The following is a 53,662-nucleotide window of genomic DNA, read 5'->3' as shown; positions in this document are numbered from 1 at the left end:
GGACTGGGGACTGGGGACTGGGGACTGGGGACTGGGGACTGGGGACTGGGGACTGGGGACTGGGGACTGGGGACTGGGGACTGGGGACTGGGGACTGGGGACTGGGGACTGGGGACTGGGGACTGGGGACTGGGGACTGGGTAATAGGAAATAAATATTTAGGAATACTTTTTCATTACCTAATACCCAATACCCAATACCCAATACCCAATACCCAGTCCCCAATCCCCCTAAATGGAGGACGTGAGTTTTACACGAGCTTTGGCGGTGAGTGGTTTTCCTAATTTAAGTTTGATAGAAGTGGCGCTGCGGTTGTTATCAGTGTTACTACTGATTGCCATAAATGCCTTTTTTGTAACGGCGGAGTTTTCGATGGTGAGCGTGCGGCGATCGCGTATTCACCAGCTAGTTAAGGCTGGGGATATTCCAGCGATCGCTGTAGAAATGTTACAACGCAGTATTGACCGACTGCTATCTACCACCCAGTTAGGCATTACCCTCTCTAGTTTGGCACTGGGATGGATTGGCGAAAGTACGATTGTTGTGCTGGTGAAGGCCTGGTTGAGATCCTGGCCTTTACCCAGTGGGATGACTACCTTCCTCGCCCATTCCCTATCAATTCCCATCGCCTTTTTCTTAATTGCCTATTTGCAAATTGTGATCGGAGAACTATGTCCCAAATCTTTAGCCATGCTGTACTCAGAACAGCTAGCAAGGTTTTTGGGGCCTTTGGTAAAAGCGATCGTGCGTTTTTTTGGCCCCTTCATCTGGATTCTTAACCAATCAACTCGTTTTTTATTACGGATTTTTGGCATCCAATACACAGGCCAAGGCTGGCGACCGCCTGTAACTCCCGAAGAATTACAACTGATTATCTCTACAGAATGGGGGTCTACTGGTTTACAGCGTGCAGAGCGAGAATTGCTCAATAATGTCTTTGAGTTTGGGGATGTGATGGCGCAAGATGTGATGATCCCGCGCACCAGTATTATCACACTGCCAAAAGATGCTACCTTCCAGACATTACTCAGGGAAATGGCTTCTACTGGTTACTCTCGCTATCCGGTGATTGGTGAATCTTTAGACGATGTTCGCGGTATTGTTTATTTTAAAGATTTGGCACAACCTTTGGCAGTCGGAAACCTCAGTTTAGAGACACAGATCCAACCTTGGATGCGTCCCGTCCGGTTTGTTCCAGAACACACGCCCTTGAGTGAACTTTTGCCCATGATGCAGCAAGAGAAACCCGCTATGGTGATGGTAGTGAATGAATTTGGCTCTACTGTGGGACTAGTGACAATCAAAGATGTGATTGCCGAAATTATTGGCGATCCCAGCGAACCTGAGAGCAATGACGACTTGCTGATTCAGATGTTAGATGAGCATAAATTTTTAGTGCAAGCACAAATCAACCTTGAAGACCTCAATGAAGTTTTGCATCTCAATTTGCCCCTGACCAGAGAATACCAAACACTAGGGGGCTTTTTGCTGTATGAGTTACAGAAAATTCCGGCCAAAGGCGAAATCTTTTGTTATCAAAATCTCGAATTTACCGTGGTATCGATTGTTGGCCCACGCCTGCATCAAATTCAACTGCGACGGTTAGAGGAAGAGGGGCAGAGGGGCAGGGGAGCAGGGGAGCAGGGGAGCAGAGGGGCTGGGGATAATAACTAATGACAAATGACAAATGACCAATGACAAATGCCTCTACTGTGCATACGCCACTGGATCGACAAGTCCCAATTCGGCAAAAGCTGCTAGCCGTAAGCGACAAGAATCACACACACCACAGGCAACATCTCCACCTGTATAGCAAGACCAAGTTAATTCCCAAGGAACTCCCAATTGATTCCCCAGTTGGATGATTTCGGTTTTTTTCAGGTTGATTAGGGGTGCAACAATCTTAATTGGTTGTCCCTCACGCCCTTGTTTGGTTCCCAGGCGAAAAACTTCCTGCATTGCTTGGATATAGTCGGGGCGACAATCAGGATATCCTGAGTAATCGAGGGCATTAACGCCGATATAGACGCGCTCTGCGGCGATCGCTTCGGCATAACCAAGAGCAAAGCTTAAGAATATGGTATTACGAGCCGGAACGTATGTGACAGGAATATTTTGAGACATTTCATCCAGCGATCGCTCTTGGGGTAAATCAATGGCATTATCAGTAAGGGCCGAACCGCCCCATTGTCGTAAGTCAAAGTTAACTACCTGATGTTTTGCGATCGCAGCTTTTTGAGCCACACTAAAGGCTGACTGTAACTCTCGTCGATGTCGCTGCTGGTAATCAAAGGAAATAGCATGACATTCACAGCCATCAGCTTGAGCTTTGTACAGAATTGTGGAAGAGTCCAATCCCCCAGATAACAAAATTACAGCTTTCATCTCGGTTGCAAATTTTGGATTTCAAATAACTGCATCAAACCTTAACAAGACGCCAGAAAGCGATGCCAAGGAGAATTTATACTTAAGCTGTACTGGAACGTTTAAAGTTAATAAAAATACATATATTTTTGGAGAAAGAGCAAACTCGAAATATCTATACAAAAGATATTTAGATTACGGGAACCGATCGCAAACTTTGAAATTCTTCATAAACATAGGCTCTATGTTACCATCTGGATGGTTTTAGACGGATCGTAACCGGCTTTCGAGTATAAACGCCAACGGCCGTAGCGTCTCTAAATTTGGTGGTTGAGGAGAGAATAATAGTGCAAAATAGCATGTCAGTGGCAGAACCGAATCCATATACACAGCGCAACCAGCCACGACCAATCCGCATAGGCGTGATTGGAGTGGGTAACATGGGACAACACCACGCTCGCGTGCTGAGTTCAATGAAAGATGTTGAACTAGTCGGAGTGGCAGATATTAACGTCGAGCGAGGATTAGAAACTGCCAGCAAGTACAAGGTGCGTTTTTTTGAAGATTATTGCGATCTGCTACCCCTTGTGGAAGCAGTTTGTGTAGCTGTTCCCACCCGTCTGCACTATGCCGTGGGCATCAACTGTCTGTTAGCGGGAATTCATGTTTTGATTGAAAAACCGATCGCAGCCAGTATTTCTGAGGCAGAGTCTTTAGTAAATGCCGCAGCTGAGTCTGGATGTATCCTGCAAGTAGGTCATATTGAGCGTTTTAACCCAGCTTTTAAAGAACTGAGCCAAGTTCTAAAAACAGAGGAATTGCTGGCGCTAGAAGCCCACAGAATGAGTCCTTACTCAGATCGGGCAAACGATGTTTCAGTTGTGCTGGATTTAATGATCCATGACATCGACCTACTTTTGGAATTAGCTGCTTCCCCAGTCACAAAATTGACTGCTAGCGGTACTCGCTCCCTAGACTCTGGTTATTTAGATTACGTAACCGCCACCTTGGGGTTTGCCAATGGTATTGTTGCTACTCTGACTGCTAGTAAAGTCACTCACCGCAAAATTCGCCGAATTGTCGCCCATTGCAAAAATTCATTTACTGAGGCAGATTTTCTCAAGAATGAAATTTTGATTCACCGACAAACGGCTGCCAATTCTCTCACCGACCACCGACAAGTACTTTACAGGCAAGACGGTGTAATTGAAAAAGTCTACACCAGCAATATTCAACCCCTAAGTGCAGAATTAGAACATTTTGTCAACTGCGTACACGGTGGCAATCAACCTTCAGTAGGTGGCGAACAAGCTCTTAAAGCCTTGAGACTTGCAAGTTTAATTGAGCAGATGGCGCTGGAAGATCGAGTTTGGAATCCCTTAGACTGGCAATCGGAACCAAGGGTACAATCTTTGACCCCCACAGTCTAGAAGAATAGGAGACAAGGGGGACAAGGGGGACAAGGTGAAATTTTCTCCCTTCTCTCCCGGTGCTACCCCACAGTCTCAACTTCCGCAGAAAACCTAGAATATGTTTTTAAATTTGCCATCAAATCTTTAGATCCTTCCTAGTCCTTTTAAAAAAGCAGGCTAAGGGGGATCTAAAAAATTAGAAAACAAAACCTAGTAGTTCGTTTGATTAATTTTGTGAGGTTTGTAGTGAGCGATAAATCGTTCAATCTCAAAGGTAGAGCTACTTACGAACTTTTATAACTCTCAACATTAATGAAACAGACACCTAGCTTCTACTTGTCTGACTCTATTTTTCAGTTATGATGGCAATTTTTAGTGCAGCCCAATTCCCTTGACTGTAGCAAGCGAGAATAATTACCCTTTAAAAAAGCTAAAGCTGAATTTAGCAACAAGACTAGTCCAGCAATTTCAGGAATTAACTCAATGCTTGAATGGATAACTAATACTATCAACTATTTTGGCTATTGGGGAATCGCCTTACTAATGTTTTTAGAGAACCTTTTTCCCCCCATTCCTTCAGAATTGATTATGCCACTGGCTGGATTTACAGCAAGTCCATATCAACCAGGAGAGGCAAAGCTGAATATTATTGGTGTATTTTTCGCAGGACTTTTGGGTTCTGTATTGGGCGCACTTATTTGGTACTATCCGGGTAAGTTTTTGGGTGAAATCCGTTTGAAAGCTTGGGCTGACAAGTATGGCAAATGGCTGGCTATATCCAGTAAAGATATTACCAAAGCCAAAGAGTGGTTTGACCGACAAGGTAGAACAGCAGTATTAATTGGTCGTCTTGTGCCAGGAATCCGCACCTTAATTTCTGTTCCCGCAGGTATTAGCAATATGCCTTTGCTACCATTTTTGGTTTACACAACATTAGGTAGCGCTGCTTGGGTGGGTTTGTTAACATACTCAGGATACATATTGGGTAGTCAGTATGAACTTGTGGACAAGTACCTTGCTCCTGTATCTAAAATCGTGCTTGGCGGTTTGGTTCTAGCATTTGTTTTCTGGATATTCAAGCGCCAGTTAAGACGCACTAGACGCACTAGAAGATGAAACACGGACGCTTTTGGTTTGAAAGCAGTGAAAGCAGGGGTTACATCTGGCCAAAATTCGCCTACACTATGCCAAATAATACTAGATGTGCGTTGGCAGAGCTTACCAGAGGTATCGCCGGAATTAATTTTTGGCGTATTTCTAGCTACACTTGACGCAACCTAGAATTTCTGGTTGCTCGCATTTTTGTAAGATGAGCATGACAACTTTTTACAGTTAAGTTTGAACTAGGAGCTTTCATGACAGACCAACCTTCCGCCGCTACCCCTATCAATGCTGCTGCTATACCCATGAATAGGCAGCCGTTAGCATCTACTCCTATCAATGCTGTTAATAATAATCCTCCCACTAGCAAGCCAGCCGGTGGTTCTGGGAAAACCATTCTCAGTGTTGATTTAGGCAGAACTTCCACAAAAACTTGTGTGAGTCGCGAACCAGGCAGTGTGGTGTTCGTACCTGCCAACGTCAAGCAGATGTCAATCGAACAAGTACGCGGTGGTGTTTTTGAAGCCAGAGCTACTGACCCCTTAATGGATTTGTGGCTGGAGTATCAAGGAAATGGATATGCTGTTGGTCAACTGGCAGCCGATTTTGGGGCGAATTTAGGAGTCGGACAATCTAAGGTAGAAGCTGCACTGGTAAAAGTTTTAGCAAGTGCTGGCTACTTCAAACTCAGAGACGATATCTCAGTTGTACTTGGTCTGCCTTTTCTTTCCTTAGAGCAATTTGAAAAAGAAAAAGCACAATTGATTAGCCAAGTAGGTGGCCCTCACGTGTTGAACTTCCGAGGCGAATCTGTGTCGCTGAACGTCAGTAAGGTATGGGTCATGCCAGAAGGCTACGGCAGCCTGTTATGGTCTGAAGCTCAACCCAAGAAAAACCCTGGTAGTCCCGATTTTACAAAAATATCGGTGGCGATCGTCGATATTGGTCATCAAACCGTGGATCTTTTGATGGTAGATAACTTCCGTTTTGCCAGAGGTGCTTCTAAGAGCGAAGACTTCGGGATGAATAAGTTTTATGAATTAGTGTCTGCCGAAATCGAGGGAGCAGATAGTCAATCTCTAGCGTTGATTTCCGCTGTCAACAAACCTAGAGGTGAACGCTTTTACCGTCCTAAAGGCGCTAGCAAGCCCACCAACCTAGATGATTTTCTTCCCAACCTCACAGAGATGTTTTCGCGCGAAATCTGTAGCCGTGTGCTAGCCTGGTTGCCAGAACGCGTCACCGATGTGATTCTTACTGGCGGCGGTGGTGAGTTCTTCTGGGACGACGTTCAACGTCTGCTCAAAGAAGCAAAGATTAATGCTCATTTAGCAGCACCTTCCCGTCAGGCGAATGCTTTGGGGCAGTATATTTATGGAGAGGCACAATTATCCTCCAATCGCGCTGCTAGGGCATAAAGCTGATGTTCCAATGGTCAAAAAAGGTAGTTAAATCCGTCACGTTCAACCCAGAGCTTGCTGATGAAAGCTTGTTAGCGCAAGTAGAAAGTTATTTGGAAAAACAACCAGACAAGACTTTCAGCGATCTCTGTAAAGAAGCCTTGTGGCAATCTTTATGTGTACCGGAAACTGTACAACCTGCTCCACAAACAGCAGTAAATACACCGATCGATCAACAAATCGGTGAACTGCAACGTCAAGTGGCTGGACTTGAGGAACGTTTTTTTGCCAAGGGATCTAATCGTTTGGAGGCGATGGAACATCATCTACTGCAACTTTCTCAACAAGTTGCACAACTGGCGCTCATCGTCAACGATCGCTCGTTCATTCCGTCTCCAACCCAATTAGAAGTAGTAAATAATACTTCTTATACTGTTGCTACCCCTCCTCAAGAGGTTGACCCCGTAATCAGTCGCCTTAGTCAGTTTCTCGATGATTTTTAAGGAAAAATCAGGTTTGTGAGCAGTTTTTGCTCATGTTAACAATCCTTAATAGTTAATACTATTAAGGATTATTAATGTTTATATTTTTAGGACTTACGCATCGTACATAAGTACTAAACACAATTTGGGTATTTTAGCCATGTTTTGCATCCAGCGATCGCAAATGTCGGAATAAATCAGGGTTATCTGAAGCCTCTGAAAAGACTAAATACCGTAGTACACGTTTTGGTTGATTTGTATAGTGCGTAAGTCCTAATTTTTTTAGAAATGCGATCGCGTCTATTTAAGCTGATTTTTCACGGTATCTGGAAAACCTCTCTCTAAATCTCTCCCCTAAAAGGAGAGAGACTTTGAATTTTCAACCCTTAGAGCATCGGGAAGGGGGTTAGAGGGTTAGGTTTTTCGTGCGCTTTTCCACATAACGTGAAAAGTCAGCTATTCAAGTTATACAATTTAAAATCACCAATCTCCCCACTAGACAACTAGCCAAAGCCCAAATAATCAAAGCATTTCTGAGTACCCAGTTAGCGCTCTTTTATTATTCTGAAAAAATCAAATATTTATAGGTTGGTTTAACTTTGTTCAACTAAAAAAATCAAGGATTCTTAACTCGACTTTATCCATTTTTATGAAACCCAAAACCTGATACTGAAACCATTGAGGGACGATAGTTTTAGTTTTTGGACTTGACCGGAAATCAGTGACATGGAAAAAGTATTTGCCAAAAAGCCAGGGTTTTTGCCGGATAAGGAAAGCCGAGTTCTTAATTTTGGATAAAGTCGAGCTAAAATCCTATTCCTCAAAAAAGAATATAATCCTCTCAAAGCTAGGTGAGCAAATTCTTTGGCTGCGTTAATGTTAAGACTGGCGGTATATGTGCTTTTGTTGCCCACGCTGCTATACTAGTCAAATTGTTACATTAATGCTTGAACAGAATATTATCGTCGTTGGAACATCAGCAGGTGGAGTTGAGGCGCTGACTTATCTAGTCAAGCATTTGCCGCCCAATCTCAATGCTGCTGTAATTATAGTCCTTCATGTATCCAGTCACAGCAAGAGTTTTCTGCCAGAAATATTAAGTCGTGCTGGCAACTTGCCAGTGTCTCACGCTCAGGACGGCGAAGCTATTGTTCGTGGTTCGATTTATGTCGCTTTGCCTGACTACCATTTACTGGTAGAAAAAGGATATTTGCGTTTGACGCGGGGTGCAAAAGAAAACCGTTGTCGTCCTGCTATCGATCCATTGTTTCGCAGTGCAGCGCGAACTTATGGGCAGCGAGTGATTGCTGTGCTACTAACAGGTCTGCTTGACGACGGCACGGCGGGACTAATGGCTGTAAAAATGCGGCGTGGTGTGGCAATTGTCCAAAATCCTGACGATGCTTTGTATCCTGATATGCCACGTAATGCGATCGAGAACGTAGAGGATATTGACCATATTCTGCCACTTTCAGATATTCCTTCTACTTTAGTAGCTCTAGTTAATAGGCCAATGGAAATACAACCGGAAAACCCAGTACCTAGCGAGATAGAGTTTGAAACTGAAATAGTGCAATTGAATTTGGAAGCAGTAGAAAACGAAAGCAATCGACCTGGTAAACCATCAACCTTTGGCTGTCCTGACTGCGGCGGTATCCTCTGGGAACTCGAAGAGGGAAATTTGTTGCGCTTCCGCTGCCGCACGGGTCATGCTTATTCAGCAGAAACTTTGCTGGCCACGCAGTATGATAAGGTGGAAGATGCACTATGGATCGCTTTGAGGGCATTGGAAGAGAAAGCTTCTTTATCACATCGTATGGCTTCAAGGATGGAGGTTCGCAATCAAACCTTGGCGGCACGATTCAAAGAGGAGGCACTCTCTGCCAAGGAGTCTTCCGCCATTATTCGAGAAGTACTTTTAAAGGTCAATCCAAACACAGGTGTTGATTGAAGGTTAAACCGAATCATTTTCAGGAATGGGATGGTTTTGTTTACTGCGTGCAAGTACTACCACAGCTTGAACTAACTCTTCTGGATCGAGAGGCTTGGTAACGTGCAGTTGATAGCCACTGCTTATCACTAGTTGATAGTCTTCAACTCTAGCATAAGCAGTCAAAGCGATCGCGGGAATTTTTCCCCCTTTTTCGGGAGTTAAAGCGCGGATTTGTTGAATCAGAGAATAGCCATCGACTTCGGGCATTCCAATATCACTGACTAAAACATCGGGTTGAAAGGATTCTAGGTTTGCTAAAACTTCTGTCGCAGAGGCAACAGTCAGGACTTGCGCGCCGTATTCAGCAAGCAATACTGTTATTAGCTCACGAGCATCGGCGTCATCATCAACTGTAAGGATTTTAATTCCCGTGAGTCCGAGTGCGGGTTGTGGCAACTCATCTGTCTGCTTGATTTCTGGTTCAACATTCAGCAGTGGCAATTGGACTCTAAAGGTGGCTCCCAAGCCAACACCTGGACTATCAGCCGTGATGGTGCCGCCGTGCGCCTCAACCAACTGCCGGACGATCGCTAATCCCAATCCCAACCCGCCATACTTGCGAGTAATTGAGACATCTTCTTGACGGAATGATTCAAAAATATACGGGAGAAAATCTGGGTTAATGCCTTTACCAGTGTCACTAACGATAATCTGTACCCGATCGTCAACTCGCTCTAATCTGGTTTCTACCCGTCCGCCTTTGGGAGTAAACTTGATCGCGTTGGAAAGTAAATTCCAAACGATTTGTTGAAGGCGGTTGGAATCTCCAGAGACTTGCCCAATATTCGGCAGTACTGAATGCAACACAATTGATTTGGAAAGGGCTGCTGTATTTACTGTGTCGAGCGCAGATTCAATTACAAATGCCAAATTTACAGGAGCCGCATCGATGCTGAGTTTGCCCCGGAGAATTTTGGCTACATCGAGCAAGTCATCAATCAGTTGAGTTTGTAGTTTGGCGTTGCGTTCGATGGTAGCTAAAGCTTCAGCCGTTTTCGTTTCACTAAATTTGCGAGTTTGCAGCAGTTTTGTCCAGCCGAGAATCGGGTTGAGAGGCGATCGCAATTCATGGGAGAGAATCGCCAGAAACTCATCTTTGATTCGATTGGCGCGTTCGGCTTCGGCTCTGGCTGCTTGTTCTAGTTGAAATAGGCGATCGCGTTCGATTTCAGCTTGTTTGCGAGCGGTGATATCCCGGACGTTGCCTACCATCCGGATTGCATTGCCCGCAACATCATAGAAAACCTGACCTCTAGCCGCTAACCAGCGAATGCCATCAGGATGTATAATGCGGAAATCATCTTCATAGTGTTCTTGCTGTTGCTGGATGGTGTTAGTCACCGTTTCATTGGCTGAGGTGCGATCGTCTGGGTGCAAACGACTTAACCACAGCTCATAGGTGATTTCCTTTGTGCTTGGATCGAGTCCAAACAGATTAATATACTCTTCAGATACATGAGCTCTGTTGCGAATAATGTCCCAGTCCCATAATCCCGATTGCGTAGCTTTGTACGCCAATTTCAACCGGGCTTCGCTCTCCTGCAACAGGAGTTCTATCTTTTTGCGATCGGTAATGTCTCGTGAAATCAACAAGATTCGTTCCAGCTGCCCAGAGGCATCCAAGATCGGGCTAACGACCACTTCCCACCATTTCGGAGTGCCTTTTGCAGTTGGGCAGTATCCGCGAAAAATGCTGACTTCGCCTGTTTTAGTGGCAGCGAGTGCCTCCTCTGCCTGTTGCCGATAACTACCTTCCCAGAAACAGAGCCATTCAGTATTCAGATAGGAATTTAAGTCATCAATTTCCATCAAATACAGTCCACCTGTATTCATGTACAGCAGCCGCCCATCGAGGCTTAATACCTTGATGCAGTCAGTACTGCTTTCTAAAATGCGGTTCTTAAATTCTTCACTCTGGCGCAAAGCAAGCTCTGCCTGTTTGCGATCTGTGACATCATGATGGATGCCTGCCATTCGCAGGGGATTGCCTTGTCGATCGCGCAAAACCACTTTTCCGTGGTTGGCAATCCATTTCCACTCCCCAGACTTGGTTAAGATCCGATATTCAAATTTGTAAGACACCGAATCGTCTTGAAGATGGGCATTCAACCGTTCCATCACCCAAACTTTATCGTCAGGATGAATTAGTCGCTGCCAACTGCTAAAGTCATCCGGTAACTCTCCTTTTTCATATCCGAGCATTTCCAGCCATCTGGAACTTAAATAATCTTCATTAGTAATAATGTTCCAATCCCATAGACCGCCACCAGAACCTTCCAGTGCCATTTGCAGGCGTTCTTCACTGTTTCGCAAAGCTTGCTCTGCCTGTTTGCGATCGCTGATGTCTTCGGCAATCCCGGCAAACCGATAAATCTCTCCTGTTTCATCTCGCAGGGGAAAGCAGCGATCGTGAACCCAGCGAATATTACCATTGGGTAAAATAATCCGATATTCCCGATCAAATTTCCCGGCGACAGCATTTTCATGAAACGCTCTGTCTGTAGATTCTCGATCCTCTGGATGGATGCGATCGATCCATATTTGTTGTCCTTGATACAATTCTTGTGGGTTTAATCCCCACAGTCGTTTATATGCAGGACTAACATAGCTGATTCGATTTTCCGACACTTCTTTGATCCAGAACACCGCATCAATATTTTCTGCAAGCTGCCGAAAACGTTCCTCACTCTCGCGCAGAGTTTCGGCTGACTGTTTGCGTTCGGTGATATCTAAATCGATACCGGCCATCTGAATTGGTTGCCCCTGTTGGTCGTAGAGCACCTTACCCTGGCTTAATGCCCAGCGAATTTTACCGTTGGGATACACTACCCGAAATTCAATGTCATAGTCTTCTCCGGTGGCGACAGCAAGCTCGACGGCTGTCAGCACGCGATCGCGATCTTGAGGGTGGACTCGCGCGGCAAACATCTCGAATGAACCGTCAAATTCTGCTGGTTCCAGTCCAAACAAGGCTTCCAGGTTATCCGACCAGGAAATTTTTCCCGTTTGGATGTTCCAGTTCCACGTTCCCATCCGCGAAGCTGATAGTGCCAATCGCAGCTGTTCTTCACTCTCCCGTAATTCTGCTTCTACCCGTCTGCGCTCGGTCAGTTCATTTTGTGCCTGCTGATAGAGTTCCGCTTGGCGAATTGCAATGCCAACTTGAATCGCCAGTTCTTTGAGCAAGTCGATCTCTAAGGGTTGCCACTTTCGAGGATTTGCACAGTTATGAGCAATTAGCAACCCCCAAAAGTGGTCATCGTAAATAATCGGCACGACCAGATTAGCTTTCACTTGAAACTGAGCCAACAATTCAACGTGGCAGGGATCGATACTGCTATGCTGAATATCAAATATTGCCGTTACGTAACCCTGACGATAGCGTTGGATATAATTCTCGACAAAGACGGTATCGTAGCTGACAGTTTCCAATGGATTCCATGCAAGGTAGTTCTTTGCGAGGCAGGGATCGTACATAGTAGAGTCAAGCAGCGATCGCCACTTTTCCCCAACCGATTCTGCTACTACTGTCCCATTACCATCAGGTTTTAACTGAAAAACCAAGACGCGATCGGTGTGCAGAAATTCTCGCACTTCGGCTACAGTTGTCTGAAGAATTTCATCCAGATTTAGCGATTGGTGAATTTTCTGGGTAATATGTGAGACTACGCGCTCTCGTTCAATCCGCTGTTGTAGTTGGGTGCGTAGCTGCACTGTTTCAATTGCCCCATTGACCGCTATTTGCAGCCCTTCTGGGGTAATTTGCTCTTTGACAAGATAATCTTGTGCGCCCGCTTTGATCGCCTTAACTGCGATCGCCTCATTGCCCTGTCCAGTGACGACAATCACGGGTAGGCAAGGCTGTTGGCTCGACGAGGGTTGCAATTGTGCCAGAAATTCCAGTCCGTCTAGGTCGGGCAATCGATAATCAAGCAATACTACATCGGGCTGATGTTGCTGCCAAAGTTCTAGCCCCTGTTGTCCCAGCGTTGCTTCTAGGATAGTGTAAGAATATTCGCGATCGCGCAGTAAATACCGCCGATAGAGTTCTCGATCTTCTGGGGAATCATCGACAATTAAGAGAGCGCGCTGTTGCTGAGACATTGTGAATTAATTAATCAAGTAGATGTTAACCCACATTCAGCAGGTTGGCATAGAAAATTGACATTTTTCAAAAAATGCTAAAACCCTGATTATACCAGGATTTTAACATATTTTATAGATTTATTGATTCGCTCTTTACATCTGCTTTGCGTTCACTTATTTGATAGTTTTAATGTATAAATTAGTTATTAACTTACTTATAAAATTTATATCACTTTTGCCACAGAATAATCTATAAATATTCATTCAATAATACAAATTTTCTATGAAGATCGTAATAGCAATCCTAAATCATTTGGGAGAAATAAAATCGCTGTAAAGCTTATAATTAGGAAATTTTAATCTTCTAATATTCTCGTGTTTAAATTCGGTTGCTATATCTGATTCATTAGGGATTTCTAAATAAAAAAATTTCCCAAAACTGACGAAACAACCCTCTTTATTTCTCCTTTTTCTGTGTTCTCTGTGTCTGGAGTGGTAGCCTGCGGCTTCGCCTTTGGCGTTCTCGTAGAGTAGCCGCAACTCTTGGAGACGCTCTTGCTAGCTTGCTTCTTTGTAGGAGTATGCGTCTACGTTTATTTGGATAATTTATTTCTTGGAAGTCCCTTAGTTATTATTGTCGGACTGCATCTATGTAAAAGTCTTAAAACCCTCTTTCTCTCAGTTCCCTAAACTTTGCAATCTGAATAATAAATTTTTTACTCAGCATAATATTAGACCAATGGCAGGACATATATAAACTGAATGCGATCGCCATTATCACAATTGCAAATATACTCAATAAGTAATATATATAGGAATCCGGTTTGATTCGGAGAATTTACTTGCGTGGGCAGGGAACAGGGAATAGGGAATAGGAAAGAAAGGATACCGTGCTGAGTCTTGTTCAAAAATAAAATAGGAGTCCTATATAAGATATAATCCACATTCTGAGGTGCGATCGCAAAATGCTGTATTTTTGAATGCAACCCTTATGGGACAGTAGTTTTACTTTTTAACTTCATCGATAATCTGTAATCTGGAAAAACTATTTGCTCAAAAGCTAGGGTTTTTGCCGGATACAGAAAACCGAGTTCTTAATCGTGGATAAAGTCGAGCTAAAATGCTATGGGAATAATCTTGGTCACGCAGTAAATACCGCAAATACAGTTCTCAATCTTTTGGCAATCATCAACAATTAAGACAATGCGCGATCTCTGACTTAGGACTAATCCTTGGGATAATCAGGCAGCGTCGTCACTTCAAACCAATATTCCACAAGCATCTGAATATCTCTTTTCAGTTGAGCAAAATTGATTGGTTTAACGATGTAGCTGTTGACACCATATTGATAACATACTTCAATATCTTTGGGATTATTAGAGGTAGTAAACACCACCACTGGAATCATCTTCAAGTTATCATCATGTTTAATCCGGCGTAACACTTCTCGTCCATCGGTTCCGGGTAGGTTCAAGTCAAGCATAATCAAGCCGGGTCGGGGCGCACTTTTGCGCTCCACATAGCTACCAGTGCGATAAAGAAACGCCAAGGCTTGTTCTCCATTCACACACCTCTGAATAGCGATCGCAATGGTAGAACGCCCTAGAAATCTTTGTAGTGTCTCAAAGTCTTCATTGCTATCCTCGACAATTAAAAGTAGTGGTTTTTCCGGGATCGGGGAGGCTGAAATTTGAGTCATGTATTTGCCTCCGCCGACAGGGTAAAGTAAAACGTACTACCAACAGTTGGTGTAGATTCCACCCAAATTCTACCACCATGACGTTCCACAATTTTGCGGGCAATGGTTAACCCTACACCAGTCCCACCGCCAAAGTCATCCCTTCCGTGTAAGCGGCGGAAGATTTGAAAGATTTTATCGAGATGTTCTTGGGGGATGCCAATACCGTTATCACGAACGTAGAAAGTTAGAGAAGTAGAAGCAATTTTGCTTTCCCCATTTTCTTCAATAAAACCTATTTCGACCCATTTCTCAGGTTTATCATTGTACTTAATGGCGTTGCTAATCAGGTTGCTGAATAGTTCATTAATTTGAGCGCGATCGCCTTGAACGCTCTTCAGGGGTTGAGGAATGCGAAACTCAACTTCGCTCTGCGGTCGGGAAATGGTCAAAATGGCGATTACCTGGGGCACTAACTCATGCAGATTCACTGATTGCCTGACCAGTTCGGCGCGTCCCAACCGCGAGAAATGGAGGAGAGAATTGATCAGGTCTTCCATTCGCTGCGTCAGCCGCACCAAAGTTTGCAGTTTGGCAATTCCATCATTATCTAGTACATCTGCATAATCTTCCATTAAGAAGTTAGCGTAGTTGTGAATGCCCCGCAGTGGTTCTTTGAGGTCATGGGAAGCAACGTAGGCAAAAGAATCAAGTTCTTCGTTACTCCGTTGTAACTCAAAATTCATCGATGCCAGTTTGTCTGCCTGCTGTAACACAACGCCCACAATCAGACTTCGCAGTTCAGTAACCACCTCAATTTCACAGGGTTTCCAGGGTAGGGCAGCTCCTTGCACCGTTTCTTGCCATAATTCAAAGGATTTGCGAGGAGACATTCTTAAACTGCCATCTGAGAAAACTTCCACAGGCTTGTTGGGGTTGCCGCCCCAATTCACCGTTTGAATCACCTCTGGACGAAACCAGAGAATATAATTGTGGTGAACTTTGGAAATTTCCAGAGCTAACACGCCACTAGCGATCGCTTTAAAGAAGGAGGCGGCAGGGTAATTTTTCGTCAGCGATCGCGTCTCAAACAAGTTATGATGCAGTTGAGGTTTAATCCAATCAAGTAAGGCGTGAACCTCTGACTGCGATGGCGTTTTACCCACTGGAATATACTGATCGCCATTACATATCACCGCTCCTGTGGCGCCGATCAGATTGAGTAATTGAGATTTCATTTGCACCATACCATCCAGGAAATACTCAGCCTGAGACAAGCCTTCGACAAATTGAGTTTGTAATGACTTTAATTGACTTTTGTAATCAATATCTTCACTTGCTTCTTTATTTGCCAGTTCCACAGACATCACCTGTCCAATGAACTCACAGATGGTGCGGATATTGTAAGAAATATATTTGGGTGACGAATGGTGACAGGCAATCAATCCCCAAAGCTTTTGCTCGTGCATCAGAGAAATAGACATAGAGGCAGTCACACCCATATTTTGCAGGTACTCTAGATGAATTGGAGAAACACTCCGCAACACCGAGAGACTGAGATCCAACGGTTGATTTGTTAAAGGATTGTTCGCTGGAATTAAGGTGACAGGCTGGTAGCTAGCATCTGGAATTAGCCGCAGCCAATTTAAGGTGTATAGCTGTCGGGCTTGCTTGGGAATGTCAGAGGGCGGATAGTGTAAATCCAAATAGGGCATTTCCTGATTGGTATCTTCAGCGATGACCCTGCCTGCTCCTTCGCGATCGAATCGATAGACCATAACGCGATCGAAGCCAGTGATTCGCCGAACTTCTGTCACCACAATCTGGCACATTTCTAGCAACGTTGGTGCTTTTTGAATGCGGGTAATGGTTCCTCTTACCTGTTGATAAAAGTCAAAAAAGCCTAGTTTTTCCTTCGCTTTTTTCAGCTCTAATTCCAAAATAATAATAGTATTTAAACGATGGACAATACCATCAAAAGGAATTGATTTATTTTGATGTTTGATAATTATATTTAGGGGATTAACGCTCTCAAAATCCTCTGCCAGACATTGTTGAATTAGTTTAATCTGCTTGACATTGAGTAAATCTGATAGCGACTTGCCCAGCAATTCATCAGGTTGACGACCAATAACTTGCTGAGTATTACTGCTCACCTGAACGATTTCCAGCGTGGGATCTTGCAAAACCAGTAAAACCCCGTGAGGCTGGATCAAACTGGGAATGTGGATCGGTTCGCGATCGCAGTTTGTCAAATCAATGATTTCATCAGTCATTCTCTGTTTATCCAACTCCTCATTAGAATTCTGGCTTCAAGGAGGCAGAAACTCTTTATATCTCAATACGGTTCAGTTAAGGGCTAGTGGCAACAATTTTTGGTTTTCGAGACGCGATAAATCGCCGTCTCTACAAGTGTTTTGGGCTTATCTGAACTGTATTGCTTTATATTTGAGATTTTGAGTCCTGACTTAAAAAGCAAACTTCTATATTCACACTACTAGCCTAGACTCAAACTGGAGTCTCCGGCATCTACTCTTGGCTTAATGTTTCAATCAACAAATCTACCTGCTGTTGTCGCTGCTGCAAAAAACCTTCGCACTGACGCAAATACTCCACAGCAGTTGCAAATTGGTCAAACACAGCTTCCAATTCCAACTCACCCGCCTCAATGCGAGTAATAATTCCCTCTATTTCAGCAACCTTCGCCTCATAATTCCAACCTTCCTCAGAACTAGAAGCACCCTTACGTTTAACCATTAATCTCTCTGCGTCCTCTGCGCCTCTGCGGTTCGTTCACTTCCATAACCTTCACTTTAACCTCACCTTGCCCCAATTGAATCATTAACTCTTGCCCCACAGCCAACTCTGCTGCCGAACGAGCGATCGCTCCATCTTCCCTTCTCACCACCGCATAACCACGCTGTAACACCGCTTTCGGGTCAAGACTAGCCAATTTCTGCCGCAATAATTCTAGATGCTGCGTTGCTTGCTGCGATCGCCCCGTGGTAATTTGCACCAAATGCTGACGCTTCCAAGCTAGCTTGTCCACCTCCTGCTGCACTTGCCGATCTAACCGCAAACGTCGCAAACGATTCCGCAATACTTGCAGTTTATTCTCAGCATTTTCTTTAAAGTCATGCACCGCCTCATGTAAAGCGACAACTCGCCCCCGATGCTCAGTATATAACTCTGAAAGTGATGGTACAACCATTTCCGCTGCCGCAGTGGGTGTATGCACACATACATCTGCAACTAAATCTGCTAAAGATTCATCTCGTTGATGGCCGATCCCAGTAATTACCGGAATAGAACAACTAGCAAGCGATCGCACCACTCGTTCATCATTAAAGCAAGCTAATTCTTCCACCGCGCCACCACCCCGCGATAAAATTAGCACTTCGGCGCGCCCATCTCTTTCCACCCGCTCAATTGCCTTGACGATAGATTCTGGTGCTTGGTCGCCTTGTACGGTCGCGGGAGAAAATAAAACGTGTAAACCTGGATACCTTTGCTTCAAGGTTTTTTGAATATCACCCCAAGCAGCAGCCGTTGGTGAAGTGACAACAGCGATCGTTTGGGGGTGGGTTGGGAGCGATCGCTTTCTTTGCGCGTCGAATAATCCCTCAGCCAGCAAGCGATTTTTGAGTTGTTGATAGCGCAGTGCCTGTAAACCAACACCAACAGGTAGAGTTTGCCAAACTGATAACTGATACTCTCCCCGTTGCGGATAGACGCGAATACTGCCCAAAATGATTATCTGTTCGCCAGGAATAGGCATTTGGGCGAGTTTTGGCAATTGGCTATTCCATACTACACACTTAATTCCGGCAGTGCGATCGGGATCTTGCAGCGTAAAAAACAACCCACTGCGATGGTTGTTAGCACTGGAAACTTCGCCAGTTACCCAAACTTGCCGCAATTGTTCATCTTGCTCTAACAGCAAACGGATATAGTCAGTTAATCCAGAAACTGAAAGCGCTGTATCAAGAATCAGAGAGTCGGGAAAGTCGAGAGTCATCAAAGATATACGAAAGCAAAAGCCTAATCAAATCTTAGCAAATAACGTTAATTGATAGCTATTTTGTTGAATAACCAAACTGAAAATATCCAAAAAACCTATTAGACTTAAATTAATCACTAAACAGAGTTTAAAACCATAATGGAAAAAATAGAACTTGAACTAGACAGACTCACCTTTGAACGAGCAAAAACTCTGGCAATAGTCAATCAATCAACTCTATCAGAATTGATTAGTCATGTAATTGAACGTTTAGCAGAAGTCCAGGAGAAAAACGATCCTTTAATGGGATTATATGCTGATGTTCCAGAAATTGTTGATGAAATTGTTGCTGAGGCGATGGAAAAAAGAGGATATACTGGAACAGATGAATGAAGTAGAAAAATCCCTACTTGATACGGATATTCTTTCAGAAATTATTAAACGAGTAAATCCTCGTATTATTTTCAAAGCCAATAGTTACTTAAGCCAATTTAATAAATATACAATTTCTGCAATTACGGTCATGGAAATTGTAGAAGGTTGGCAAAAACGTAAGCAAGAAAAACGTCTTCAGCAATTTTTAACTATACTGGCTTCACAGGAAATATTATCCTTTGACTTGACAGAAGCTGTATTAGCAGGGAAAATTTACGCTGATTTAGAGACAACCGGAAAAAGAATTGGTTATCCCGATTGTATGATTGCTGCAATTGCCATCAGTCATAATCTAACTTTAGTTACGGGTAATTTATTTCATTATCAAAGAATTCAAGATTTAAATTATTCACTAAGACTAGATAACTGGCGTTTATAGTAACAATGGTGATGGATGAAGTGGTATCAAGTTTCGCCATTAGCTAAATTATCTAATGCAGATGTATTTTATAACTTAATTTTTATACCCTGTATTACAGTATGGATGGGTTATCTGTCCGTTATCTACACTTGCCAATCCGCCATCTTCTTTACGCTGGATATGATCAATCGAAATTGAGTTTCTATGGATAAGACCCTGACAAATTTTGCATTTTTGTGCATTTTGTAATGCATCTTTTATATAAATCTCACTTTTTTTATTTGTATTAAAGTCTTGTGTAGATGAATGAGTTTCTTGATTTATTGTACGAATAGTCAAGTACTGAAAATCATTGCTAGATATAATTTCATTTAGAATCTTATGAATTGCTTTTTCGGTTTGTAAATTAGTTACAAGTTTTTGAAATAATTTTGATACATCTTTGTAGCTTTTTTGAACAGACCTATATTTTAAATAAATTTGCTGAATCAAATAATCATATTTTATGAGGCATTCTTCAAACTGTTCTCGTACTTTAATGAAGTCATTGATTTTTTGTCTTTTATCAAGTTCCATTACAAAATCAACTACAGCGAGTAAGGATACTGTTCTATGCCGTCCCTCTTTTGAGTAAAAGTATATAACTGGATGTAACCCCAAAGATGAGGAATGATTACTATTTAGTCTATATACAATCTTTCTGGTCTTCTTTAAAATCTGTATTGTTGCTTCACCAGTTAAGTCATCGTTAATTCCCTTATTATTAAAATCAAGATTGTTAACAACATTAATAAAATCTAAAATTAGTGGTAATGTTTGTGATGAATATAGTTTTCCTCCAACTGGTATGTCCAGAGTTTTTATAGGGGTCTTTAACTTAGGCGCAAAAAGTATTTCATTAATCTCTTTAGCTATTTCTTGTATTTGATGTTGTGTTTCATTTGAAAAAGATGACCAATATTTATGCCCTTTGCCGCTTCTAATAATTGCACGCGCTGCAATACTGTTAGGCTTTCTCCTAGATTCAAGGAGTTTTAGCTCAGTTTTATCTATTGGTGCAGCTTGTTGATTAATTTTGAAGAATGAACTTTCTGCTTTAGTTGCATCACCTTCAACCCATTGAAGTTGAATTGCCAAGGCTGCCAGATTTTTAGCATATTTGACAACTTCGGGTTTAAATTTATCAGGATATGTGGAAGCCAACTTAAAATCATCATACGAACCGACTGTTTTGTTTACTAATTTTCGTGTTTCTTGAGCAATTTCTAGTTGTTCATCAGAAATTACCCCATCATAAAAGAGTTTTGAAACTTTACCATCACCATAATCATCATTTACCCAAGCAGATAAAGCACTTAATCTATGGCTACCATCAATTACAAACAAGTAGCCGCCTGTACTTCGCCATAAAATTATTGCTGGTATTAAATCGCCCTCAATAAAACTTTTGATAAATTCAGAAATTCGATTTTTGTCCCATTCATTAGTTTCTCTTTGAAAATCAGGTTTTCTGATGTTTGAAAAGAAGAATGAGTCTATTTTAAGGTCTTCAATAGAAATTGTTTCTTTTTTCTTACCTAGATTAATATTTTCTTCCACATCAAAATCCTCTCGTGGAATCAGAGCATCTAGATTAACTTTAGCCATGATGGATGTTTTCCCCTGTATTGGTACAATTATACGTCAAGCTCATAAGCAGCAAGTACGACTGAACATCATAGCCTCTCAAAGCTGAAAGTCACTTCAAGCATTGAAAATCCCTTTACTACTACCCTAAAAGCTTTCTATATCTAACCCCGACCCGATAAAGCTGCTATCGATGATATGCTAATTGGCATGGTGATCGCTCCTAATTTAGCAACCTTCGCAAAAGCTCACGAGTACGGTTCTACTGACAGGGTTGTTTAGGTAATTTATTTTTTCTTTGAAAACCCTTGCTTACCCAGCCAAAAAAAGCTATCTCTGAATGCAAGTTGGTATCATTGTGCAAAACTACCCTAATCTGGTAGCGATCGAGTTACGATCTTGTCACACCCCTTTTTTGATTTGAGAAGTCCTATTCCAGAATTTTCTGGTTAAAATAGTATATCTGTTCTACTCAAACTCCGACACCAACACTCCTTAAAACCATATATTAAGAGGCATTAGAGGCAGGAATGGCTATCAACACCGATACTTCTGGCAAGCAAAAAGCACTGACTATGGTGCTCAACCAGATTGAGCGCAGCTTTGGTAAAGGAGCAATCATGCGCTTGGGCGATGCTACCCGGATGCGGGTGGAAACGATTTCCAGTGGAGCGCTTACCCTAGATTTAGCATTGGGTGGTGGTTTACCCAAGGGGCGGGTAATTGAAATTTATGGGCCAGAAAGTTCTGGTAAAACTACAGTAGCGCTACACGCGCTCGCCGAAGTGCAAAGAAATGGCGGTATTGCTGCCTTTGTTGATGCTGAACACGCCCTAGACCCTACTTATGCTGCGGCATTGGGTGTAGATATTGACAATTTGTTGATTTCCCAACCTGACACTGGCGAATCAGCTTTAGAAATTGTCGATCAACTTGTTCGCTCTGCTGCGGTTGATATTGTAGTTATAGACTCAGTAGCAGCATTGGTTCCCCGTGCTGAAATTGAAGGCGATATGGGTGATGCTCACGTTGGCCTGCAAGCGCGGTTAATGAGCCAAGCCCTACGTAAGATTACTGGAAACATTGGTAAATCTGGTTGTACAGTAATTTTCATCAACCAGTTGCGACAAAAAATTGGTGTTACCTACGGTAGCCCAGAAACCACAACTGGTGGTAACGCATTGAAGTTTTACGCTTCGGTGCGCTTGGACATTCGCCGAATTCAAACCTTGAAAAAAGGTACAGATGAATTTGGTAATCGTGTAAAAGTCAAAGTCGCCAAAAATAAAGTAGCGCCGCCTTTTAGAATAGCGGAATTTGACATTATTTTTGGTAAAGGTATTTCTACCTTGGGTTGTCTTGTTGACTTAGCAGAAGAAACTGGCATTATTGTCCGCAAAGGAGCTTGGTATAGTTACAACGGCGATAATATCTCCCAAGGACGAGATAACGCCATTAAGTATCTAGAAGAAAAGCCTGAATTTGCTGAAGAAATCAAGAAACTAGTGCGTGAAAAGCTAGATAAAGGCGCTGTTGTTTCTGCTAACTCTGTCGCTAAAGCTAGTGACGAAGATGAAGAGGAAGAAGTCGATTTAGAGCCAGAAGAATAAGGAATGTGGATTTATTAATCTGCAATTGCTAATAGATGGTGCGTTACAAAGACAGCTAACGCACCTTATTTTTTCAAAAATCGAGATTTGGATATTGTTAAATACAAGCTTAAATCCTGATCGTGAATAGATTTGAACTGATAAACACATCCAACTTGATATTTTGGCGTAGGTGTAGCCCATCGTAGACACGGCACTGGTTTGTTACCGATAACCCATTAATTTAAACTTGACAACTACTATTAAGGAAAAAGGATAAAAATACTAGATCGGGGTTTTAGCCTGAGATTGACACTAATGACCAGCTATATGGTAATATTTCATGGCATTATGCTAAAAAACTTTGTTTATAATCAAAGAGTAGCCAACCCATGAGTTTAGCTGTAATTAAGTTCTCTTCAGAAGAGTGCGGCATCTGCCACAAAATGTCTTTTTATGACAAAAAGGTGGCTGAAGAACTGGGTTTAGAGTTTATCGATGTAAAAATGCAAGATACGACTGCTTACCGCAAGTATCGCAAGATTTTATTGACTCAATATCCCGATAAATCAGAAATGGGATGGCCTACTTACATCCTCTGCAATTCTCCAGAGGGGGAATTTCAGATTGTTGGTGAAGTAAAAGGAGGTCATCCCAAAGGGGAGTTTAGAAGTCGTCTGCAAGAGGTTCTAAATTCCACAGCTAATCAGAACTAATTACCTCAAAAGATTTGACCTCTAAGGCAGGGCCAATCATGGCAGTTGTCATGATATCTTCACGCACCTGCCCTTTAACTTTTGCTTTTTGTCCGGCTTTGAGTAGGTCTTTGTCAGCCCCTCTGAGGATTTCGTAAGTAACGCCCTCTTCTGTAACTAACGCCCATGCGCCTGTACCAATATCACGACGTTCGACTGTACCTGTAAGTGTAATGCTCATAACAGTGCTGATTGCTGAGTGCTGAGTGCTGAGTGCTGAGTAAGGAGAGTAGGGAATTGGGAGTTAGGAATTAGGAGTTAGGAGTTAAAAAAATTGATTCTCCATGCGCTATGCCCAATGCCCCATTCCCTATTCCCCATTTATGCTATTTTCTCTTCGTTTTTCAATGCTAAACGAACAAGTCCATAACAGACTAGGGCATTAGCAATGAGGAAAAGACGTGCTAAGTTACCACTTCCTAATCCCCAAACTGTCGGCTCGAAAAACGCACTTGTAGTTAAGCACGCTGCTACACCTAAAGTTGAACCAATGGCAAACCATTTCCAACTAGGATGTCCCAGCAGCAATGCCATCAACACAATGGGAATCAGTACACTGGCAAATAGAGGATTTAATGCATCAGTTCCCTGGAGAGTATTACCTAATTCGGGAATTGAACTGCCCAAAACCCGGAAAGGCCATTGGGGAAGATCAAAAATATAGATTCCCTTGAGGAAGAATAACCCAGAACTGCCGGCGATTAGTCCACTGGATAAAGACCAACTCCAAGTGAAGGGGAAGTAAACGCGTAAAAACCAAGCCAGCAGATAGGAACCAACTACCATTAAAATCTTGGGTAACAGTGCTACCGCACCACCATCAATCCAAAAGCCGGGGTTAAGATAGCCGCTATCCCTTAACCACCGAAAGAAATCTGGAAAACTGATTTGTCCGCTAAAGGCTAGTTTGACTGCTGCTTCTGCATTGAGTTGTCCAGCGCCATAATAGTTCAAACCATCATCCTGAATAACTCGCGCCGACTGTTTGAGGACTTTTAAAACTTCATCTGGTTCTTTGATGCCAGCAGCTTTGATTAATGCCGCAACACCGGCAACGTGGGGAGAAGCCATGCTTGTACCTTGGAAGCCGAGAAATACGCCTTCGCCTTTTTCATCGATGGTTTCTTGGAGAATTTTACCAGCTTCACTACCACCAGGAGCAGAGATATCTACTCCTGCACCAAAGTTAGAATAGGGCGCTCTTTCGCCATCTGGGCCAATTGCCGAAACGCCGATGACGTAGGGATAGCGAGCTGGATAGCTTGCTCCATTGGCGTTTTCATTTCCGGCTGCGGCAATAATAACAACACCTTTTCGATGAGCATACTCGATCGCTTGTTTCATCAACTGGCTTTCACCGCCACCACCCAAGCTCATATTAATTACATCTGCGCCTTTATCAGCAGCAAATTTAATCGCTTCGGCAATATCGGCAACGGTACCACCGCCATAAGAACTGAGTACCTTCAGGGGCATCAGACTGGCTTCGTAGGCAATTCCAGCGACGCCATATTTATTATTTGTGGCTTGAGCAATAGTTCCGGCAACATGGGTACCGTGACCATTATCGTCTGTGGCTTCTTCTCGGTCGTTAACAAAATCATAGCCCTTGACGAATTTTGTCTCATACAAGTCGCGAACCTTGGTAATTCCAGTGTCAATAACTGCGACTGTGATGCCACTGCCTTTGGTTTGACTCCATGCGCCTTCAACACCGATTTTGTGCAAGTTCCATTGCTTGCTGTAATATTGGTCATTAGGGCCAGTTAATGAAGGACTTGCTTCTTCATCTTCTTGGGGTGTTAAAAATTCACCTAGCCAAGCGGTTTTACCTGGTTGTGGAATCTTGTTGTAGATATAGTTTGGTTCAATGAATTCTGTCGCTTGGGCAAACTGAGATTTTTTCAGTTCTTGGAGCCGTTGGCGATCGCCCTTGATAATATACACATTATCTTTTTTGGAAAACTTGTTGTCTAATTGGGGTGTAACGTTGTATTGTTTGGCGATCGCTTGCAAATCCTGTTCCACTACAAGTGATGGAATATCTTCCCGAAAATCAAGCAAAATCGTCTCAAACTCTCCTTTAGCTGCCAATCCCTGAAAATTCAGGAAACCAAATATGGCAGATCCCAGCCCAATGACAAACAAGCACCATAATATAAGTTTTCTCATATTAACTCATCACCGCTTTTTGCCAGTTTGCTCATACCATAACTTATCTCGACCCCTTGTTGGTAGATTTTGCACTTTTAGTTACAAGTTTCACTCAAAACTGAGGATTTTTTTAAACGATGGAACGTGGTCTTTTGTGGTTGCCGCTGTTAGTAATGTTTTTCTGGTTGGCTTGGCAAGGCTCGAAGGAGTATCAAAAAGTCGAAGCCTATCGCACTTGGGCAGAGCAATTTGAACGGGCTAAGTATGATATTTATGCTGTATTAGGTCAAAAAGAAAACAATATCACTTGGGGAAAACCTACGCCTCAAGGGCCGATTAAACTAGAAACATTCTCCTTGCTTGATATCAAACAAATCCAGGTTTTAGTAGATGAAAAATCAGTAGATGTAAACAATCCACCAGAGAAAGGTCGTTCCATAGAATTAGAATTTCTATTTTCCGAATCTGCTAATTCCGTGCGGGTTCCGTTTACAGAAATCCCTTTGGCAGCAGAATGGGGAAAGTTTTTGCAGGGGCTATTACAAGAGTTGCGATCGCAACCATAGCAGTAGTTATATTACAACTATAAGTTCCAAATAATACGGCTATTTCTGGTCAAAAAGTTAGATCGCTAGTGATGATATTATTCATGGACAACGACATTTTTATTGGAAAGATGTTTTTTGGAATGGCTTTTACTTGACTACCATTTATTAAACATCTCCATAAATTCAATAATTGTTAGGTGAAGGCTGGGAAAAGGGGAAAGGTTAAAGGAGTAAACATCTTTTCCCTTTCCCCCTTGCCCTTAAAAGAGTCAAGTTTCCTTGGCGAACTACTAGCTATGCTTGAATGATAAAGTCAGAAGCAGTAAGATTGGGCGCACCAGTAAGTTGTGCAAATTGACCACCACTGCCGAAACCAGCAGCGCTACCATTTTGATTGTATAGTAACTGCCCAGTCATCGAGTCGTAAACAATCACAGCATTGCTAAGTGCCCCTAAACTGGTGATTTGAAAATCACTGGCGTTACTAAAACCCGTTCCCGTAACAGAAGTAATAGCAGTAAAGGTAGTCTTATCGAGGACAATCTTATCACCTTGAGAGCGATTGAAGTCAGCGATGGTATCAATACCCACAACAGGGCTATAAAAGCTAGAATTGGTGTCGTAGAGGAAAGAGTCAGCACCTGTACCACCCACAAGAGTATCATTGCCTTGTCCACCAATGAGAAGATCGTTGCCAGTACCACCCCGCAGCAGATCGTCGCCACCGCTGCCATTGATGGTATCATTACCTCCTTGACCATTAATCACATCATTGGAACTGTAAAAACCGCTGATATTATTGTTCAAGTCATTGAGAAAGGTGACAGTGTTAGCGGTAGAAACATACGTTTGAGTAGAGTTGGCATTAATTACATCAAAGCTTTTGGTAACACTAGCCTCTCCGTCAAAGATGATATTGCCAATGGCAGGTCTTGTTGTCGATGCGGCTAAGTTGTCTAGGTTTTCTAACTTAAAGTTTTGCAGAGTGACTTTAGTATTAGCCACATTTCCAAAGCTGACTTCTAAATTGCTGCCATTTTGAGTTAATTGCAGATTTCTCGCAGTCAATTCATTCCCAATAAATTGCAAGGTGTCTATCTTGGCAACCACAGTAGCCGAAGGGTTTGAACTAGTACCTACACCACCAAAGTCAGTGATGCTGTAATTACCATCGCCTCGTCGGATAGTAAAGGTGTCATTGGAGTTAGTGCCATTGAGAACTTGAATTCCCTGGACAGGAGCGGGTCTGACTGTGCCACTAATGGCAAAGTCAAAGGAGCTTTCATCAATATCGTTGTTTTTTAAACTGAAGTTGCCACTATAGCTACCGGCTGTAGTGGGATTGAGTGCCACCGATATGGTGGTGGAAGCATTAACAGCCACACTCGTTGGAAGAGTTCCAACCAAACTAAATCCGTCGGGAAGTTTAAGATTACTTAGTTTGAGTGCGCCTGTACCGGTGTTCTTGATAGTAAAGGTTTTGGTTAAGGCATCACCAACAGTCGTTTCACCAAAGTTAATGGCAGTAGTGTCACCATCTGTAATGTCAACAGTGTTATTGAGAACTTGAATTTCTGGGGTATAAACTGTGCCACTAATGGCAAAGTCAAAGGGACTTTCATTAACGTCGTTGTTGTTTAAACTGAGGCTACCACTATATACGCCGGGTGCAGTGGGATTGAGTGCCACCGATATGGTGGTGGAAGCATTAACAGCCACACTCGTTGGAAGAGTTCCAACCAAACTAAATCCGTCGGGAAGTTTAAGATTACTTAGGTTGAGTGCAGCTATACCGGTGTTCTTGATAGTAAAGGTTTTAGTCAAGGGTTCACCAACAAGAGTCTCACCAAAGTTAATGGCAGTGTTGCCATCAATAATATTAAGTGTGCCATTGAGAACTTGAATTTCTGGGGTTTTGGTGGAGTTGCGGGGAGCTTCGTATGCACCAATATCAATGACTGTACTGCCATTCCCATCACCATCCTGAGGAGTCTTCTTGGTGATGCTATTGAAGGCATTGGAACCACCATCGATCGCAACACTTCCAGGTTTGAGTGCAAAATTCCCTTTGTCTGCATCAACGAATTGAGGATCTTGACCCAAAAGATTCTGTAACCCTGTAGTGTTTAAATTATCTGAAGCTTGGAATAGGTTCGAGTTATAAACAAGATTGCGATCGAAAATTACATTTGTGTCGTACTTAATTCTGTTAGCATATTGATTGTCGTTTGCATACAAAATGTTGTTGTAGGCACGTACATTTTCCGAGTAAGTAACACTAATCTCTCCAGAATCTGTAAGAACTTGGGCATTCTTGTAAGCTGTGTTGTTGATAACATCAACATTGGTAGCTTTGAAAACATTAATGCCTGCACCTCCATTGTTGTAAGTAATGTTATTTGCAATTAATGCTTTACCTGTATAGGGCACATTATCTTTGCTGATATCGGTAGTATCAAGCATAATCCCATGTCCCTCAGTAATTTTGTCAACGCCTCCATTTTTCCACGGAACTAAACTTTGGTTATCGTAGACAATGTTGTCTCGCAAAATCATTCTGTAGTCAGTGGTATTGTTATCAAAATTAAAACTGTTGAGAGAGGTTATTCCCTGATTGCCGTGAGGTGAATACCAAGCATTTCCAGACACAATGTTTTTCTCAACAGTTATATAGTCTGAATTACTGAATGCTATACCTCCACCTGGAAAGTTACGGATTGTGTTACCAGTGATGACAATATGATGGGGATTAGTACCACCTTCACCATCAACGTTTTTCCATGCATTAACAGCAATACCATTACTATTGGTCAAGGGGTTATTCAGGTTATTCTTCTCTTGCAAGGCATATTCGAGAGTGATGTTTTCCCGATTGCCTTTTATATTAAGTCCTTCAATCCGCACGTAGGATGAACTCAATATATTAATGCCACTTCCCGTTGTTGTTATCGTCGGCGTAGCCCCTGGATAAGCTTTTATTGTTGTCCAGTTATCTGGTGAGCCATTCAAGTTAAAAAGCGTAATCCCTTTCATTTGATAATTTCCATTCATCACATAGAGGGTGTCGCCTGCTTTCATCTCATATACGGCTCTACCCAAGCTGAGAAATGCAGATTCTTCGTCTAAGCCATTATTTCTATCACTGCCTGTTGCAGAAACGTAATATGTATTGCCAGCCATCTGTTTACTCCGAATATGTGTAAGGGAAATTGGTAGTACAATCTCAGCAACTTTCTTCAGTTGCTAAGTAGTTATTTGAATGAGCCATCTATCTGAACTGTTAAGGACAGTCACAGTTATCCGATCGCGACTTAAAATCGCGTCGATTATAGAAACACTGTTGTCAAACTGAAAAATTTTTCTCCTGTCAACCGTTAATGGTTAAATCAGGAATATCAATACCGTCAATCGTCAGAGTTTTGTTGAGATTAATTGGACGATTAGCGCGTAGATACTTCTACTCCAGACTTTATCTTTAGCCACTGCGTAGGCGTAGCCCATTGTAGACATAGCTGCTCTTTGTAAACCAGCTTTAGCATCTGTTTTTTTCAATAAAACGATCGTATTTGGCATAGTAATTCCTCTGAACTTTATGCGTTGTTTTAGGTCAAGAGGTTGCCAAATCTGCATGGTAAAATTCACCCTTAGCTGATAACTGGGGACTTAAAGTTAAAGCGATCGAAGTTAAATTGGTTGAAACTTTAGTTAGGTTGACCCTTTAACTTAAGGGGACTAATGTAACAACTTAGTTGAACCTGTTTTAAGCGGTGTAACTGAGCGTTGTGAACTTAGTTAAAACTAACCTTTACAAATAGCACTTGATATCAGTAAAACTCCTGAACATGGTAAGTTTTTTTACAACTAAATTCAAAAAATTATGGATATGTCTGCTGGAGTTCTATTAATTTCCAGAATGATATGAGCATAAAAAGCGCTTTGTGCAAGGATTTGATGAAGTTTCTCTAAATAATTCAGAACTCTCAAGTTAGATTGCGATCGCGCGCAGGAAGAAAAAGGATTTTAGCCTAGTTCATCAATCTTTGAGATAGTTTGTGATGACACCAACTTACTTAATCTTCATAATATGAACGCTGAAATAAACTCCAGAATACCTGTTGCTTTAACCATTGCTGGTTCAGATAGCGGTGGTGGTGCAGGAATTCAAGCTGATTTACGTACCTTTGCTTTTCACTGTGTCCACGGTACTAGTGCTATAACCTGCGTCACGGCACAAAACACTCTAGGAGTGAAGAGGGTCGATGCTATGCCAACAGAGGCTGTTGTGGCGCAAATTCAGGCAGTAGTTGAGGATATTGGCGTACAAGCTGCTAAAACTGGAATGTTGCTCAATCAGGAAATTATTTTTGCTGTTGCCCAGCAAGTAGAAGCTTTACAAATCAATAATTTAGTAGTCGATCCAGTAATGGTGTCACGCACGGGAGCACAATTGATTGATGATGATGCTGTAAAGACTTTATGCCATGCCTTGATTCCGAAAGCGGTTATGATCACGCCCAATCGCTATGAAGCCCAGATTTTGAGCGGTTTACAAATTAATTCTTTAGAGGATATGCAAGCTGCTGCGGAAATTATTTACAAGACTTTAAAGACAAAGGTTGTTTTAGTCAAAGGCGGAGGTATGCAGGGAGATTTACGTGGCGTTGATATTTGGTTTGATGGGGACAAGTTGGAAGTTTTGACTTGCCAGCAAGTAGAGACAAAAAATACCCACGGTACTGGTTGTACATTATCGGCTGCGATCGCTGCTAATCTAGCTAAAGGAAAAGATTTGTGGCAGGCAGTGCAACAGGCAAAGGAATATGTGACTACCGCACTCACTTACGCCCTAGATATTGGCGAAGGACAAGGCCCTGTGGGACACTTCTTCCCATTGTGGGGACTAGGGACTAGGGACTAGAGACTAGGGATTAGAGATTGGAGACTGGGCATTCGGGATAGGGACTAAAGAAAAGTTTTCTCAGTACCTCATCTTCAATGCCCAAATAAAAAATCTTTGCCCTTTCGGTATTTTTCTATTATTCTTGGGCATAGTTTCAGGGGTGACTATCTCTGTTAGCATCTCTGTACGATCTAATTACTTTGATTTTTAATACCAAGCCCCCGATGCGAACAACCATAGGTTCTGTTCACAGAAATTCGCCAACACCGACTACTCAAGCCTATCCTCCCTCTGTACCACTATCTGTATACAGGGAATTGTCAACAGAGTTGCAAGCAGCACAGGCGAGGCTAAATGCACTCACCACCCAAAATCAGCAACTAGTACAAGAAAATCAACTATTACGCCAAGAAATTACCAAAGTCGTTGAGTCTTTTTCTCGTTTGCAAAATTTTGTCGATTCCCATGCTACAGCTAATTATCCCCAAGCTAACCAAGCTTCTGGTGATGTTAAAAGTACTGCTAAACAGCCAGTAAAACAAGCGCGTTCACCTCAGCAGGTTTCTCGTTCGCGTCCATCTGTTGTGTCCAAACAACCAGCTAAAAAAAGCCGCCGCCAAGACTTTTCTGCACCTGTAATGGAAATGAACTTTCCGATATCAGAACCAATTTTTATAGAAGAGCAGCAAGTCAGTTATTATTCCACTACTGAGCCAGATGTCAAGGGACTCAATGGCTGGTGGTTAATTATTACCATCTTGTTAATCATGCTGACTGCCTTTAGTGCTGGATATTTTGTTGTGCGTCCCTTGTTTGAACATCAGAAACGTTAGTTGACATTCCCACAGTCAGCAGTAGCAGGCTTTTGGGCTAGTATGCAATTTGGCTGCGATCGCTCTCTAAATATCTGAACAAATCTGCTAAATGGTGGAAACAATCTATTTTTAGGTTATAAAAGCTACATAAAATGTTAAATTGACAGCAACTTCTTGATGTTAGAACCTCAAAGATTATCCAATTAATAAATCCTTGCCGCTTGTTATGTCATAAACCCTCAAGTAAAGCACCTACACTTTAAAAAAGTTGTAATTATTACATATTTTTTAGGAAAAGCACTGCTAGTTACAGCTTCGGACAGCGGATCTGGTTAGATATATAAACGAAGCTAGTAGAAGTCAGGAGTCAAGAAGATGAAAAAAGTCGAAGCTATTATCCGCCCATTTAAGCTAGATGAGGTGAAAATTGCTTTAGTTAACGCTGGTATTGTTGGCATGACTGTTTCTGAAGTCCGGGGGTTCGGACGGCAAAAAGGTCAAACTGAACGATATCGTGGTTCTGAGTACACCGTTGAGTTTCTCCAAAAACTCAAAGTGGAAATCGTCGTTGACGACAATCAAGTTGATATGGTGGTAGACAAAATTATTGCTGCTGCCCGCACTGGTGAAATCGGCGATGGTAAAATTTTCATCTCGCCTGTTGAGCAAGTGATTCGGATTCGCACTGGCGAAAAGAACACAGAAGCAGTTTAAAAAAGTTATGAGTTAAGAGTTATGAGTCAAGACTAATGAATGAAGATTTAGCAGAATTCATAACTTCTAACAGACGCGATTAATCGCGTCTCTACTCTTAACTTTTGTACAGACGCGATTAATCGCGTCTCTTAACTCTCTCTAATTGCGGAAGTAAAGCTGTAAAAGCCTTGCCTCGATGGCTAATTGACCTCTTCAACTCCCGTGTCATTTCAGCAAAAGTTAATTGCAACTCTTGCACATAAAAAATTGGATCGTAGCCGAAACCACTATCACCACGAGGCACGTGGAGAATTTCGCCGCGACAAATACCTTCAGATTGTAATACGATCGCACCATCAGGACGAGCGATCGCTACTGCACAAACAAATTGAGCTTGCCGATTTACCTCGTTGTCTAATTCTTTGAGTACCCTAGCAATGCGTTCTGAGTCGGTTTTGGCGTAACGTGCAGAATACACCCCTGGTGCGCCATTTAGGGCATCTACTTGCAAGCCTGAATCATCAGCAATTGCCCAGTTTCCTGTAGCTTTAGCAATTTGTGACGCTTTTAGACAAGCATTAGCGGCAAAAGTTTCGCCCGTCTCTTCAATTTCCAACTCTTCAGGTTTAAGGGTTAATTCCCAACCAGAATTTTCCAGGTAAGCTTGCATTTCCCGCAACTTACCTGGATTTCCTGTGGCTACTACAAGTAATGTCATAAAAAGTTATCAGTTAGGAGTTAGGAGTGATAAGTTATGAGTTATTAATTCTTAACTCCTAACTCTCAACTCCTCACTAATTTTACTCCGCCCACTGTTTCGCCCAAGCAAGAGTTTGATGCACTTGCTCAATTGTTGAGGCTTCGCAGTAGAGGCGTAAAACTGGCTCAGTCCCGCTAAAGCGAATCATTAACCAGCTTTTATCGGCTAGACGATACTTGTAGCCGTCAATTGTTTGGCAATCAATCACTGCTTTCCCTGCAATTTCCGTTAAGGGTTGGGTTTGCAGTTGTTGCAAAAGACGCGATCGCACTTCCATATTTGCTAAGGGCAAGTCAATGCGATCGTATGCTGAGATAAATCCTGTTTGTTTCTGCAAGTAGCGATAATATTCACCTAAATCCAAACCAGATTCGACAATCGCCTCTAGTACGTACAATGCTGACAGCAATGCATCGCGTTCGGGAATATGGCTGCCATAGCCAATTCCTCCCGATTCTTCACCGCCCAGCAACACTTTTGCTACTAACATTCTGTCAGCGATGTATTTATAACCAACTGCTGTTTCAAAGACTGACAGGTTATGTAGTGCTGCTACAAGGGGCATCAAGTCGGAACCACTAACAGTTTTAACTATTTCACCCTTAAAATCGCGCCGCAGGGTTAAATGGTCGATTAATATCGGGATTAATACTTGGGAGCTGAGGAAGTTGGCTTCTCCATCTACTGCTGCAATGCGATCGCAGTCTCCATCAAATACTAACCCCACTGTTAAACCCGATTTATCGGTTTCTCGGTGAGTCTTGATGACTTCAAATAGCTTTGAAAGGTATTTCGGCAATGGTTCCGGCGCACCGCCTCCAAAGAGGGGATCGCGATCGCTGTTGATTTCTTTGACTCGATCGCCTAGTAGTTTCGCCAATCCGCCAGCCGCCGCGCCATGCATAACATCGGCAAATAATGTCAGTTTGCCAGATGCGATCGCTTCTCGAAGTTTAGCGATATCAACTTTACCTTCTAGCGCTTGGGTATAACTGGGCCAGGGATCGAACTTCTCTTGCTTGCCTGGGGTAGCTGCTAGTGGTACTCCAACCGACAACTGCGCTTCTATCTCTTTTGTGACTTCTGGCGGTACCGACCCACCAAAATATCCTTTGACTTTTAACCCCAAATATGCGCCAGGATTATGGCTGGCTGTAATTACCAGCGCCCCCAAAGCATTGAGTTCTTTTGCTGCCCAACTATAAGCTGGAGTTGGGGCAAAGCTTTCGCTCAGTAGCACATCAAAGCCGATAGCAGAGACAGTATCGGCAACAGCACGAGCAAAGTCTTCGGCCATGAATCGGCGATCGTAACCGACAATTATTGTCCGGCTACCCACCGTAGAAAAATACGTATCATATAATACTTTTGCGGCAACTGGCGCGACCAGGGCTAGGCGTTCAAAGGTGAACTCGTCACCGATAACGCCCCGCCAGCCGTCTGTACCAAACTTGATTGAGTTAGTTACAACTGGCATCTAAGTATCCTAACTGTCTACTTGAGGATTCTAGCATTTATACAGTGTGCAGAGTAAAAAAAGAATCTAGTAAAAGTATGTACTAATAATATTCAACACAAAATTTATGATTAATTTTTTAAAATCTAGGGGTAGCTTGAACAGAGGAATAAAACCAAAGACTAAGCTCGACTTTATCCATTTTTGCCTACGGGTCATCACAAATGTAGGCGATCGCCACTCTCAAGAGGCGGAATGTCGGAGGGAGAATCAGTTGGAGTCGAATGTTGTGAAGAGGTGTTGACTACGAGCGCAGGCAGTAGAGGTGGTTAAATTGATTGTATCGTAGTGCATTAAGCCAAAGAGACGTAGTACTAAGTCTCTACATTGTTTTTTGGTGCTAAGTCTCATTCGACATCGCTCAAATTTAAACACTAGTTGTCAAAAATTGAGCGTTTGCAGCTAATGTTCTTCCATGTATAAGAAAGGTTTAAGTATTTGCAGCTAATGTATAATTATTTTTTGGAAAGGCTTAATACTTTCCAACAATTGCTCTTCCATATATAAGAAAGGTTTAAGTATTTGCAGCTAATGTATAATTATTTTTTGAAAAGGCTTAATACTTTGCAACAAATGTTCTTCCATGTATAAGAAAGGCTTAAGTCTTTGCAACAATCATTGTAATGGACTTATAAATTAATTTATTTCCTGAAATATAATAGATATCTTAAGAAGCTAGGGTGTATACACAAGTCCTAAAAAACTTGGTTTGATGAGGCTTGACTCGTTCCCAGGCGCAGCCTGGGAATGCATTCATTGAGTCTTTGACTCAATGTCTTGACTGGAGGCGGAGCCTCTAATAAGCTATTCCTATGCAGAGCATGGGAACGAGACAAAGACTGCATATTAGCGATCGCTCTTTCTACAACTGAGTTTAGCTGTGGGAAAAGATTTGTTGATTCAGTTAGGGCATTGTTGGGCTTGTCCTTGATTTGAGCATTTTTCAATTTTCGGCGCGGCAGGTGGGGCGGAAATTTTTCCTTCATAAGGTATTACCGCCTCAATACCGCAATCTTGGTTTTCTATCAGCAACGAAGCGGATTGGCTCTATGTATCATCGATATCCGAATCTGCTACCACAGGCGGCTTTTCTTCCTCTAACACGCTTGGGTTATTAGCCTAAATTTTAACTTTTGAAATCAAAATAAATTGTATTGTACAAAAAAATACAGACCATTTTCTTGCCATGTATTATTTGAAGTATCAACAGAAACTAAAGGAATACCCCACTCAACAGCAGCAGTAAAATTATTACCTTGTAACCACCGCAAACCCAAACCAACAGCAGCTAGAGTGTTAGTGTTAATACTATTTTCATTTCTATTAGACGAATTACTCCAAGTAGTACCAACATCAACAAAAGGAGTCACTTGTAGAACTCCCTTCCAGGAACGCACACGTAAAATTGGTAGTCGTAATTCAGCAGAAGCAAGAGCGCCATTATCTCCCAACAACAAATCTTGACGGAATCGCCGAACACTATTTACACCACCTAAACGAAATTTTTCAGAAGCTAAAAGTCTTGTGGAAGCTAGTTGCACATCGCTACGAATCAAAAGTAGGGTATCAGGAGCTAATAGGCGTACCCATTGTGCTTGGCCTCGCCAAGCGAAAAAACGGCTATCAGGAGGGGTATCATTGATTGTGGCATTGAATGCATCAATTCCCAAACTAAATTGAGAACGAGCGGCAATTACTTCTTGGCTATTACGGGAAATCCATTCTTGAAAGAATCGCAGGGCAGATACTCTAGTGCGTCCTTGTGCATCAACTCCTGGTGAGAGTAGAAAAAGGGGAAAACCATATTCTTCTAGAATAGAAGAGGAAATTTTACTTTCTATATGATAAGCAGTGATTCCAAGAGCGAATTCTTGGTTAGGAGTTTGGAGTAGTGGCTGGCGGAATGTGAGTTCGTAACGTTGGGGGGTTGATTCAATATCTAGGAAATTAAAAGGACGTTCAATAGTATTGGCTGGTCTATTGCCATAGCGGAAGGTGAGAGTGCCATTGTGGGGATTGAGAGGTAAGGTGTAATTGGCATCTATAGCATTACTGCCATCAGTATTGCTGTATACTAATGATATACTATCTCCAATTCCCAGTAGATTGGATTCTTTAACTTGCAGTTGGCGACGAAAGCTACCAGAATCAGGGGGAGGACGATTGTCCAGTACGATTTTTGTATTGAATGTATTTGCCTCAGTTACCTTGATGGCCAGTAAACTAGTATCGGTTCGTGAGCCAGTAAACAGTTCAGCAGACAAGCTTTTAATTAAAGGATTAAGCTGCAATAGTTGCAGGGACTGTAATAGGCGTTTTTGATTCAAAGGGGTGGATGCACCATTAGCTATACGACTGCGAATATAATTTGGGTTAAGTCGCCTAGTACCAGTGACTTGAATATCCTCTAATTTGCCTTCGATTACCTGGATTCGGACAACACCATCTGTGAAAGTTTGTTCAGGAATATAAGCTTCAGAAGTAATGTATCCCTTTTGATTGTATAATTCGGTAATTTTGGAACGAGCTTCTAATAATTGTGCAAAAGTAATCGATTTGTTGATAAAGTCCTTAAGTACTTCATTCAACTTTTTTTGGCTAAAAACCGTACTACCAACGACTTCAAACTGTTTAACAGTGAAAGTGTAGGGAATTTCAAGGAGTGGTTGCTCTAGTGTGGGTAGCCCTTGATATGGTTGGAGTAATTGGGATGGAGGGGGTAGTTGAGGTGCTGGAGACGGTGGTGTTAATTGTGTTTTAGTTGGTGGCTGGACATCCTGCACTCGCTCAAGTAACTTAAGCAAGGGAGAATTGTTTTGAGGTAACTGCGCTTTAGCAGGTGTAGTTGTGATGCTGTTAAACAACATCAGCAAACAAGACACGGCAAAATTATGAGTAACTTTAGTTACCATAACACTGCATAGGCTTTTGCCTGGAAGTATAAGGAGTAAGAATGGCTGGATTAGCACTAAGAACTATTTGTCCAAAGGCATTTAGCATCACTCCTCTAGCCTCAACAATACGTTTAGGAATGTAAATAGTTGGTTTAATCCTGACAGGTAGTAGGGAACGCTTTTTGTTACTGGGTTTAAGAGATACCAAATCTATTAGTATTACATCAGGGTCGAGAATATCTTTAGGATTGGATGGTAAACCGCCGCGTCCGAGAATAACAAACTTGCTTTGAGCAAAACCTCGACTGTAGCAGCTTGGCCCAAAAATAATTTCATTCGGGTTGAGAAAAAACAAGTTAGGAGAGCCATTGTCTTCAATCAAATCGTTGTCAATTCCGCTAATCAAGGGAAGTTGAGATTGAGCAAAAACACGCCCTTGCAAAGAAACAATAAACATACCCGTCAAAATCAAAGAACTATACCAAAACCGCCTATTTTGAGTTATTCCTGACATAACGCCCCTCAATTAATCAGTAATTTGACCGTGGGTAGTAGTGCATAGTAAAGATCAACTAAATAAGTGTCGTTTAATCAATACCTTCGCCAAAATAAAACGATGAAGAGAAAGGATTCTATTTTATTAACTCAGATTTTTGCCAATTAGATATTTATATCATGTCCGCCTAATTAGTTATAATTCCTGCATCTGTGCAAAAACCAGGAAAACCTCTTTCTCCCTGCCTCCTACACCCTGCCGTCTTAATGATAAGTCTTTAACCGGACACGATATTAGATCGTATTCATCCCGTTTCTATTGGCTTTGAATCCTCGTAAATTGGCAAAGGTATTGACCTTTTACTGACAATAATTCTAACTATCCTTAATCTTGAATTGAATATCTGACATATTTTGTTTTTAACAAACAAATCTCTTGCAAAAGCCCCTTCACGCGGTAGAATAACGAGATTTTGCAAGAGGTATTAATCATGAAACCATTTCTGTTTGTAACCGACTTAGATGACACCCTCGTATACCGCACTGTGGGCGATGACAGCGCTTTACCAGAACTAAATCAACTGTTGGAGAGACATCGCCAAGAATACGGCACTAAAATCGTTTATTCTACGGGGCGATCGCCTGTACTTTACAAAGAACTCCAAGCTCAAAAAAATCTTTTGCAACCCGATGCCCTCGTCCTATCTGTGGGTACAGAAATTTACCTTGATGGTACTGATACTCCAGACTCAGGTTGGTCAGAAATCCTTTCTCCCGGATGGGAACGGGAAACTGTATTATCTATTACAAAAAAATATCCTGAGTTAGTTCGGCAACCAGATTCAGAACAGCGTCCCTTCAAAGTGAGTTGTTTTTTAGAACAAGAAGTATCTGCGAATGTTCTACCACAACTTGAAGCTGAGTTGCAAAAAGCTAAATTAAATGTAAAGTTAATCTACAGTAGCGGAATAGACCTTGACATTGTACCCCTGACCAGCGATAAAGGTCAAGCAATGCAGTTTTTGCGCCAGAAGTGGAAATTTGCAGCAGAACAAACAGTTGTCTGTGGTGATTCGGGTAATGATATTGCTTTATTTGCTGTAGGCAACGAACGGGGAATCATTGTGGGGAATGCCCGAAAAGAGTTACTCCAATGGCACAATGAGCATCCCGCAGACTATCACTACCTGGCAAGAGGATTTTGTGCAGGTGGAATTATCGAAGGCTTAAATTATTTTGGTCTCTTGTAATGATTAGTTATTTAAAAGGTATAGTCGCTGGTATCCAAACAATTGGCGCTAATCGCGTGATTCTGACTCTGGAAGTGAATGGCTTGGGGTATGATTTGCAAGTTCCCCAACGCCTAGCAAACCAGTTACCAGAGTCGGGAGGAGTAACGCAAATTTTTACCCATTTGCAAATTCGTGAAGAAGTGCCCTTTCTTTATGGCTTTGCTTCCCCAGCCGAACGCGATTTATTTCGCCACTTGCTGACTGTCACAGGTATTGGTGCAGCCTTAGCGATCGCCCTCTTAGACACTCTGGAACTACCAGATTTAGTCCAAGCAATTATCGCTGGCAATACACAAATCCTCATTCAGGCTCCCGGTGTCGGTAAAAAAATCGCTGAACGCATCTGTTTGGAACTGAAAAGCAAATTAGTCGAGTGGCGCAAATCAGCCGGGTTCTTCGTCGCCACAGGCGGGCCAGCACCAGGAATTCTCGAAGAAGTGCAAATGACCCTCTTCGCCTTGGGATATACTGCCCATGAAGTCAGTCACGCCCTCCATGTAGTCAGCGAAGACATCGGACTACCCAAAGATGCCTATGTCGAAGACTGGATTAAACAAGCGATCGCTCATCTCAGTAGCGAACAAGTTTAGTTGTCATTTGTCATTGGTCATTTGTCATTTGTCATTTGTTATTAGTTATTCTCCCCCTGCCCCCTGCCCCCTGCCCAATGCCCCCTGCCCAATGCCCAATGCCCAATGCCCAATTCCCAATTCCCAATCCCCAGTCCCCAGTCCCCATTCCCCACCGATCCTTATGCTTGGCTAGAACAGTCGTTAGCAACAATTCATCGGGCGGACTGGTATCGCTCAGTACAACCGATCAGTGGTCGTCCGGGTGCAACGGTGGTTTTAGCTGGGCAAGAGGTAATTAATTTTGCCAGCAATGACTATTTGGGATTGGCTGGAGATGAACGGTTGATGGCGGCTGCAACTGCTGCGATCGCGGAATTTGGGACTGGTAGTACTGGTTCGAGATTACTCAGTGGGCATCGGGAGTTACACAGGGAGTTAGAAGAGGCGATCGCATCTACCAAACAAACAGAAGATGCCTTGGTGTTTAGTTCCGGGTATCTAGCAAATTTGGGTGCAATTACCGCTCTTGTGGGCAAGCGCGATTTAATATTTTCTGACCAGTACAATCATTCCAGTCTGAAAAATGGAGCGATTCTTAGCGGTGCAGCAGTGGTGGAATATCCACACTGCGATCTGGCAGTATTGAAAACTCAGTTGAGTCAACAGCGACAAAACTACCGACGCTGTTTGATTCTTACTGATAGCGTTTTCAGCATGGATGGCGATTTATGTCCGTTGCCTGCACTGTTGGATCTCGCTGATGAATTTAGCTGTATGCTGCTAGTCGATGAAGCTCATGCCACTGGAGTACTAGGAAAAACTGGCGCTGGGTGTGTAGAGCATTTTGGATGTACGGGAAAGCAATTAATTCAAGTTGGCACTTTGAGTAAAGCTTTAGGTAGTTTAGGCGGGTATGTAGCAGGAAGTAGCGCCCTAATTGACTTTTTGCAAAACCGCGCACCCAGTTGGATTTATACCACTGGGCTTTCACCTGCTGATACAGCCGCGGCTTTAGCAGCAATTAAAATAGTGCAACAAGAACCGCAACGCCGCGCCCAATTGTGGAGGAATATACATTACTTGAAAACTTTGCTGCAACAGTTACCTAACCTGAAATTGCTGCCTTCTGAATCACCCATATTATGTTTTCAATTGCCTAATGCTACAGATGCACTCAAAGCTGGAAAACAGCTAAGAGATGCTGGCATTTTTGCCCCAGCAATTCGTCCCCCCACAGTGCCCACAAGTCGAATCAGAATATCCGTGATGGCAACTCATGAAGTAGCACATATTGAAAAATTGGTAGCAGTGCTGAAGGATTGCAATATAATTCGTAATTCGTAATGACGCTCCTGCGTCGCTAACGCTGCGCTAACGTAATTCGTAATTACATACTTATTGATAAAGTCTTAAAACCTCCCATAATAGACTTCTTGGCATTTGTCGGGAAAGGGTAAAGGGTAAGGGGGAAAGGAATAACAATAGAGCGAGCAGCCATTCGTCGGTGACGTTGACGGATGGCTTTAATCAAGCTCATCGAACAATTGACTAGTTATTTACCCCTGATTTACTCTAAAAAATAAGTTCCTAACTCTTTTATTCTCTCTACCCAACCTTTCATCTCATCAGCCAGTTTATACTTCCATTGAAGTTGAAGTACTTCTCTAGTATGAGAATCATCAAATATAACTTTGTCTTTGTTTTCAAAGACTGGGGGAATAAATTCTACCTGAGCAGCTTGGGCAAACATTTTTGACACCTGGCTAATACTAAAATTTTCAGGTGCAGCAAGGTAGTGTCCTCCTTTGGAGCCAAATCGCGCTACCGCAATGTAGCAGTTTGCTAAATCTTCAACATGAATCCACGCCGTCATAAAATCTGGTGGAAATGGCTGATAGCCTTGGTATGGTTTCCCTGTAATGAACTGCTGAATTGCAAAATCCCAGAAACTGCCACGAGTTGGTGCTGAACCATATACTGATGAAGGATAGACAATCGAGGCGTTACCTCCATTGCTGATATATTCTTCTACTAGCACATCTTTCAACACATTTACACCTGATAGTAAGTCAAAACATACTAAATATTCGGGTCGTGTATAACCTTTTGGCGGAGGTATTTCTGTTATTCGTCCTCCATTGGCGGTAATCAAAGAGAAATTTCCACTGGTTGTAATTACATGAATATCTGGCGAAACTGCACTAGTACCGTATAAAGCGGCTTCTAATGCTATACGGTCTAAAGCGAATTGAGCTTCTTGGGTTGATTCTGGAGGCATGTGCCACGCTACATTAATTACTGTTGTAATATCATGCTTGCGAATTGCTTGTGCAACATCATTGCTGGAAATGTCTACCTCTTGAGAGCGGATTATTTCTTTGCAAAAAGGCTTTATACCCTCAATATCACTACTCGGACGTACAAGTGCCAATACGGCAAAATCTTGTGTCTGAGAAAACTTTTGACACAGCGCTCCGCCAATATACCCGGCTGCACCTATAATCAAGACATTTTTAACAGAAAAGCTTTTTTCGGATGAAAATTCTTTGTTGTCTGACATATTTGAAAGTTGTAGCTAATTAGGGTTTTTTATATTTTTAAAATAGCGCTTAAGACAAATTAAATATCCGTTATCAGTAGAAAATAAATGCGTGGGGATTTTTATGTGTGTAACTAACTTACAATCTTTAGGTTGGCGATCGCAAGGCAGATAAATGCGAAATATTGACTTTTACCTTTGCTTTAACCCTTGAATTAGTCAAATTAGTAAAATCTATGTTTCTGTAGAGGTTTTATGAGTCTGATTCTTCCCAAACGTACCCTATCCCGTCGTCGGTTACTGCAAGTATCTGGACTTTCAGGGGTAGGCTTTCTTCTTGGTGGCTGTGGAACAAATTTGTTCTCAGATAATCTGCGGCAAATATCTGAGCCACTAAACCAAAGTCTTGAAGCACTTCTGCTAACTCAAAAACCTATACCTGAATTTCCTGTCAGTGCCATAGAAGCCGATAAATTGCTGGTAAATACCTTTGACTTTACCCCGCAAATCGATCCGGCACAGTTTCGCTTAATAATTGATGGTGAGGTCAATAATGCGATGCAATTGAGTATGGCAGATATTCAAAAACTACCCTTGACTTCAATGGTAATTCGCCATGTCTGTGTTGAAGGCTGGGCTGCGATCGTTCAATGGGGAGGTGTGCGATTACGAGATTTAGTAGCGCTAGTACAGCCTAAGTCAAACGTCCGTTATGTCTACTTCAAATCTGCCGATGGCTACTATGAAAGCTGGGATCTTGCTTCTGCCATACATCCCCAAACTCTCATGGCTTATCAAAAGAATGGACAACCCTTATCAGTTGATAATGGTGCGCCGATGCGCCTAGCATCCCCAATTAAACTAGGCTACAAGCAAAGCAAATGGGTAACTCAAATTACATTCGTCAGCAATTTATTACCTACTAAAGGTTATTGGGAAGATCGAGGCTATGAGTGGTTTGCAGGGCTATAAAACAGGCAAAAAGCTAATCTAAATCGGGTTCAACACCTAGCGATCGCAATTGTGCAATCAACCGTTCAGCCCGTTGACTTTGCTGTTCAGCCCGTTGACTTTCTTGTTCAGCCCTTTGACTTTCTTGTTCTATAGAAGTCAATACCCAGCAGCCTGTCCAATCATACCACCGTAACCAAGGCTGTTCTACATCTTGATAGCGTCCCTGCCAAACACCCAAGCCTACTTCTAGTTCTGGTATCCAGAAGCGCGACTCTGACAGTGCGATTTCAGCATAACGACCACCGTCTAACTTAAATACCCTTAACTCATATTTGTAGCGATCGAATACTATATAATAAGGCACACGCAAAATCTGCTCATATACTTCCCACTTTGCTGGTGGTTGCTTGATATCCCGCAATGTTTGCCCTAAGTCTTCCTTTTCAGTACCTGGAGACAGCAATTCAACCACAATAAAAGGCTGAACTCCCTCTTGCCAAACGACATAACTTAAACGTAAATCTCGTTGTTCATAGAGGCGGGAAACACCTAAAACGGCAAACCAATCTGGTCGCTTATACCATAGTGGACGGCGCGGATCGTAATAAAGATTCAGATCGCTAGCAACAAATATCTCGTCGCTTGGATAATTTGGTGGACGAAAGGTTTCGTCTAACAGACGAGGTTGCAATAAATGAAACTGATCGGGCAAACCAGGCTCCTCTGGGTCTTCACTAGGAAGATCGTACATGGTTGGCAATACATCTTTTGGCGATCGCGGCGGGTCAGTTTGATACATCATAAAGCAATCCTGATGATGAAACTCTCAGTTCTATTATGATTTAATTGTTTTTGAGTAACTCAACACCTTGCAGAACGCGGCAGCATAAATTTCTCGCCTTCTGCTGCAAATTTACCACGAACCATCAGCACGGTTTCATCAAATGTATGGGTGAATGCTTGCACATCTTTGACATCCAGAAGTTCTGGACTAAAGTAAATCACTACTTCTTCAATGGGTTGAGGTATCTTACTAAGAATATTCTTCAAAGAACATATCTGCGTTGTCACTAAATCGAAAAGATGAAGTCGGTTATCTTCTATCTCCATACAGGCGATTAAATCTAAATCTTCTGCATAATATAAAGGACGACTTCCTTCATTGACACAGAACACAGGTTTTTCGTTGACTACGCCAACTATATTAGAGACAGGAATGCGTGTTTCCAAAAGTCTGTGTAGCAATGTGTAATCTTTAGTATTGGTAAAATCCAGTATTTTGAAGCTATCAGTGCCACCTGTGGAGTTACACTTAATTTTGAAGATGTGTTCTTCGACAACACGAAAGCCAAAAGGTAAGTACAACTCTGGTTGTGGTGTCGTCAGTACCAGGGTTTCATAAAGGCGATCGCGATCGCAATACCCTAGCACTTCCTGCATCACTTCCCGGTAATACCCTCTCCGGCGAAATTCTGCACGGGTAGCTACTCCATGAACTCCTCCGACAGTGAGCCTTTGTCCCATAATTTGCATGGGAATTTCTAACACTCCCACATGGGTAATAGCTATATCATCATGAAAGCGAATAAAGGGAGTTGAAGCTGTTTCCCAGGATGCACCTAGTTTTCTTGCACATTCTGCTAAACTGCTGAGTCCGGGAAATGTGACTTCCATCAAGTCAAAAAGCTTATCGCTTAAGCTGGGATCGTCAGAGAATGACTGTTTGAAACGATACTGGCTCATAATTCAAGTATTACAATCAATTCAGTAGAGACTACAAAATCAATTCCAGCAAATCCAGAAATAGCTAAAATATAAATGGATCGCAAGGGCGTAAGGTGTTGCGCCTCCAACCTTTAACTCAATATTTCTCAATTCTGAGTCTCTTCAAATAAGACTAAGCCATACTTCTCGCCAGTAGGCAAAAAGCCAATTTGTTGATAAACTGCTTGGGCTGCTTGGTTATTAGCACCTGTAAATAGGATGGCACGTTTTACTAAGAGCGATCGCGCATTTATAGCCGTCGCCAGTAGTGTTAGGACATCAACAGACGATCGAACCTAAACACAAAAAGACTTTTCACCCAGTCCCCAGTCCCCAGTCCCCAGTCCCCAGCTATAACAATGAACCTGCTACCACACTTTTGGCATAGCCTTTACACCGCAGTGCTGGCGGTGTCCACAACCGAAAAGTATTGGGTGCAAATTTATACTTTTGAGTTCTTGATAGTTTCCACTACTGCATAAGTTGAAAAATCACCCAAGAAAAGCTTACGCATAATTGAATAATTGATGATAAGTTTGTAGATAATATATGAAATCAATAATGCACCTATTACCCTAATTCCTGGAGATGCAAATATTGGGTAATTTTTAATAGTTATTTGTATTGGTTGATGCAAATACATAATGAGCATAGAAGCACTACCAAGTTCGCGTAGGGCATTTCCTATGTAAGATTTATTATGAAGTAGTACCGCTAATTGCTGTGTAATAATAATACCAGACAAAGCTATGATTACATTAAAAATTAATACACCATAAGTGGCATTTTTCATATTATAATTGAAATACAGCAAAGACCCAGTATCTAGTAAAAATGCAGCCAAAAATATTATTATTATTACTAATATCAATATTCTCGAATTAATTAATAATGATTTAGCTGCCATGTGTCCTAACCAGTAAAACGGAAGTGCCATTGCAACTACATTAATATTCCAAGGGAAAATAATATTTTTAAAGAAGTAATAATTAATCATTGCTAAACAATAACAGCCAAGAATAATTTTTATCATCAGCCAATTATTAGAGCCAAACTTTATATAGATCGGGTTATATAACTGCTGCGTAAGAAATAAACAAGTTACAAACCAAAATACACCAAACCAAAGTACCAGATTTGCCCCACCATATAATTGTTTCCAAATTATCATCAATGTATATATGATAATTTGATCTATCGGCAATAACTTTTTTTGCTGCCAACTGTCAATTATCAATGGTAAATACTGGAGTAGAGTAAATAAAAAAAGAAACGAAAAGTAGGGTACTAGAAGATGAAGTATTTTTTTCTTCAAAAAAGTAGAGTAGTCAGTTTTTTCTTTATAAAGATATCCACTGATAAAGAAAAAAAGCGGCATATGAAACCAGTAAATATATTTCGATATTGGGTTGACTATATGTCCTACAACAACTGTAATTATGGCAAGACCTTTCCAACAATCAATCCATTCAATTCTTTCTTTTACTACACGCTCAACTATTTCTGATTTTACCATTTTAATTATTTTTTTGTACTATAAAATTAAGGCTAATACCATAGACTTTTTTATAAAACAATAAATTTTGTCTCATATATATTATTTTCTAATTAATCTGCACAAAATTGTTATAAGTTGTAAATCATAAGGCTAACAGTATTTATGATAAAAATCAATTGCTAAAAATCTGCATTAAGATTATTTCTTCCCTTGGATATACTTATTTGGATTATGATAAATTACTGAGGACTTAGCGAAGTACAAATTTTTATACAATTGCAAAAATCCCTTTATTGCAAGGATACCTAGTAAAGAAGAATTTAGTATTAAATAAACATCTCTCTATTGGCAGAAATTTAAGTCTATAAAATTAAGCATTAAGACCCGACTCCACAAGAAGATTATGCAGGATAGTGGTGAAGCGATTAGCATAAAATTTGACCCCTCAAAACTTTTCAAACACCTTCTTAAGGCGCTAAAAACTGATGATAAAGACGTGACTGAATAATTAGACCTGGGAGCAACGGCGTTGTTGATGCTCTCCCCAGTTGGGGCAATACCGTTTTGTTAAGGAATTTCTGCGTTGAGGTAAGCAGGGGGTAGATGAGAGGTAGGGGAGAAAAGAGGGTCATTGTTCAGTAATTCTTCTCTCAAGAACAGCTTCTTTTCTTCCCTTGCTCAAGAACAGCCTGCTTCAACAAAGAAATTCCTTAACCGAACGGTATTTACTGCTGGGCCCTACGGCTTTCTCTGATTAAATGATTTAATTAAGCTCCAGCTTGTCTTTTTGATCGGACAAGCTGGAGATACTAATTGCTAATTTTGGTTCAGGACTGCCGATAGCAGGCAAACTCCATTGAAAAAGTAGCCATGCCAGAAGTGAGCGATCGCAATTCTGTAGAATACCCAAACATTCGCGCTAGCGGTACTTCTGCTCGAATCACCGTGTATCCCTGCATTGTCTCGGAACCCAACAACAAACCTCGACGAGAGGATAAATCACCCTGAACCCTTCCCATAAACTCGTTGGGTGTTTCCACCTCAACAAGCATGATGGGTTCCAGGATGTAGGGTTTTGCATTAGCGATCGCATCTTCAATTGCTTGATGAGATGCTGACCGGAAAGCCAATTCTGAAGAGTCAATTGGGTGATAAGAACCACCATCCAGAACGACTTTCACCCCAGTTACCGGATAGCCTTCCAGCTGTCCTGATTGCATCGCCTCACGGAAACCTTTCTCACACGCCGGGATATATTCTTTGGGAATCGCACCCCCAGCCACCCGATTCTCAAAGACAAACGGTTCATCTGTGGGTTCAATCCACCCAGTAATATGGGCGTACTGACCGGGGCCGCCTGACTGCTTCTTGAATCGGTAGTCAAAAGTAGCTTGTTGTCCAATGGTTTCTCGATACGCCACGGCAGGATTACCAACGTAAACCTCGGCATTATATTCTCGTTGAATGCGTTCGAGGTAGATTTCCAAGTGGAGTTCGCCCATCCCAGAAATCAGAGTTGCGCCTGATTCGGGGTCGATACTCAACCGGAAGGTGGGGTCTTCCCTTTGAAAGCGATTGAGTGCTTTGGAAAGGCGATCGCTATCTTCCTGTTTCTTGGGCGTAATTGCCAGCGTAATTACTGGTTCCGGCACAAACATCTTCTCTAGAGATAGCAGTGGTTCCCCAGTACAGAATGTATCACCAGAAGCACAATCCACACCCAACAGAGCCACAATATCCCCAGCAACGGCAACTTTTACCTCTTCTCGCTTATTGGCGTGCATTCTCACCAAGCGACCGATTTGCACCCGTTGTTCAGTCCGCGAGTTGTAGACGGTATCGCCTGGTTTGAGCGTCCCAGAGTAAATCCGGGTATAGGTCAACTGCCCAAAGGATTCGACAGTGAGTTTAAATGCCAATGCCACCAAAGAAGCATCGGGGTTAGGGTAGACACTCACCAACTCTGCGGTTTTGACCACTTCTCTATCCACGGGAGATGGTAGATAGAGCGCAACTGCATCCAATAAGTTTTGCACTCCTTTATTTTTGAATGCCGAACCCAGCAGTACAGGCGTGAATTCTAGGCTCAAGGTTGCCTGTCGGATGGTTTGCCAAATTAATTCTTTGGGAATCTCCTCACCCGCCAGTAGCATCTCGGTCATCGGTTCTGAGAACAGTGACAAAGTATCTAGCAGCTTCTCGCGTGCCTGTTGCGCCTCATCCCTAAGAGCTTCGGGAATCGACTTTTTGACGTGATTTTCCCCGTTTTCACCCTCAAAGTAGTCAGCAGTCATTTCTACCAGGTCAATCACTCCCTGGAATTGGTCTTCACTGCCAATCGGGTACTGGAGTAATACCGCATTTAGTTGCAAGCGATCGCGTATTCCCTGTACTACACGAAATGGATCTGCTCCCGTCCGATCCATTTTGTTGATGAACGCCAAACGCGGCACTCGGTAGCGCTTCATTTGCCGATCCACCGTAATGGACTGGGACTGCACGCCCGCCACAGCACACAGCACCATGACCGCCCCATCTAATACCCGCAGGGCGCGTTCCACTTCAATTGTGAAATCTACGTGTCCAGGTGTATCAATCAGGTTGATTTGCGTATCGTGCCACTGGCAGGTGGTAGCAGCAGAAGTGATGGTTATACCATGTAGTTTTTCCTCTGGCATAAAATCCATCGTTGCACCCTTACCGCCTCCCCGCACTTCCTCAATAGCGTGGATTCTGCCCGTGTAGAAGAGAATTCGCTCTGACAGCGTAGTTTTACCAGAGTCGATGTGGGCAGAGATACCAATATTTCGGATGCGTGTTCGGGGAATCATAAAATTTCCTTTTGTTCAAGCGACAAACAGTCACCAACTGAGTGGTGATATATTGTGTATTATATATGTAGTATAAACAAAAGACAAGGCTGATAATACAGACAAACAGTTCTGACTTTTTACGGTATCTGAAAAACCTCACTTCTATTTCTCTCTCCTAAAAGGAGAGAGACTTTGAATTTTCCCCCTTCCCGCGACGAGTTGGGGGTTAGGGGGTTAGGTTTTTCGTGGGCCTTTCTAGCTGACGCGAAAAGTCAGACAGTTGATATTTGCCCTAGCTGACGTTTAAAATAGATATTCAAGCGGAGGAAATGAAAGCTTGAAATTGATATTGGTAGCTCCCGACTCTTTGTTGTGTGCAGCCTTTGAAGAACATTTTAATTACTTACCCAATGTAGAAATAGTGAATAACTATTTCGAGTGGTTGCCAGATTTTGATTGTATGGTCAGCCCTGCTAACTCTTTTGGAATGATGGATGGTGGCATAGATGCGGCAATTATCCGTTTTTTCGGCCCTTCCTTAATGGCAAGAGTCCAGCAGCGCATTCTTGAGGATTATTTGGGCGAACAGCCTGTGGGAACATCAATGATTGTGGAAACAGGCCATCACAAACATCCTTTTTTGGCTCATACCCCTACGATGCGAGTTCCCATGATTATTGCTGGGACAGATATTCCTTATATTGCGATGTGGGCGATGCTGCTGTCAGTTCGACACCATAATCAACACGTTAGGCAAAAAATTAACACCATTGCCTGTCCTGGATTGGGTACGGGAATAGGACGAGTGCCATATACTGAAGCTGCTAGACAGATGGCATTAGCTTACGACCATTTTCTGTATCCACCCAAGCATCTCAATTGCATAGTTGCGGCTAAAAGACAACTTCAGATATGGGAAGGAGGAGATTTTAGATAAAGTTTAAAAAATGCCCTAGTGGATTATATTACTGGGGCGATCGCTACTCCAACTAGATGACAGGTAAACACTTCTAGAGAAATCCTAAATTATTCAAAACAAGCTAGTAAATAACTTAATTATCGAAGCTATTTACTAGCTTCAAGTAAAGGCAATTTATAAATATCAGTCATCTGTTTTTTGGATGACTGGTATTTATTTTTTGTGCTTTTTGGTTAGATAAAACATCGGCTAACGCCTAAAATTAATGAGAAAAAATAAAGATTTTTACTCCAATAGTTGTGGTGTAAACATGACTTTAAATATTTTTTCTTAAACGCTTCGCGCTGAGAGGAGAATGAATTAACTAATTGTAACCGTATTTTCCATTGAGTCACTCTTTGGCTGATAGAGGTTTCTTTTTTTTGACAACTTATGAGGTTTTAATATGCCAGAATTCTTGATTAATCTTTGTGAAATTCCCGGTATTCCTGTTGGACGTATCTTTGTTCCTTACTCTTTCACAACTAAGCCTAACTTTCTTCGTTGGTATCAATCTGTGGAAATTCGCCGTGTCACTTTTTATGTTAGTGGGAAAGTGATTTGGTTTATTGCTCCTGTTTCTGAATATCATCGTCTTGCATCTTGTTATCCACACCATCGTCATGCAGCTTATACTCACTATCTTTTGAACTCTGCTTCTACATTCTTTAAGGGGCTGAAACCACCGCACCTGCTTGATAGTGAGTATATTGACTAATCTGAGTTATCACTCTATATTAAATCTTTGTAACTTGGGCTCCCATCGGAAATACAAACTTTCTCCATCCACCTCATCTGTCTCTTCACTTTCATTAATGAGGTCTTGGTTTTTCTCCTCTAATTCGCGCATATATTGCCTGAGTATACCCCCAACAGCGATCGCTCTACTTTTATGTAGCTGACGGGTTAACTCTAAAAACCATTCTCTATCACCCACCAAATCTGACTCTTTCACCTGATACTTGAGAATTTCTGGGATAAGTAGTGATGGGTTATGATGTTTAGCGATCGCGCTAGTATGAATAATTGGCTGGTAATCAATTCGTAAGCACTGCTGCCAGAACGCTACCCATTTGGCATGAGAAAGATAGCCGTGACTGAAATACGAAGGCGGCACCATTGCCAAAATATGTAAATGCGGGTGTGCTGAGACTCCATCTCTACCTTTAGTTACTTCTATGGACTTCACCCAACCTTTCGCAGGCCATGCTTTCAATTCAGTGAATCGCTTAAAAGCTTTATTCATCGAATCCAAGTTTTCCCTGAGTTCCTCAATCTGGCAATTCCTTACAGTCAAAGTAACAAATAGCCAACGGTACTTGGGGTAATCAGTAACAACCTGTGGGAGAATTTTATAAGCTCTTGCTTTCCACATGAGCGATCGCCGCCACTGACAAACCGGACAGTGACGAACCCTACAGAATCGGGCATCTGATAGCTTTAACTTGAGAATACCTTCTGATTCGTCTGGCACTAATTGAAACTTCAGCAACTCAGAACACATTCTCACTCGCCAAGCATACTGCTGAAAGCAATGTTCGTCTGCTTTAGCGTAATAATGGAAAACTTTATCAGTATTAGCTCTATGTTTGTCCCAGATTTTACCTATAGGCGAAACTTCGGATAAGCTTTGTACATTTTGATTTTGTTGGGACTTTAAGGCTTTAGCAAACACAGAATCACTGAGTCAGTTTGGTATCAACGTCTCAAATTAACGTAATTTATACGGAAAAACCTCAGTAAAAGTATTTAGGTAAATATGTAGGGCGATCGCTAATCTCAACTATATGACAGGTAAACGTTTCTATCACATTGGCTTTGGACTAGACGATTTAGGTTCATCGCCTCCCAGTATTGCTCTATTATCTGGCGATCCAGAGCGATCGCACCTAATTGCTCAAACTTATTTACAAGATGTACGCGTCTTGTCAGAAAATCGCGGACTCAATAGCTACGTAGGATACTTACCAAATGGTCGCAGCATCTTATCTGCTACTAGTGGTATGGGTGCGCCTTCATTAAGTATTGTTGTCAATGAGTTGATACAAGTAGGAATCCGGCAAATTATTCGCATTGGAACTTGCGGATCGATTCAATCTTATATACCAGTCGGTAGCGTTGTTATTAGCAGTGCAGCATTATGTCGCCAAGGTGCAGCAAATGACATTGCGCCTGTGGAATATCCAGCCGCAGCCGATCCTTTTCTCACAGTTGCTTTAGTTAAAGCCGCGCGAGAATTAAAGATTGAACATTACATCGGAATTACGGCATCAGTTGATACTTTTTACGAAGGACAAGAACGCACTGATTCAGCCAATCCAAATTTAATGCGATCGCTGCATGGCATCACAGAAGAATATCGGCGCTTGAATATCTTGAATTACGAGATGGAATGCGGCACGCTATTTAAAATGGCAGGTGTGTATAATTTTGCTGCTGCTGCTATTTGCGGTGTAGTTGCTTCGCGTACTGATAGTGAAAATATCATTTTAGAACAAAAAGATATCGCCGTTAAAAATGCGATCGCAACTGCTGTAAATGCAGCAGCAAGCTTTGAGTAAGCTACAAATTTATCTTATCCAACTTATTAGTATGTCAGATTGAATCTGCTCTAAGTAGTTTCATCATGTCTTTACCTAATCTTTAATTTACCAATCAGTAATTCTATGTAAGATGTATTGAGTAAGATGCGATTTCATATTTTTGAGATAGATATATAAAAAATTAGCTAATTGAAAACTAAAAAAGTGGTTATAAATGTCTATTTTAGATAGATATAATTTGAGTTTTTATATTAAAAGCCTGTTCTTTTAACACCATGTTTTACAGCCACCATGATGAGTTTAGATATTAAGAGTAGTCAGAAAAAAATGGAGCGCGGTATAACATGAAGAATGCTTGGAGGCGTTGGATTACAACCGTTAATCTAGCTGCAATTGCACTAATGCCGACGCTGATATTTTTAGCATTCTCTCATCGGGCAACAGCAGACGATCCAGGAGCGTGTTACATGATAACTTCCTCTGGTAAAACCGTTGGATTGGGAAGAATTTGTGGCAATATCATCGCCGCACCTTCAGACAATAAAGTTTTTCGAGTCTCAATCAAACGCCGTTTTGGTGGAACTCCTGTGATTGATGTCACCTTCAACGACAAAAAAACCTTTGAAATGATTGTAGATACAGGTGCTAGTGGAACCATTATCACTCAAG

The 53,662-nt window shown here is 42.1% G+C and carries 44 protein-coding genes (1 of these 44 running past the window's edge); 22 read left to right on the top strand and 22 right to left on the bottom strand.

Annotated features, from left to right (window positions below):
* Positions 1 to 234 precede the first annotated feature (234 nt).
* The gene (locus tag RMY64_RS17735) at positions 235 to 1,674 is read left to right on the top strand and encodes a hemolysin family protein (protein ID WP_322700737.1); all 1,440 of its coding nucleotides are present in this window, start codon (positions 235 to 237) and stop codon (positions 1,672 to 1,674) included.
* A 33-nt stretch (positions 1,675 to 1,707) separates the two neighbouring features.
* On the opposite strand, the gene queC is transcribed toward RMY64_RS17735, so the two are convergent.
* On the bottom strand, positions 1,708 to 2,385 hold the full coding sequence (gene queC, locus RMY64_RS17730; protein WP_322673701.1) for a 7-cyano-7-deazaguanine synthase QueC: 678 nt from the start codon (positions 2,383 to 2,385) through the stop codon (positions 1,708 to 1,710).
* Between the two features lie 326 nt (positions 2,386 to 2,711).
* Between queC and RMY64_RS17725 the strand changes: the two genes are divergently transcribed.
* The 5 genes from RMY64_RS17725 to RMY64_RS17705 all read left to right on the top strand — a co-directional run bounded on the left by RMY64_RS17725 (position 2,712) and on the right by RMY64_RS17705 (position 8,710).
* Entirely contained in the window at positions 2,712 to 3,794 is a 1,083-nt protein-coding gene (locus tag RMY64_RS17725; protein WP_099102323.1) for a Gfo/Idh/MocA family protein, read from the top strand.
* A gap of 465 nt (positions 3,795 to 4,259) precedes the next feature.
* Positions 4,260 to 4,892, top strand: a complete 633-nt coding sequence (locus RMY64_RS17720; RefSeq protein WP_322673702.1) for a DedA family protein — start codon at positions 4,260 to 4,262, stop codon at positions 4,890 to 4,892.
* A 239-nt stretch (positions 4,893 to 5,131) separates the two neighbouring features.
* The gene (locus tag RMY64_RS17715; RefSeq protein ID WP_322673703.1) at positions 5,132 to 6,295 is read left to right on the top strand and encodes a ParM/StbA family protein; all 1,164 of its coding nucleotides are present in this window, start codon (positions 5,132 to 5,134) and stop codon (positions 6,293 to 6,295) included.
* 5 nt (positions 6,296 to 6,300) lie between these two features.
* Positions 6,301 to 6,780 (top strand): plasmid segregation centromere-binding protein ParR, encoded by a 480-nt coding sequence (locus tag RMY64_RS17710; RefSeq protein WP_322673704.1) that lies wholly within the window; start codon positions 6,301 to 6,303, stop codon positions 6,778 to 6,780.
* Positions 6,781 to 7,702: 922 nt separating this feature from the next.
* The gene (locus tag RMY64_RS17705) at positions 7,703 to 8,710 is read left to right on the top strand and encodes a chemotaxis protein CheB (RefSeq protein ID WP_322700736.1); all 1,008 of its coding nucleotides are present in this window, start codon (positions 7,703 to 7,705) and stop codon (positions 8,708 to 8,710) included.
* Positions 8,711 to 8,713: 3 nt separating this feature from the next.
* On the opposite strand, the gene RMY64_RS17700 is transcribed toward RMY64_RS17705, so the two are convergent.
* From RMY64_RS17700 to xseA, 5 genes are all read right to left on the bottom strand, one after another.
* A complete protein-coding gene (locus tag RMY64_RS17700; protein WP_322700735.1) occupies positions 8,714 to 12,856 on the bottom strand; it encodes a PAS domain-containing protein in 4,143 nt (1,380 codons plus the stop codon).
* A 1,207-nt stretch (positions 12,857 to 14,063) separates the two neighbouring features.
* Entirely contained in the window at positions 14,064 to 14,537 is a 474-nt protein-coding gene (locus tag RMY64_RS17695; RefSeq protein ID WP_322685072.1) for a response regulator, read from the bottom strand.
* Complete coding sequence (locus RMY64_RS17690) at positions 14,534 to 16,792, bottom strand: ATP-binding protein (RefSeq protein WP_322700734.1); 2,259 nt, start codon at positions 16,790 to 16,792, stop codon at positions 14,534 to 14,536. Before RMY64_RS17690 ends, RMY64_RS17695 begins: the two co-directional genes overlap by 4 nt.
* Before the next feature lie 253 nt (positions 16,793 to 17,045).
* Positions 17,046 to 17,273 (bottom strand): exodeoxyribonuclease VII small subunit, encoded by a 228-nt coding sequence (gene xseB, locus RMY64_RS17685; protein WP_099102361.1) that lies wholly within the window; start codon positions 17,271 to 17,273, stop codon positions 17,046 to 17,048.
* Positions 17,266 to 18,534, bottom strand: coding sequence for an exodeoxyribonuclease VII large subunit (gene xseA, locus RMY64_RS17680; protein WP_322673709.1), 1,269 nt, complete (start codon positions 18,532 to 18,534; stop codon positions 17,266 to 17,268). The genes xseB and xseA overlap by 8 nt, the downstream gene beginning before the upstream one ends.
* A gap of 141 nt (positions 18,535 to 18,675) precedes the next feature.
* Between xseA and RMY64_RS17675 the strand changes: the two genes are divergently transcribed.
* Complete coding sequence (locus RMY64_RS17675) at positions 18,676 to 18,909, top strand: hypothetical protein (RefSeq protein WP_229469801.1); 234 nt, start codon at positions 18,676 to 18,678, stop codon at positions 18,907 to 18,909.
* Complete coding sequence (locus RMY64_RS17670) at positions 18,902 to 19,330, top strand: type II toxin-antitoxin system VapC family toxin (RefSeq protein ID WP_322673710.1); 429 nt, start codon at positions 18,902 to 18,904, stop codon at positions 19,328 to 19,330. The genes RMY64_RS17675 and RMY64_RS17670 overlap by 8 nt, the downstream gene beginning before the upstream one ends.
* A gap of 75 nt (positions 19,331 to 19,405) precedes the next feature.
* Here RMY64_RS17670 and RMY64_RS17665 read toward each other — a convergent pair whose 3' ends face one another.
* Positions 19,406 to 20,959: an HNH endonuclease gene (locus RMY64_RS17665; RefSeq protein WP_322700733.1), complete on the bottom strand. Its 1,554-nt coding sequence runs from the start codon at positions 20,957 to 20,959 to the stop codon at positions 19,406 to 19,408.
* A 509-nt stretch (positions 20,960 to 21,468) separates the two neighbouring features.
* Here RMY64_RS17665 and recA point away from each other — a divergent pair.
* Both recA and RMY64_RS17655 read left to right on the top strand, forming a co-directional pair.
* On the top strand, positions 21,469 to 22,548 hold the full coding sequence (gene recA, locus RMY64_RS17660) for a recombinase RecA (RefSeq protein WP_292865143.1): 1,080 nt from the start codon (positions 21,469 to 21,471) through the stop codon (positions 22,546 to 22,548).
* A gap of 371 nt (positions 22,549 to 22,919) precedes the next feature.
* Positions 22,920 to 23,243, top strand: coding sequence for a thioredoxin family protein (locus RMY64_RS17655; RefSeq protein WP_099103723.1), 324 nt, complete (start codon positions 22,920 to 22,922; stop codon positions 23,241 to 23,243).
* On the opposite strand, the gene RMY64_RS17650 is transcribed toward RMY64_RS17655, so the two are convergent.
* The gene (locus RMY64_RS17650; RefSeq protein WP_289796246.1) at positions 23,230 to 23,463 is read right to left on the bottom strand and encodes a hypothetical protein; all 234 of its coding nucleotides are present in this window, start codon (positions 23,461 to 23,463) and stop codon (positions 23,230 to 23,232) included. The genes RMY64_RS17655 and RMY64_RS17650 overlap by 14 nt on opposite strands.
* 140 nt (positions 23,464 to 23,603) lie before the next feature.
* Entirely contained in the window at positions 23,604 to 25,454 is a 1,851-nt protein-coding gene (locus RMY64_RS17645) for a S8 family peptidase (RefSeq protein WP_322685076.1), read from the bottom strand.
* Between the two features lie 119 nt (positions 25,455 to 25,573).
* Here RMY64_RS17645 and RMY64_RS17640 point away from each other — a divergent pair, with 119 nt between their 5' ends.
* Positions 25,574 to 26,002, top strand: coding sequence for a hypothetical protein (locus RMY64_RS17640; protein WP_322673713.1), 429 nt, complete (start codon positions 25,574 to 25,576; stop codon positions 26,000 to 26,002).
* A 276-nt stretch (positions 26,003 to 26,278) separates the two neighbouring features.
* On the opposite strand, the gene RMY64_RS17635 is transcribed toward RMY64_RS17640, so the two are convergent.
* Positions 26,279 to 29,164: a choice-of-anchor D domain-containing protein gene (locus RMY64_RS17635; protein ID WP_322685077.1), complete on the bottom strand. Its 2,886-nt coding sequence runs from the start codon at positions 29,162 to 29,164 to the stop codon at positions 26,279 to 26,281.
* A gap of 231 nt (positions 29,165 to 29,395) precedes the next feature.
* Positions 29,396 to 29,557, bottom strand: a complete 162-nt coding sequence (locus RMY64_RS17630; RefSeq protein ID WP_322673715.1) for a hypothetical protein — start codon at positions 29,555 to 29,557, stop codon at positions 29,396 to 29,398.
* A 511-nt stretch (positions 29,558 to 30,068) separates the two neighbouring features.
* Here RMY64_RS17630 and thiD point away from each other — a divergent pair.
* From thiD to RMY64_RS17615, 3 genes are all read left to right on the top strand, one after another.
* Entirely contained in the window at positions 30,069 to 30,902 is an 834-nt protein-coding gene (gene thiD / locus RMY64_RS17625) for a bifunctional hydroxymethylpyrimidine kinase/phosphomethylpyrimidine kinase (protein ID WP_322673716.1), read from the top strand.
* A 206-nt stretch (positions 30,903 to 31,108) separates the two neighbouring features.
* On the top strand, positions 31,109 to 31,717 hold the full coding sequence (locus RMY64_RS17620; protein WP_322700732.1) for a hypothetical protein: 609 nt from the start codon (positions 31,109 to 31,111) through the stop codon (positions 31,715 to 31,717).
* A 357-nt stretch (positions 31,718 to 32,074) separates the two neighbouring features.
* The gene (locus RMY64_RS17615) at positions 32,075 to 32,413 is read left to right on the top strand and encodes a P-II family nitrogen regulator (protein WP_012410794.1); all 339 of its coding nucleotides are present in this window, start codon (positions 32,075 to 32,077) and stop codon (positions 32,411 to 32,413) included.
* Between the two features lie 118 nt (positions 32,414 to 32,531).
* On the opposite strand, the gene rdgB is transcribed toward RMY64_RS17615, so the two are convergent.
* The 5 genes from rdgB to RMY64_RS17590 all read right to left on the bottom strand — a co-directional run bounded on the left by rdgB (position 32,532) and on the right by RMY64_RS17590 (position 38,079).
* A complete protein-coding gene (gene rdgB / locus RMY64_RS17610) occupies positions 32,532 to 33,113 on the bottom strand; it encodes an RdgB/HAM1 family non-canonical purine NTP pyrophosphatase (protein ID WP_322691350.1) in 582 nt (193 codons plus the stop codon).
* 82 nt (positions 33,114 to 33,195) lie between these two features.
* Entirely contained in the window at positions 33,196 to 34,632 is a 1,437-nt protein-coding gene (locus tag RMY64_RS17605) for a phosphoglucomutase/phosphomannomutase family protein (protein WP_322700731.1), read from the bottom strand.
* Between the two features lie 734 nt (positions 34,633 to 35,366).
* Positions 35,367 to 35,657: a hypothetical protein gene (locus RMY64_RS17600; RefSeq protein ID WP_322700730.1), complete on the bottom strand. Its 291-nt coding sequence runs from the start codon at positions 35,655 to 35,657 to the stop codon at positions 35,367 to 35,369.
* 153 nt (positions 35,658 to 35,810) lie between these two features.
* On the bottom strand, positions 35,811 to 37,583 hold the full coding sequence (locus tag RMY64_RS17595) for a ShlB/FhaC/HecB family hemolysin secretion/activation protein (protein ID WP_322700729.1): 1,773 nt from the start codon (positions 37,581 to 37,583) through the stop codon (positions 35,811 to 35,813).
* Positions 37,573 to 38,079 (bottom strand): hypothetical protein, encoded by a 507-nt coding sequence (locus tag RMY64_RS17590; RefSeq protein ID WP_322700728.1) that lies wholly within the window; start codon positions 38,077 to 38,079, stop codon positions 37,573 to 37,575. The genes RMY64_RS17595 and RMY64_RS17590 overlap by 11 nt, the downstream gene beginning before the upstream one ends.
* 472 nt (positions 38,080 to 38,551) lie before the next feature.
* Between RMY64_RS17590 and RMY64_RS17585 the strand changes: the two genes are divergently transcribed.
* The 3 genes from RMY64_RS17585 (at position 38,552) to bioF (ending at position 41,268) form a co-directional block, all read left to right on the top strand.
* The gene (locus RMY64_RS17585; protein WP_322700727.1) at positions 38,552 to 39,310 is read left to right on the top strand and encodes a sucrose-phosphate phosphatase; all 759 of its coding nucleotides are present in this window, start codon (positions 38,552 to 38,554) and stop codon (positions 39,308 to 39,310) included.
* Positions 39,310 to 39,942 carry a Holliday junction branch migration protein RuvA gene (gene ruvA / locus RMY64_RS17580; RefSeq protein WP_099101282.1) on the top strand — a complete coding sequence of 211 codons (633 nt, stop codon included), beginning with the start codon at positions 39,310 to 39,312 and terminating at the stop codon, positions 39,940 to 39,942. Before RMY64_RS17585 ends, ruvA begins: the two co-directional genes overlap by 1 nt.
* A gap of 105 nt (positions 39,943 to 40,047) precedes the next feature.
* A complete protein-coding gene (gene bioF, locus RMY64_RS17575) occupies positions 40,048 to 41,268 on the top strand; it encodes an 8-amino-7-oxononanoate synthase (RefSeq protein ID WP_322700726.1) in 1,221 nt (406 codons plus the stop codon).
* A gap of 223 nt (positions 41,269 to 41,491) precedes the next feature.
* Here the strand turns inward: bioF and RMY64_RS17570 are convergent, their stop codons facing one another.
* Positions 41,492 to 42,484, bottom strand: coding sequence for an NAD-dependent epimerase/dehydratase family protein (locus RMY64_RS17570; protein WP_322673723.1), 993 nt, complete (start codon positions 42,482 to 42,484; stop codon positions 41,492 to 41,494).
* Between the two features lie 234 nt (positions 42,485 to 42,718).
* Here RMY64_RS17570 and RMY64_RS17565 point away from each other — a divergent pair, with 234 nt between their 5' ends.
* Positions 42,719 to 43,435 (top strand): molybdopterin-dependent oxidoreductase, encoded by a 717-nt coding sequence (locus tag RMY64_RS17565; RefSeq protein ID WP_322673724.1) that lies wholly within the window; start codon positions 42,719 to 42,721, stop codon positions 43,433 to 43,435.
* A 13-nt stretch (positions 43,436 to 43,448) separates the two neighbouring features.
* Here the strand turns inward: RMY64_RS17565 and RMY64_RS17560 are convergent, their stop codons facing one another.
* From RMY64_RS17560 to fusA, 4 genes are all read right to left on the bottom strand, one after another.
* The gene (locus RMY64_RS17560) at positions 43,449 to 44,216 is read right to left on the bottom strand and encodes a Uma2 family endonuclease (RefSeq protein ID WP_322700739.1); all 768 of its coding nucleotides are present in this window, start codon (positions 44,214 to 44,216) and stop codon (positions 43,449 to 43,451) included.
* A gap of 62 nt (positions 44,217 to 44,278) precedes the next feature.
* The gene (locus RMY64_RS17555; RefSeq protein WP_322700725.1) at positions 44,279 to 45,160 is read right to left on the bottom strand and encodes a GNAT family N-acetyltransferase; all 882 of its coding nucleotides are present in this window, start codon (positions 45,158 to 45,160) and stop codon (positions 44,279 to 44,281) included.
* Between the two features lie 463 nt (positions 45,161 to 45,623).
* Entirely contained in the window at positions 45,624 to 46,697 is a 1,074-nt protein-coding gene (locus RMY64_RS17550) for an acyltransferase family protein (protein WP_322700724.1), read from the bottom strand.
* 809 nt (positions 46,698 to 47,506) lie between these two features.
* Complete coding sequence (fusA, locus tag RMY64_RS17545; RefSeq protein WP_322700723.1) at positions 47,507 to 49,510, bottom strand: elongation factor G; 2,004 nt, start codon at positions 49,508 to 49,510, stop codon at positions 47,507 to 47,509.
* A 319-nt stretch (positions 49,511 to 49,829) separates the two neighbouring features.
* On the opposite strand from fusA, the gene RMY64_RS17540 reads away from it, so the two are divergent.
* On the top strand, positions 49,830 to 50,429 hold the full coding sequence (locus tag RMY64_RS17540) for a macro domain-containing protein (protein WP_322700722.1): 600 nt from the start codon (positions 49,830 to 49,832) through the stop codon (positions 50,427 to 50,429).
* Positions 50,430 to 50,856: 427 nt separating this feature from the next.
* Positions 50,857 to 51,168: a hypothetical protein gene (locus RMY64_RS17535; RefSeq protein WP_322700721.1), complete on the top strand. Its 312-nt coding sequence runs from the start codon at positions 50,857 to 50,859 to the stop codon at positions 51,166 to 51,168.
* 9 nt (positions 51,169 to 51,177) lie between these two features.
* Here RMY64_RS17535 and RMY64_RS17530 read toward each other — a convergent pair whose 3' ends face one another.
* A complete protein-coding gene (locus tag RMY64_RS17530; RefSeq protein WP_322700720.1) occupies positions 51,178 to 52,125 on the bottom strand; it encodes a protein rep in 948 nt (315 codons plus the stop codon).
* A gap of 112 nt (positions 52,126 to 52,237) precedes the next feature.
* Here RMY64_RS17530 and RMY64_RS17525 point away from each other — a divergent pair, with 112 nt between their 5' ends.
* Together RMY64_RS17525 and RMY64_RS17520 are read left to right on the top strand one after the other, a co-directional pair.
* The gene (locus RMY64_RS17525) at positions 52,238 to 53,011 is read left to right on the top strand and encodes a nucleoside phosphorylase (RefSeq protein WP_322700719.1); all 774 of its coding nucleotides are present in this window, start codon (positions 52,238 to 52,240) and stop codon (positions 53,009 to 53,011) included.
* A gap of 326 nt (positions 53,012 to 53,337) precedes the next feature.
* Positions 53,338 to 53,662, top strand: partial view of a retropepsin-like aspartic protease gene (locus tag RMY64_RS17520; RefSeq protein WP_322691712.1) — the 5' portion only. Its footprint extends 239 nt past the window's final position; 325 of the gene's 564 nt are visible here — the first part of the coding sequence; the start codon lies at positions 53,338 to 53,340; the stop codon falls past the right edge of the window.

The sequence above is a fragment of the Nostoc sp. DedQUE08 genome, assembly GCF_034530895.1.
Lineage (GTDB): Bacteria > Cyanobacteriota > Cyanobacteriia > Cyanobacteriales > Nostocaceae > Nostoc.
This window is presented reverse-complemented; position numbering and strand designations above follow the sequence as displayed.

Coding starts and splice junctions, on each gene's coding strand:
- RMY64_RS17535 (WP_322700721.1), top strand. CDS start 50,857: ATGCCAGAATTCTTGATTAATCTTTGTGAAATTCCCGGTATTCCTGTT.
- RMY64_RS17525 (WP_322700719.1), top strand. CDS start 52,238: ATGACAGGTAAACGTTTCTATCACATTGGCTTTGGACTAGACGATTTA.
- RMY64_RS17665 (WP_322700733.1), bottom strand. CDS start 20,959: ATGGCTAAAGTTAATCTAGATGCTCTGATTCCACGAGAGGATTTTGAT.
- RMY64_RS17595 (WP_322700729.1), bottom strand. CDS start 37,583: ATGGTAACTAAAGTTACTCATAATTTTGCCGTGTCTTGTTTGCTGATG.
- recA (WP_292865143.1), top strand. CDS start 21,469: ATGGCTATCAACACCGATACTTCTGGCAAGCAAAAAGCACTGACTATG.
- RMY64_RS17615 (WP_012410794.1), top strand. CDS start 32,075: ATGAAAAAAGTCGAAGCTATTATCCGCCCATTTAAGCTAGATGAGGTG.
- RMY64_RS17710 (WP_322673704.1), top strand. CDS start 6,301: ATGTTCCAATGGTCAAAAAAGGTAGTTAAATCCGTCACGTTCAACCCA.
- RMY64_RS17645 (WP_322685076.1), bottom strand. CDS start 25,454: ATGAGAAAACTTATATTATGGTGCTTGTTTGTCATTGGGCTGGGATCT.
- RMY64_RS17590 (WP_322700728.1), bottom strand. CDS start 38,079: ATGTCAGGAATAACTCAAAATAGGCGGTTTTGGTATAGTTCTTTGATT.
- queC (WP_322673701.1), bottom strand. CDS start 2,385: ATGAAAGCTGTAATTTTGTTATCTGGGGGATTGGACTCTTCCACAATT.
- RMY64_RS17585 (WP_322700727.1), top strand. CDS start 38,552: ATGAAACCATTTCTGTTTGTAACCGACTTAGATGACACCCTCGTATAC.
- RMY64_RS17695 (WP_322685072.1), bottom strand. CDS start 14,537: ATGACTCAAATTTCAGCCTCCCCGATCCCGGAAAAACCACTACTTTTA.
- RMY64_RS17620 (WP_322700732.1), top strand. CDS start 31,109: ATGCGAACAACCATAGGTTCTGTTCACAGAAATTCGCCAACACCGACT.
- RMY64_RS17630 (WP_322673715.1), bottom strand. CDS start 29,557: ATGCCAAATACGATCGTTTTATTGAAAAAAACAGATGCTAAAGCTGGT.
- RMY64_RS17735 (WP_322700737.1), top strand. CDS start 235: ATGGAGGACGTGAGTTTTACACGAGCTTTGGCGGTGAGTGGTTTTCCT.
- RMY64_RS17560 (WP_322700739.1), bottom strand. CDS start 44,216: ATGTATCAAACTGACCCGCCGCGATCGCCAAAAGATGTATTGCCAACC.
- RMY64_RS17605 (WP_322700731.1), bottom strand. CDS start 34,632: ATGCCAGTTGTAACTAACTCAATCAAGTTTGGTACAGACGGCTGGCGG.
- RMY64_RS17675 (WP_229469801.1), top strand. CDS start 18,676: ATGGAAAAAATAGAACTTGAACTAGACAGACTCACCTTTGAACGAGCA.
- xseB (WP_099102361.1), bottom strand. CDS start 17,273: ATGGTTAAACGTAAGGGTGCTTCTAGTTCTGAGGAAGGTTGGAATTAT.
- RMY64_RS17635 (WP_322685077.1), bottom strand. CDS start 29,164: ATGGCTGGCAATACATATTACGTTTCTGCAACAGGCAGTGATAGAAAT.
- RMY64_RS17715 (WP_322673703.1), top strand. CDS start 5,132: ATGACAGACCAACCTTCCGCCGCTACCCCTATCAATGCTGCTGCTATA.
- ruvA (WP_099101282.1), top strand. CDS start 39,310: ATGATTAGTTATTTAAAAGGTATAGTCGCTGGTATCCAAACAATTGGC.
- xseA (WP_322673709.1), bottom strand. CDS start 18,534: ATGACTCTCGACTTTCCCGACTCTCTGATTCTTGATACAGCGCTTTCA.
- RMY64_RS17720 (WP_322673702.1), top strand. CDS start 4,260: ATGCTTGAATGGATAACTAATACTATCAACTATTTTGGCTATTGGGGA.
- RMY64_RS17600 (WP_322700730.1), bottom strand. CDS start 35,657: ATGAAGGAAAAATTTCCGCCCCACCTGCCGCGCCGAAAATTGAAAAAT.
- RMY64_RS17700 (WP_322700735.1), bottom strand. CDS start 12,856: ATGTCTCAGCAACAGCGCGCTCTCTTAATTGTCGATGATTCCCCAGAA.
- RMY64_RS17650 (WP_289796246.1), bottom strand. CDS start 23,463: ATGAGCATTACACTTACAGGTACAGTCGAACGTCGTGATATTGGTACA.
- RMY64_RS17690 (WP_322700734.1), bottom strand. CDS start 16,792: ATGACTGATGAAATCATTGATTTGACAAACTGCGATCGCGAACCGATC.
- RMY64_RS17670 (WP_322673710.1), top strand. CDS start 18,902: ATGAATGAAGTAGAAAAATCCCTACTTGATACGGATATTCTTTCAGAA.
- thiD (WP_322673716.1), top strand. CDS start 30,069: ATGAACGCTGAAATAAACTCCAGAATACCTGTTGCTTTAACCATTGCT.
- RMY64_RS17555 (WP_322700725.1), bottom strand. CDS start 45,160: ATGAGCCAGTATCGTTTCAAACAGTCATTCTCTGACGATCCCAGCTTA.
- RMY64_RS17705 (WP_322700736.1), top strand. CDS start 7,703: ATGCTTGAACAGAATATTATCGTCGTTGGAACATCAGCAGGTGGAGTT.
- RMY64_RS17655 (WP_099103723.1), top strand. CDS start 22,920: ATGAGTTTAGCTGTAATTAAGTTCTCTTCAGAAGAGTGCGGCATCTGC.
- RMY64_RS17640 (WP_322673713.1), top strand. CDS start 25,574: ATGGAACGTGGTCTTTTGTGGTTGCCGCTGTTAGTAATGTTTTTCTGG.
- RMY64_RS17570 (WP_322673723.1), bottom strand. CDS start 42,484: ATGTCAGACAACAAAGAATTTTCATCCGAAAAAAGCTTTTCTGTTAAA.
- RMY64_RS17550 (WP_322700724.1), bottom strand. CDS start 46,697: ATGGTAAAATCAGAAATAGTTGAGCGTGTAGTAAAAGAAAGAATTGAA.
- RMY64_RS17565 (WP_322673724.1), top strand. CDS start 42,719: ATGAGTCTGATTCTTCCCAAACGTACCCTATCCCGTCGTCGGTTACTG.
- bioF (WP_322700726.1), top strand. CDS start 40,048: ATGCCCAATTCCCAATTCCCAATCCCCAGTCCCCAGTCCCCATTCCCC.
- fusA (WP_322700723.1), bottom strand. CDS start 49,510: ATGATTCCCCGAACACGCATCCGAAATATTGGTATCTCTGCCCACATC.
- rdgB (WP_322691350.1), bottom strand. CDS start 33,113: ATGACATTACTTGTAGTAGCCACAGGAAATCCAGGTAAGTTGCGGGAA.